Source organism: Sphingorhabdus sp. Alg231-15 (assembly GCF_900149705.1).
Lineage (GTDB): Bacteria > Pseudomonadota > Alphaproteobacteria > Sphingomonadales > Sphingomonadaceae > Parasphingorhabdus.
Genome location: NZ_LT703001.1, coordinates 3,351,245 through 3,408,915, shown reverse-complemented (window position 1 = coordinate 3,408,915; position 57,671 = coordinate 3,351,245). Strand labels below are relative to the sequence as shown.

At 52.6% G+C, this 57,671-nt stretch carries 54 protein-coding genes (2 of these 54 running past the window's edge); 20 read left to right on the top strand and 34 right to left on the bottom strand.

The features are described 5' to 3' along the window. The 7 genes in view from DG177_RS16545 to DG177_RS16515 are tightly spaced (at most 29 nt apart) and all read right to left on the bottom strand, a layout consistent with a single transcriptional unit that may run on beyond the window. Positions 1 to 426, bottom strand: partial view of an RluA family pseudouridine synthase gene (locus DG177_RS16545; protein WP_108812495.1) — the start only. Its footprint begins 858 nt before the window's first position; the window shows 426 of its 1,284 coding nt (coding positions 1-426); it begins with the start codon at positions 424 to 426; its stop codon lies beyond the left edge, outside the window. Next, positions 423 to 800 (bottom strand): fluoride efflux transporter CrcB, encoded by a 378-nt coding sequence (gene crcB, locus DG177_RS16540; RefSeq protein WP_108812494.1) that lies wholly within the window; start codon positions 798 to 800, stop codon positions 423 to 425. The genes DG177_RS16545 and crcB overlap by 4 nt, the downstream gene beginning before the upstream one ends. Before the next feature lie 10 nt (positions 801 to 810). Next, positions 811 to 1,074 carry a ribbon-helix-helix domain-containing protein gene (locus DG177_RS16535; protein ID WP_108812493.1) on the bottom strand — a complete coding sequence of 88 codons (264 nt, stop codon included), beginning with the start codon at positions 1,072 to 1,074 and terminating at the stop codon, positions 811 to 813. Beyond that, a complete protein-coding gene (gene hemH / locus DG177_RS16530; protein WP_108812492.1) occupies positions 1,065 to 2,087 on the bottom strand; it encodes a ferrochelatase in 1,023 nt (340 codons plus the stop codon). The genes DG177_RS16535 and hemH overlap by 10 nt, the downstream gene beginning before the upstream one ends. A 2-nt stretch (positions 2,088 to 2,089) precedes the next feature. Then, positions 2,090 to 4,393, bottom strand: coding sequence for a xanthine dehydrogenase family protein molybdopterin-binding subunit (locus DG177_RS16525; protein WP_337658967.1), 2,304 nt, complete (start codon positions 4,391 to 4,393; stop codon positions 2,090 to 2,092). Then, positions 4,380 to 4,817, bottom strand: coding sequence for a CoA-binding protein (locus DG177_RS16520; RefSeq protein WP_108812491.1), 438 nt, complete (start codon positions 4,815 to 4,817; stop codon positions 4,380 to 4,382). Before DG177_RS16520 ends, DG177_RS16525 begins: the two co-directional genes overlap by 14 nt. Positions 4,818 to 4,846: 29 nt before the next feature. Next, positions 4,847 to 5,809, bottom strand: a complete 963-nt coding sequence (locus DG177_RS16515) for a P-loop NTPase (RefSeq protein WP_108812490.1) — start codon at positions 5,807 to 5,809, stop codon at positions 4,847 to 4,849. A 131-nt stretch (positions 5,810 to 5,940) separates the two neighbouring features. On the opposite strand from DG177_RS16515, the gene hflK reads away from it, so the two are divergent. The 5 genes from hflK (at position 5,941) to DG177_RS16490 (ending at position 11,806) form a co-directional block, all read left to right on the top strand. Continuing rightward, positions 5,941 to 6,972, top strand: coding sequence for an FtsH protease activity modulator HflK (hflK, locus tag DG177_RS16510; protein WP_108813034.1), 1,032 nt, complete (start codon positions 5,941 to 5,943; stop codon positions 6,970 to 6,972). Next, a complete protein-coding gene (hflC, locus tag DG177_RS16505; protein ID WP_108812489.1) occupies positions 6,972 to 7,823 on the top strand; it encodes an SPFH domain-containing protein in 852 nt (283 codons plus the stop codon). The genes hflK and hflC overlap by 1 nt, the downstream gene beginning before the upstream one ends. A gap of 6 nt (positions 7,824 to 7,829) precedes the next feature. After that, positions 7,830 to 8,270: a nuclear transport factor 2 family protein gene (locus tag DG177_RS16500; protein WP_108812488.1), complete on the top strand. Its 441-nt coding sequence runs from the start codon at positions 7,830 to 7,832 to the stop codon at positions 8,268 to 8,270. Between the two features lie 298 nt (positions 8,271 to 8,568). Continuing rightward, a complete protein-coding gene (locus DG177_RS16495) occupies positions 8,569 to 10,101 on the top strand; it encodes a Do family serine endopeptidase (protein WP_108812487.1) in 1,533 nt (510 codons plus the stop codon). Positions 10,102 to 10,225: 124 nt separating this feature from the next. Then, positions 10,226 to 11,806 (top strand): helicase HerA-like domain-containing protein, encoded by a 1,581-nt coding sequence (locus tag DG177_RS16490; RefSeq protein WP_108812486.1) that lies wholly within the window; start codon positions 10,226 to 10,228, stop codon positions 11,804 to 11,806. Positions 11,807 to 11,815: 9 nt separating this feature from the next. On the opposite strand, the gene DG177_RS16485 is transcribed toward DG177_RS16490, so the two are convergent. Beyond that, complete coding sequence (locus tag DG177_RS16485; RefSeq protein WP_108813033.1) at positions 11,816 to 12,217, bottom strand: thioesterase family protein; 402 nt, start codon at positions 12,215 to 12,217, stop codon at positions 11,816 to 11,818. Between the two features lie 135 nt (positions 12,218 to 12,352). On the opposite strand from DG177_RS16485, the gene DG177_RS16480 reads away from it, so the two are divergent. Beyond that, the gene (locus DG177_RS16480; RefSeq protein WP_337658966.1) at positions 12,353 to 13,066 is read left to right on the top strand and encodes a glutathione S-transferase family protein; all 714 of its coding nucleotides are present in this window, start codon (positions 12,353 to 12,355) and stop codon (positions 13,064 to 13,066) included. 15 nt (positions 13,067 to 13,081) lie between these two features. Here the strand turns inward: DG177_RS16480 and DG177_RS16475 are convergent, their stop codons facing one another. Beyond that, on the bottom strand, positions 13,082 to 14,170 hold the full coding sequence (locus DG177_RS16475) for a glutathione S-transferase N-terminal domain-containing protein (protein ID WP_108812484.1): 1,089 nt from the start codon (positions 14,168 to 14,170) through the stop codon (positions 13,082 to 13,084). A gap of 1 nt (position 14,171) precedes the next feature. Beyond that, complete coding sequence (gene queF, locus DG177_RS16470) at positions 14,172 to 14,642, bottom strand: preQ(1) synthase (RefSeq protein WP_108812483.1); 471 nt, start codon at positions 14,640 to 14,642, stop codon at positions 14,172 to 14,174. Positions 14,643 to 14,761: 119 nt separating this feature from the next. On the opposite strand from queF, the gene DG177_RS16465 reads away from it, so the two are divergent. The 4 genes from DG177_RS16465 (at position 14,762) to DG177_RS16450 (ending at position 19,780) form a co-directional block, all read left to right on the top strand. Next, positions 14,762 to 16,162, top strand: a complete 1,401-nt coding sequence (locus tag DG177_RS16465; protein WP_108812482.1) for a hypothetical protein — start codon at positions 14,762 to 14,764, stop codon at positions 16,160 to 16,162. 264 nt (positions 16,163 to 16,426) lie between these two features. Beyond that, entirely contained in the window at positions 16,427 to 17,263 is an 837-nt protein-coding gene (gene sseA, locus DG177_RS16460) for a 3-mercaptopyruvate sulfurtransferase (RefSeq protein ID WP_108812481.1), read from the top strand. A gap of 25 nt (positions 17,264 to 17,288) precedes the next feature. Continuing rightward, positions 17,289 to 18,488, top strand: coding sequence for a cystathionine beta-lyase (metC, locus tag DG177_RS16455; RefSeq protein ID WP_108812480.1), 1,200 nt, complete (start codon positions 17,289 to 17,291; stop codon positions 18,486 to 18,488). Continuing rightward, positions 18,485 to 19,780 carry a mechanosensitive ion channel family protein gene (locus tag DG177_RS16450; protein ID WP_337658965.1) on the top strand — a complete coding sequence of 432 codons (1,296 nt, stop codon included), beginning with the start codon at positions 18,485 to 18,487 and terminating at the stop codon, positions 19,778 to 19,780. The genes metC and DG177_RS16450 overlap by 4 nt, the downstream gene beginning before the upstream one ends. A gap of 5 nt (positions 19,781 to 19,785) precedes the next feature. Here DG177_RS16450 and DG177_RS16445 read toward each other — a convergent pair whose 3' ends face one another. Beyond that, positions 19,786 to 20,154 carry a hypothetical protein gene (locus DG177_RS16445; RefSeq protein WP_108812479.1) on the bottom strand — a complete coding sequence of 123 codons (369 nt, stop codon included), beginning with the start codon at positions 20,152 to 20,154 and terminating at the stop codon, positions 19,786 to 19,788. A 259-nt stretch (positions 20,155 to 20,413) separates the two neighbouring features. On the opposite strand from DG177_RS16445, the gene DG177_RS16440 reads away from it, so the two are divergent. Next, entirely contained in the window at positions 20,414 to 21,190 is a 777-nt protein-coding gene (locus tag DG177_RS16440) for a TorF family putative porin (protein WP_108812478.1), read from the top strand. Positions 21,191 to 21,275: 85 nt separating this feature from the next. Here the strand turns inward: DG177_RS16440 and DG177_RS16435 are convergent, their stop codons facing one another. The 5 genes from DG177_RS16435 to DG177_RS16415 are packed head-to-tail and all read right to left on the bottom strand — an operon-like array spanning position 21,276 to position 26,583. Further along, a complete protein-coding gene (locus DG177_RS16435) occupies positions 21,276 to 22,799 on the bottom strand; it encodes an ABC transporter ATP-binding protein (protein WP_337658964.1) in 1,524 nt (507 codons plus the stop codon). A gap of 20 nt (positions 22,800 to 22,819) precedes the next feature. Beyond that, on the bottom strand, positions 22,820 to 23,620 hold the full coding sequence (locus DG177_RS16430; protein WP_108812476.1) for an ABC transporter permease subunit: 801 nt from the start codon (positions 23,618 to 23,620) through the stop codon (positions 22,820 to 22,822). Then, positions 23,617 to 24,537 (bottom strand): ABC transporter permease subunit, encoded by a 921-nt coding sequence (locus tag DG177_RS16425; protein ID WP_108812475.1) that lies wholly within the window; start codon positions 24,535 to 24,537, stop codon positions 23,617 to 23,619. The genes DG177_RS16430 and DG177_RS16425 overlap by 4 nt, the downstream gene beginning before the upstream one ends. A gap of 6 nt (positions 24,538 to 24,543) precedes the next feature. Further along, positions 24,544 to 25,689 (bottom strand): alpha/beta fold hydrolase, encoded by a 1,146-nt coding sequence (locus tag DG177_RS16420; protein ID WP_108812474.1) that lies wholly within the window; start codon positions 25,687 to 25,689, stop codon positions 24,544 to 24,546. Positions 25,690 to 25,713: 24 nt separating this feature from the next. Continuing rightward, positions 25,714 to 26,583 (bottom strand): 3-hydroxyacyl-CoA dehydrogenase NAD-binding domain-containing protein, encoded by an 870-nt coding sequence (locus tag DG177_RS16415; RefSeq protein ID WP_108812473.1) that lies wholly within the window; start codon positions 26,581 to 26,583, stop codon positions 25,714 to 25,716. A 127-nt stretch (positions 26,584 to 26,710) separates the two neighbouring features. Here DG177_RS16415 and DG177_RS16410 point away from each other — a divergent pair, with 127 nt between their 5' ends. Continuing rightward, a complete protein-coding gene (locus DG177_RS16410) occupies positions 26,711 to 27,799 on the top strand; it encodes a DUF1176 domain-containing protein (RefSeq protein WP_337658963.1) in 1,089 nt (362 codons plus the stop codon). 3 nt (positions 27,800 to 27,802) lie between these two features. Here DG177_RS16410 and egtD read toward each other — a convergent pair whose 3' ends face one another. From egtD to gluQRS, 5 genes are all read right to left on the bottom strand, one after another. Further along, positions 27,803 to 28,762 (bottom strand): L-histidine N(alpha)-methyltransferase, encoded by a 960-nt coding sequence (gene egtD, locus DG177_RS16405; RefSeq protein WP_108812471.1) that lies wholly within the window; start codon positions 28,760 to 28,762, stop codon positions 27,803 to 27,805. A 24-nt stretch (positions 28,763 to 28,786) separates the two neighbouring features. Continuing rightward, on the bottom strand, positions 28,787 to 29,968 hold the full coding sequence (egtB, locus tag DG177_RS16400; RefSeq protein ID WP_108812470.1) for an ergothioneine biosynthesis protein EgtB: 1,182 nt from the start codon (positions 29,966 to 29,968) through the stop codon (positions 28,787 to 28,789). A 171-nt stretch (positions 29,969 to 30,139) separates the two neighbouring features. Further along, complete coding sequence (locus DG177_RS16395; RefSeq protein ID WP_108812469.1) at positions 30,140 to 30,718, bottom strand: cob(I)yrinic acid a,c-diamide adenosyltransferase; 579 nt, start codon at positions 30,716 to 30,718, stop codon at positions 30,140 to 30,142. A 12-nt stretch (positions 30,719 to 30,730) separates the two neighbouring features. Beyond that, complete coding sequence (locus DG177_RS16390) at positions 30,731 to 30,961, bottom strand: HIG1 domain-containing protein (RefSeq protein WP_108812468.1); 231 nt, start codon at positions 30,959 to 30,961, stop codon at positions 30,731 to 30,733. A gap of 9 nt (positions 30,962 to 30,970) precedes the next feature. After that, complete coding sequence (gene gluQRS / locus DG177_RS16385) at positions 30,971 to 31,861, bottom strand: tRNA glutamyl-Q(34) synthetase GluQRS (protein ID WP_108812467.1); 891 nt, start codon at positions 31,859 to 31,861, stop codon at positions 30,971 to 30,973. A 97-nt stretch (positions 31,862 to 31,958) separates the two neighbouring features. Here gluQRS and DG177_RS16380 point away from each other — a divergent pair, with 97 nt between their 5' ends. Further along, positions 31,959 to 32,525, top strand: a complete 567-nt coding sequence (locus DG177_RS16380) for an HNH endonuclease (RefSeq protein WP_108812466.1) — start codon at positions 31,959 to 31,961, stop codon at positions 32,523 to 32,525. Between the two features lie 5 nt (positions 32,526 to 32,530). On the opposite strand, the gene DG177_RS16375 is transcribed toward DG177_RS16380, so the two are convergent. After that, positions 32,531 to 33,208: an NAD(P)H-binding protein gene (locus tag DG177_RS16375; protein WP_108812465.1), complete on the bottom strand. Its 678-nt coding sequence runs from the start codon at positions 33,206 to 33,208 to the stop codon at positions 32,531 to 32,533. 109 nt (positions 33,209 to 33,317) lie between these two features. Here DG177_RS16375 and DG177_RS16370 point away from each other — a divergent pair, with 109 nt between their 5' ends. The 4 genes from DG177_RS16370 (at position 33,318) to ppc (ending at position 39,367) form a co-directional block, all read left to right on the top strand. Continuing rightward, positions 33,318 to 33,944: an OB-fold-containig protein gene (locus DG177_RS16370; RefSeq protein ID WP_108812464.1), complete on the top strand. Its 627-nt coding sequence runs from the start codon at positions 33,318 to 33,320 to the stop codon at positions 33,942 to 33,944. A 102-nt stretch (positions 33,945 to 34,046) separates the two neighbouring features. After that, entirely contained in the window at positions 34,047 to 35,882 is a 1,836-nt protein-coding gene (locus tag DG177_RS16365; protein ID WP_108812463.1) for a flotillin domain-containing protein, read from the top strand. A gap of 159 nt (positions 35,883 to 36,041) precedes the next feature. Next, positions 36,042 to 36,584 carry a dihydrofolate reductase family protein gene (locus DG177_RS16360; protein WP_108812462.1) on the top strand — a complete coding sequence of 181 codons (543 nt, stop codon included), beginning with the start codon at positions 36,042 to 36,044 and terminating at the stop codon, positions 36,582 to 36,584. Between the two features lie 65 nt (positions 36,585 to 36,649). Continuing rightward, positions 36,650 to 39,367: a phosphoenolpyruvate carboxylase gene (gene ppc / locus DG177_RS16355; protein ID WP_108812461.1), complete on the top strand. Its 2,718-nt coding sequence runs from the start codon at positions 36,650 to 36,652 to the stop codon at positions 39,365 to 39,367. Between the two features lie 25 nt (positions 39,368 to 39,392). Here the strand turns inward: ppc and DG177_RS16350 are convergent, their stop codons facing one another. Continuing rightward, positions 39,393 to 40,787 carry a cytochrome P450 gene (locus tag DG177_RS16350; protein ID WP_108812460.1) on the bottom strand — a complete coding sequence of 465 codons (1,395 nt, stop codon included), beginning with the start codon at positions 40,785 to 40,787 and terminating at the stop codon, positions 39,393 to 39,395. Between the two features lie 216 nt (positions 40,788 to 41,003). On the opposite strand from DG177_RS16350, the gene DG177_RS16345 reads away from it, so the two are divergent. Beyond that, on the top strand, positions 41,004 to 41,783 hold the full coding sequence (locus tag DG177_RS16345) for a hypothetical protein (RefSeq protein WP_108812459.1): 780 nt from the start codon (positions 41,004 to 41,006) through the stop codon (positions 41,781 to 41,783). 30 nt (positions 41,784 to 41,813) lie between these two features. Here DG177_RS16345 and DG177_RS16340 read toward each other — a convergent pair whose 3' ends face one another. Further along, the gene (locus DG177_RS16340; RefSeq protein WP_337658962.1) at positions 41,814 to 43,307 is read right to left on the bottom strand and encodes a winged helix-turn-helix domain-containing tetratricopeptide repeat protein; all 1,494 of its coding nucleotides are present in this window, start codon (positions 43,305 to 43,307) and stop codon (positions 41,814 to 41,816) included. Between the two features lie 228 nt (positions 43,308 to 43,535). Between DG177_RS16340 and DG177_RS16335 the strand changes: the two genes are divergently transcribed. After that, positions 43,536 to 43,844 (top strand): hypothetical protein, encoded by a 309-nt coding sequence (locus tag DG177_RS16335; RefSeq protein ID WP_108812457.1) that lies wholly within the window; start codon positions 43,536 to 43,538, stop codon positions 43,842 to 43,844. Between the two features lie 121 nt (positions 43,845 to 43,965). On the opposite strand, the gene DG177_RS16330 is transcribed toward DG177_RS16335, so the two are convergent. Next, on the bottom strand, positions 43,966 to 44,304 hold the full coding sequence (locus DG177_RS16330) for a hypothetical protein (protein ID WP_337658961.1): 339 nt from the start codon (positions 44,302 to 44,304) through the stop codon (positions 43,966 to 43,968). A gap of 265 nt (positions 44,305 to 44,569) precedes the next feature. On the opposite strand from DG177_RS16330, the gene DG177_RS16325 reads away from it, so the two are divergent. Then, positions 44,570 to 45,682, top strand: a complete 1,113-nt coding sequence (locus tag DG177_RS16325) for a fatty acid desaturase (protein ID WP_108812456.1) — start codon at positions 44,570 to 44,572, stop codon at positions 45,680 to 45,682. Between the two features lie 2 nt (positions 45,683 to 45,684). Here DG177_RS16325 and gspM read toward each other — a convergent pair whose 3' ends face one another. The 9 genes from gspM to DG177_RS16280 form a co-directional block, all read right to left on the bottom strand. Then, positions 45,685 to 46,167, bottom strand: a complete 483-nt coding sequence (gspM, locus tag DG177_RS16320; RefSeq protein ID WP_108812455.1) for a type II secretion system protein GspM — start codon at positions 46,165 to 46,167, stop codon at positions 45,685 to 45,687. Beyond that, positions 46,164 to 47,291, bottom strand: coding sequence for a hypothetical protein (locus DG177_RS16315; RefSeq protein WP_108812454.1), 1,128 nt, complete (start codon positions 47,289 to 47,291; stop codon positions 46,164 to 46,166). The genes gspM and DG177_RS16315 overlap by 4 nt, the downstream gene beginning before the upstream one ends. A 151-nt stretch (positions 47,292 to 47,442) precedes the next feature. After that, entirely contained in the window at positions 47,443 to 47,928 is a 486-nt protein-coding gene (gspG, locus tag DG177_RS16310; protein WP_108812453.1) for a type II secretion system major pseudopilin GspG, read from the bottom strand. A gap of 21 nt (positions 47,929 to 47,949) precedes the next feature. After that, a complete protein-coding gene (gene gspF, locus DG177_RS16305) occupies positions 47,950 to 49,164 on the bottom strand; it encodes a type II secretion system inner membrane protein GspF (RefSeq protein ID WP_108812452.1) in 1,215 nt (404 codons plus the stop codon). Beyond that, a complete protein-coding gene (gspE, locus tag DG177_RS16300) occupies positions 49,157 to 50,725 on the bottom strand; it encodes a type II secretion system ATPase GspE (RefSeq protein ID WP_108812451.1) in 1,569 nt (522 codons plus the stop codon). Before gspE ends, gspF begins: the two co-directional genes overlap by 8 nt. Next, the gene (gene gspD / locus DG177_RS16295) at positions 50,725 to 52,905 is read right to left on the bottom strand and encodes a type II secretion system secretin GspD (protein WP_443216426.1); all 2,181 of its coding nucleotides are present in this window, start codon (positions 52,903 to 52,905) and stop codon (positions 50,725 to 50,727) included. The genes gspE and gspD overlap by 1 nt, the downstream gene beginning before the upstream one ends. Beyond that, on the bottom strand, positions 52,905 to 53,663 hold the full coding sequence (locus tag DG177_RS16290; protein ID WP_337658960.1) for a type II secretion system protein N: 759 nt from the start codon (positions 53,661 to 53,663) through the stop codon (positions 52,905 to 52,907). Before DG177_RS16290 ends, gspD begins: the two co-directional genes overlap by 1 nt. A gap of 191 nt (positions 53,664 to 53,854) precedes the next feature. Then, on the bottom strand, positions 53,855 to 56,551 hold the full coding sequence (locus DG177_RS16285; RefSeq protein WP_108812450.1) for a TonB-dependent receptor domain-containing protein: 2,697 nt from the start codon (positions 56,549 to 56,551) through the stop codon (positions 53,855 to 53,857). A gap of 77 nt (positions 56,552 to 56,628) precedes the next feature. Then, positions 56,629 to 57,671, bottom strand: the 3' portion of a protein-coding gene (locus DG177_RS16280) for a hypothetical protein (protein WP_337658959.1). It continues 481 nt past the right edge of the window; 1,043 of the gene's 1,524 nt are visible here — the last part of the coding sequence; its start codon lies beyond the right edge, outside the window; the stop codon is at positions 56,629 to 56,631.

The following is a 57,671-nucleotide window of genomic DNA, read 5'->3' as shown; positions in this document are numbered from 1 at the left end:
TGCCAAACCGGGTGGCTTGTTGACCACTATTGCAGCCTTGTCCTTATGAATAACCAGCTCTTGTGCAAAATCTATCTGGTCCGGCGACAGTTCGGTGCGCTGCTTGGCAACCCGGCCAGGTCGTTCAATCTCGGCGGGCGGGACCCGGATGATCTGTCCTTCATTGATCCGGTCACCGGGGCTGACCCGTTTGCCATCGAGCCGCAATTGACCGGTACGCGACCAGCGCGACACAACATTAAACGGCACATCTTCCATATGCCGTTTGAACCAGCGATCGAGCCGGATGTCGTCGTCGTCAGCGGACACCGTAAACTGCCGGACGTCCAGAACCTTCAAGGCTTGTTTCTGCTCCTTGAGCTTGCCCTGCCCTTTCGGTTTCTCCTCTTCGGAGCCGCTGTCAGCCGTGGGATCAAAACCGCTCATGCCATTGCCCTCACCGCCATAAGCCCCGCAAATAGCGCGAGCACCGAACCGACGACAGACAGCAATGCATAGCCTAGTGCAATGCCCCAATTTCCGCGCTCAATCATATTCAAAACTTCCAGACTAAAGGCCGAGAAGGTTGTAAACCCACCCAGTAAACCGACACCGAGTAGCAACCGCCACGGCTCATCGACAAAATCACTGCGCGCCAGCACACCGGCCAGCACACCCATTAACAACCCGCCCAGCAAATTGGCGATCAAAGTGCCAAAGGGCAGACCCGATCCGCCCCAGTGAAAAACCAGCCGCCCCAGATTATAGCGTGCGGCTGCGCCCAACGCGCCGCCAGCCATGACAAGAAGGGTTGCATTCATGGCTGATGCCTTAGTCGGCTTGGACAGAATTTCCAAGCAGATCATGCGTCACCCATAAACGGATGGCTGTGGCAAGCCCGGGTGGTTCATCGGCATCTAGCCGCTGCACATCAATTTGCGCAACCAAAGCATTGATTGGCAGCTGCCGTTTTTCCGATGCCGAGCGTAACAGCTCCCAGAACAGAGGCTCGAGCGTGATTGACGTCTGATGTCCCGCAATTGTGATGCTGCGTTTCACTGGCGGATGAAAAATATCATTCTCGCCTATATCCATCCGGCCAATTCCCGGCGCATCAGCGTATCGAGCAGATCGATGCCCCTATCGCTGTCGTTGAGACATGGGATATAGGCAAAGCGCTCACCGCCAGCTTCCTCAAAATCTTCTTTGCCGCGGATCGCTAGTTCTTCGCATGTTTCGAGACAGTCGCTGGAAAATCCGGGCGCAAAAATCGCAACCTTTTTCTTGCCCGCTTTTGCAAGCTCTTCCAGCGTCAGATCCGTGGCCGGTTCTAACCATTTTGCCGGACCAAAGCGTGATTGGAATGCGATCGTCAGTTCCCGCCCCATCGCTTCCGACAGCAAGCGCGCAGTTTTCTGACAGTGGCAATGATAAGGATCGCCCAATTCCAAGGTCCGCTTTGGCATGCCATGGAAACTAGCAATTACAACATCCGGTTCAAAATCGAGCGCCGCCAACCCTGCCTCGACGCTGGATTTTAACGCAGCGATGTAAGCGGGATCATCATGATAAGGCGGCAGAGTGCGGATAGCAGGATGCCAGCGCATCGCCTTCACCGCATCAAAGACCGCGTCATGCACACTAGCCGTGGTCGCTCCACTATATTGCGGGTAAAGCGGAGCCACCAGAATCCGCTCGCATCCCGCCTCCTTCATTGCCTGCATCCGGCTGGGAATGCTGGGGTTGCCGTAGCGCATGGCCCAATCAACATGCACGTTATCACCATATTTGCCACTATATTTATCGGCCAACGCCTCTGCCTGACGCCGCGTATAGACCGCAAGCGGTGATCCTTCGTCGGTCCATACCAGACCATAAGCATGGGCTGATTTTTTGGGCCGAGTATTCAATATGATCCCGCGTAATATTGGTTGCCACAGGATATCGGGTATCTCGACAACGCGCTTGTCCGACAAAAATTCCTTCAGATAGCGTTTGACCGCTTTCTTATCGGGCGAATCAGGTGTCCCCAGGTTCACCAGCAACAGGCCGACTTTCCCGGTGGCAACCGGTGGATGCCCCTCAGGCAAATGATCAAGAGTCTGCATAACTAAGAGGCCTCTGCGAAAAGCGGCAACTGACGAAAACGGGTGCCAGTTGCCGAAAAAAGAGCATTAGCAATGGCGGGGGCCACGGCTGGTACGCCAATTTCCTCGACGCCTACCGGGTCCTCTTCACTACGAATAAATTCTACCTGTATCGCCGGAATTTCTGCCAGCCTTGGAAGAGCCAAATCGCTCAGTCGTCTTGCATCCGCTATACCGCCGTTAAACCGTGTTGACGATCCTAACGCCATAGCGAGACCATATATGATGCCGCCCTCAATCTGTTGCCGCGCGATATCAGGATGGATAACTCGTCCGACGTCAACTGTCGCAGAAATGCGCCGTACTCTCAATCCACTCTCACCGCGATTGGCACTCACAATGACGGCAATATGACCACCGCGCATGGAATGACAGGCCAGGCCTTGCCCGCTACCATCAAGGCCCCCGTCCCATCCCGCCATCGCGGCCACGCCGGTCAAGCAACGAGCCAGACGCGGACGGCCCGACATCATCTGCATCCGGTAGGACAAAGGTTCGATTTTGGCTCTGGCCGCCAATTCGTCGATAAAGGACTCAACAAAAAACGCATTGTAGCTATGCGCGTTGCTACGCCAATTGCCAGTTGGTGCACCGATATAAGCAGGATGATGATCCAGCGAGAAATTGGCGATGTTATAGTGCACATCTGCACCCTCAACCGCTTTGACATCCGCCTCATCAATCGACGCGCGCATAGCAACAATTTCGTCCATTCCCCGAACGACGCGTTTGCTTTGTTCTCGCCCTGAAGCCGGCGCAGCAATCTTGATTTGGAGCGCTTGGATCCGGCCCGCCTTGTCTGTTGCCGCGTCAAGTCGAGCATAGGCAGGCGACCGGTAGTGATCATGCATCATTTCTTCTGTACGCGACCACATTAACTGCACGGGGCGGCCAATTTTTTCAGCTATTATAGAAACTTGTGCGGCAATCTTACTATCAAGGTTGCGGCCGAATGATCCTCCGGCAAGCATGGGATAAAGGGTCACATTATCCGTGCTGATGCCAATTGCTTTAGCCGCTGCCTGCACGGCAGCAGCAGGGGCCTGTGTCGCCAACCAGAGTTCGAGACGTCCGTTTTTGTAGTCAGCGGTCGCCGTGCGAGTTTCTATTGGCGCATGTACCGCCGCATCTGCCTGATAGCGCGCCTGAACATTTTGAAATTCTTCAAAGGCGGTATTCGTTTCTCCGCGGCTCGCAAATCTGACACCCGCGCCCTCTTCCAGGGCAGTATCGAGCGCTGCATCCATCTTGTCACTATCTGGCAGCAAGCCAGTTGTTTCAAACATGGGGCTCATTTTATCGAGCGCATCATTGGCCGCCCACCAATTGGTGGCCACCGCCGCGATCCACTGATCATGTTCCACCACATCAACCAGCCCGACAATCTTGTTCGCGCCCTCCCGGTTGAAGGACTTTAAACGCGTCGCACCAATAGGCCCTTGCCGGATTGAGGCATAGACCATGTCGGGCAAGCGGATGTCACCGGCGTAATTTGCCGAGCCATCAAGTTTCGATGGCATATCCAGCCGCGGGAGATCCTGACCGACCAGATTATTTGCGGGGCTGGAAAGGAGCGGCACTGGGTCTGGTAACTCTTGCTGAACCGCATCAGCGACCAGTTCGCCAAAGCGGAGTTTATTCTCTCCGTTTGAAATGAAACCGTTTTCCGACGTGCAGGCTTCCCATTCGACATCCCATTTTTTGGCCGCAGCCTTGCTGAGCAAGACCCGCGCGGCGGCGCCCGCTTCGCGAAAGCTGCTCGCATAAGCGGGAATGGACGCAGAATCTGCAGTAACGATAAAGTCATTGCGGGTGGCAACGTTTTTCGCAACCCAACGCGCGGCCTCTTCCTTGGTCAATTTCCCGGCAGCCGCTGGCAGTAACGTTTCCGCCCATTGCTGCGCCAACAAATCATTGGCGTAAAGTGGATTAATCGGCGCCGGTTCCACCGCAATTGTACGCCAGTCCGCGCCCAGTTCATCGGCCAAAATCTGCGGCAACATCGTATAGACGCCCTGCCCCATTTCACTCTGGGGTACCACAACCGTGACCTGGCCTTCTTTCGAAATTTTCAGATAGGCGCCGAATATGACTTCATTCTCGGCAGCACTGATGTTGGGCTCATAAGCGCGCGGCCAAATCGCCCAGGCCAACGTCAGACCAGCCGCCGCACTGCCTCCAATCAGGAAATTTCGACGGGTGAAGAACTTCGCGCTGTTCTCGCCCTCTTCCGGTCCCGCCTCTGTATTGGTCTCAGTTGGCATCATCGCCTTTCATCAAACCAAGTCGGGGAATTTCAATCTTCGGGCAGCGATCCATCACCACATCTAGACCGGCCTCTTCGGCCCGTTCTACGGCCGGTCGATTGATCACGCCAAGCTGCATCCAGACGGATTTTGCGCCAATGGCAATGGCCTCATCTGCGACACCACCCGCCGCCGCCGAATTGCGAAAGATGTCAACCATGTCGATCGGACCTGTAATTGCATCCAACGACGATGCGACCGTCGTACCATGCAATTTCTGTCCGGCAATCCCCGGATTCACAGGCACAACATCATAGTCCTGATCCAACAGAAACTTTAGTATGCGATTGCTGGCGCGCTCCGGTTTGGCGGATGCTCCTACAAGGGCAATGCGTTTTGTGTCAGTCAGCAGACGGGCGATTTCCTGATCTGTTTCCAAAGGCATGACAGGTATTTCCCCTCCCCGTGATTGACTTATTGGTCATCCAACCACGTCGCGAGCCGTTTGGCAATATCATGAAAAGCCTTTCCCTGCAGGCTATCGGTGCAGGCTGGCGGTGTCCCACCATCGCTTGACTTGCGAATTTCGATATCCAGAGGAACCCGGCCCATGAAAGCCATACCCATGGTTTTGGCCGCAGCCTCTGCACCACCAGCACCAAAGGGATCGCTGACTTCACCGCAATGGGGGCAGATATAACCGGCCATGTTCTCGACCATGCCTATAATTGGAATTTTCGCCTGCTCAAACAGATCCACCGCCCGCACGGCATCCATTAGCGCTAAATCCTGAGGTGTAGACACAATCAATGCACCAACAGGCTTATGATTCTGCATCATCGACAGTTGAACATCACCAGTGCCCGGCGGCATATCGACGATCAGATATTCGGTGTCGCCCCAATGGGCGTTGATAAGTTGCTCCAGCGCCTTGCCCGCCATAGGTCCCCGCCAGGCGATGGCTTGACCAGGCTTCGCTAGATGACCCATCGACAGCACCGGAACATCATATTCATTTGCGACAGGGATCAGCTGTTTGCCCTCTGCCTCTGGCCGGCGGCCTTCGCAATTTAACAGACGGGGCTGCGAGGGCCCATATATGTCAGCGTCGACCATGCCGACTTTGCGGCCCAGCGCTTTTAGCGCAATGGCGAGATTCGTTGACAAGGTAGACTTTCCAACCCCACCTTTTCCGCTGCCAACGGCGATAAGACGGCGCTCTATTTTTTCTGCCGTCATTACGATATCAACTTTTTCGACGCTATCCAGTTCGAGGAGCTTGCCCTTCACAGCAATTTCGATCTGCCCGCGATCTCGAACATCCAATCCGCTGACATTGAGGACCAAGGAAACACGTCCGTCATCAAAACGAACCGCGCTAAATCTTCCGCTCGCGACTTCTTCAAGAGCCGCCTCAATCATAGAAATATCGGTCATTTGTTTCGCATAGTTGCACTTTTATCCGATTGACACTGTTTTTCTGAGACCACGCTACCTATAATGAAATCATGGATAAAAAAATTGATGGGCAAGCGGCCCAAAAATCGTTCTTGGGTTCTATATTGAACATGGCTAGCCCCTGGGGCAATGGCGGCGGAGATGATGGCAAAGGTGGCGGTCCCCGCAATCCTTGGGGCAATCCCTCCGGCGGCTCTTCGGGCGGCGGCGGCAAGGGCGGCGCTGCTTCGCTGGAAGAGCTCTTCAAAAAAGGTACCGGTGGCGGTTTTAAAGGCGGCATCCCGAAACGACCGGGTGGACGTTCATGGTGGCCGATAGTTTTGATAGCTTTCATCATTTTATGGGCGCTACTAACCTCGATCCATCGGGTGAGCCCGCAGGAACGCGGCGTGGTGACATTTTTTGGATCCTATTCCAGAACCATGCAGCCGGGCCTGCACTTCTCGCTCCCAGCGCCGCTTGAACAAGTAATGAAGCTCGACGTGGAAGAAATCAGGACTATCGATATTCCCACCGGTGAATCGGAAAAGTTAATTCTGACCGGTGACCAAAATATTGTCGATCTCGCCTACTCAGTACGTTGGAATATCAAGTCACCTGAATTGTTTCTTTTCCAGATTGCCGAGCAGGAAGAGACCATCAAGGAAGTTGCCGAATCCGCAATGCGGGCAGCGGTGGCCAATTTCACGCTCGACGATACAATCGGTTCAGAGCGGACAGAGATTGAACAACAGGTTGAACAGAATATGCAGGCCCTGCTTGACGGCTACGGCGCCGGAGTAGTGATCCGCGGCATCGCGATCAAAAAAGCCGATCCGCCGGCTGCCGTGAATGATGCGTTTAAAGAAGTGTCTGCAGCCCAGCAAACGGCGCAGACCTATCTTAACGAGGCGCGTGCCTATGCACAGCAGTTGACAGCACAAGCACAAGGTGAATCAGCGGCCTTTGACAAGGTTTATGAAGAATATCGTCTGGCACCACGAGTAACTCGCCAGCGTATGTATTATGAAACGATGGAGCGTGTATTGTCGCAAGTGGATAAAACCATTGTAGAGGCGGACGGCGTAACGCCCTACCTGCCACTGCCGGAAATCAGGAAACGAGCTCAGGCAACCGCGCCGCAATCAGTGGAGGCGAAATAATGGGTAACATTATAAAAAATCCCGTCGCTCTCAGCATCATTGTGTTCGGCTTGGTCCTGGTGCTGATCAATACGCTGATCATTGTTCCGGAAACCCGTCAGGGTGTTGTGGTACGCTTTGGTGAACCAGTGCGGATCATCAATCGCTATCAGGACAATACCCCATTTGGTCAGACTGGAGCAGGCCTCCTCCCCAAATTCCCCTTCATCGAGCAGGTTGAATGGATTGATAAGCGCATTCTCGATGTTGAAATGGAACAGCAACAGGTGCTCTCGACCGACCAGTTGCGTTTGCAGGTCGATGCATTCGCGCGCTTTCGGATTACCGATCCTTTGCGGATGTTCATCGCAGCCGGCAACGAAGCCCGTGTAGCGGATGAGCTCCGCCCGATCCTCGGTTCTGCCTTGCGGAACGAGCTCGGCAAACGGCCTTTCGCAGCTTTGCTCAGCCCAGAACGCGGTCAAGTGATGGACAATATCCGAACCGGCCTTAACCGGGTTGCCCGCCAATATGGCGCAGAAATTGTTGATGTACGGATCAAGCGTGCTGATCTACCGGACGGGACACCGCTGGAAAGCGCCTATCAGCGGATGCGCACAGCCCGCGAGCAGGAAGCCCGCACGATCAAGGCACAAGGCGCCAAACAGGCCCAGATCATTCGTGCCGAAGCGGATGCGAGTGCCGCCCGGACCTATGCGGAAAGCTTTGGCAAGGATGCGGATTTCTATGATTTCTATCGCGCGATGAAAAGCTATGAAACAACCTTCCGCAAAGGACAGGATGGCGATCCAAGCTCTTCCTTCGTATTGTCACCAGACAACGAATATCTGCGCCAATTCCGCGGACGTTAAGCGGCTTTGACGTCCAATCGGGCCATTATAAACGCCTATTATGAGGCGCTATCCCGGTTGGACGTCGACGCGTTTGAAGCGCTGCATCATAGCGATGTCGTGTACAACGTCTCTGGCAACACAATCATTTCCGGGCGATATGACAGTTTCGCCGCACTCAGAACAATTTTGCCGCTGATCTTCGATGCGCTCGACTTTGGTCAATTCCAGTTCGCCAGCGATTGGAAGATCATGAACGAAGGCCCCGATGGCATTACCGCAATAATGGAAGCCAGCGGCATAGCGAAAAATGGCAAGCGCTATGATCAACGCTATGCCCATATCTTCACGTTTCGCGATGGCAAGATAGCAACCGTTCACGAATTTTTTGATACCCAGCTGGCCAATGAATCACTCGAGTTCATCGGCAAACCGGTCTGCAAAAACGATGGTGACTTCACATATTGAACCAGAATATGGCCTGCAATCGCGATTGTTTTGCTGTTACGACTACAATTGTCGTTTTTTCTACAAAAATGTGATTTTTTTCGACAAATTGGCTATTCTTGGCTTGCGAAAGCCATTTGCCGCTCCCAAATATTAGTGGAACGGATCAAAAACGTTTATCTTATAGCTGATGTTAAGGATTGGCTGTGCTAGTGTTCAAATTCGGTTCATAAATTCTGCGGCAGATGTTTGGGCAAATGTGAACGAATTTGATGTCGAACGTTTATGATCGATGTCTACTAATTGAGAGGAATATATAGTGCGTTACGCTTACGGGATTTCAGCAGCTTTGCTTTTGGCTGGAGGTGCCGCGACACTTTCCGGAGCAGGCTCCGCTGGAGCACAGGTAGCTGCAAATGACAGCGAGATCATGAGGGCAGCTGCACCGCGGGCAGGTGCTCCGATGAGTTTTGCAGATTTGACCGAACAGCTGCAACCTGCGGTGGTCAATATCTCCACCACACAACGCGTGCGTGTAAGGAATAACCCCTTTGCCGGCACACCGTTTGACGGCCTGTTCGGCAACCGCCGTGGTGGCGGGGGCGGCAATCAGACCCGTCAAGCTCAATCCCTGGGCTCCGGCTTCATCATTTCCGCCGATGGTTATGTTGTGACCAACAATCATGTGGTTGCTCCTGGCAACCGCAACGCCACAATCGAAACGATTACGGTCATCATGCCTGATCGCACCGAATATGAAGCGACTTTGGTCGGCCGCGATCCTGCTTCAGACATCGCGGTTCTGAAGATCAATGCTGATAGAGATCTGCCTTTCGTTAAATTTGGTGACAGCGAAAGCGCCCGTGTTGGCGACTGGGTCATTGCCATTGGTAATCCCTTTGGCCTCGGTGGAACGGTAACCACCGGCATCGTCTCGGCCATCCATCGCAACACCGGACAAGGCGGCGCCTATGATCGGTTCCTGCAGACGGACGCCTCGATCAACCGCGGCAATAGCGGCGGCCCAATGTTCGATCTGAATGGCAACGTGATCGGTATCAACAACGCGATCATTTCCCCCACTGGTGGCAATGTTGGCATCGGCTTTGCAATTCCGGCGGAAGTCGCTGTACCGATCGTCAACACATTGCGTAAGGGTGAAAAAGTCGAGCGCGGATATCTCGGTGTACAGATTAGTCCGCTGACTGAAGATCTCGCTGACTCGCTGGGTGTACAGAAAAATCGCGGAGAGTTTATTCAAAGCGTAGTGCCTGGCGAAGGCGCTTCCAAAGCTGGAATTCAGGCCGGCGATGTGATCGTAAAAGTGAACGGACGTGATGTAACGCCGGACCAGACTCTTTCATTCCTGGTTGCGAACCTGCCAGTGGGCACGAAAGTTCCGATCGAATTGCTCCGTGATGGCAAGATTGTAAAAGTGAGTGCCACGCTGGGCGAACGTCCTTCAGAAGAAGAACTGGCAACCAACTTTGATCCTGATGCCGAAGACCCTATGGGCACCGATGAAGATGGTACAAGCGCAGAAGCAACTGCTGAAGCGCTCGGCTTGTCTGTTGTGGACCTGACCCCTGCCATTGCCCGTCAAATTCGCGTTCCTGCGGCTCAGAAGGGTGTTGTGGTTTCGACTGTGGACCCAAATAGTGACGCTGCACGAAAGGGTATTAGACGGACGACCGTGATCATAAGCGTCAATCGCCGTCCGGTGAATACATCAGCCGATCTGGACAAAGCTATCAGCACCGCCAAGCGATCAAATCGCGAAGCCGTTTTGTTGCAAGTCAAACAAGGTGCCCGTGAGCCAAGATTTATTCCGGTCCGCCTCAACGACGACTGAGTTTGTTTCGATCATTGCAGGTTGTAAACCTGTATAACATTTACCCAAAGGCCAGCGCATCGCGCTGGCCTTTTTGCATGGTCACAGATAGTCTTCCCATTCAACTGATTGAGGGGATTCGGCGATGAGCAAAGCAACAGAGATATTTTTGGGATTGGGCGGCGACGAACGCCAGAGCCTGAACCTCAAACGCGCCAATCGCCATGGCTTGATCGCGGGTGCAACCGGTACGGGCAAAACCGTAACATTGCAGGGGCTGGCAGAGAGCTTTTCTGCCAATGGTGTCCCGGTATTTGTCGCGGATGTCAAAGGCGACCTCGCCGGTATTTCGATGGCTGGCTCCCCTAGCTTTAAACATGCCGATAAACTGGAAGGGCGGGCCAAGGAATTGGGTATGGATGACTATGCCTATTCCGATAATCCGGCTATTTTCTGGGACCTTTATGGCAAGCAAGGTCATCCGATCCGCACCACGATCACCGAAATGGGGCCATTGCTGCTGGCACGCCTGATGGACCTCAATGACACGCAAGAGGGTGTTCTCAATATTGTTTTCCGCTTTGCCGACGAAGAAGGCCTTTTGCTGCTCAATCTCGACGATCTGCAATCCATGCTGGCCTATACCGCGGAGAATGCAAAAGAGCTCTCAGCCAAATATGGTAATGTTAGCAAGGCCAGTGTTGGTGCGATCCAGCGGCAGCTGCTGCAGCTCGACAGTCAGGGCGCGGGTCAGTTTTTTGGCGAGCCAGCGCTGGAAATAGATGATTTCATCAAATGTGATGATCAGGGACGGGGCTATATCAACGTACTTGCCGCCGACCAACTGATGCGCAGCCCCAAGCTCTACGCGACATTCTTGCTGTGGCTGCTGGCCGAACTGTTTGAGACGCTGCCAGAGGTTGGTGACCCGGATAAACCAAAGCTGGTTTTCTTCTTTGACGAGGCACATCTTTTGTTTGAGGATGCGCCCAAGGCTCTCGAAGACAAGATCGAACAGGTTGTGCGCCTAATCCGTTCCAAAGGGGTTGGTGTCTATTTCGTCACCCAAAATCCTGTCGATATTCCCGAGGATGTTGCCGGACAGCTCGGCAACAGGGTGCAGCATGCGCTGCGCGCGTTCACCCCGCGCGACAAGAAAGCGATTAAGGCCGCCGCCGATACCTTCCGGATCAATCCCGATCTGGATGTCGAGGAAGCGATTACCGAACTGCGTGTCGGTGAAGCGTTGGTATCTACGTTGATGGAGGATGGCGCACCTTCCATTGTCCAGCGCACATTGATCAAACCGCCACGCTCTCGCCTTGGCCCCGTGACAGCCAAAGAACGAGCGATCATGCAATCCATTTCGCCCTATGACGGCAAATATGATGAAGAGGTGGACCGGAATAGCGCCGAGGAAATACTGGCGCAAAAGGTTATCGACGCCACCGAAACGGCAAAAGAAGTCGAAGAAAAGGGTGAAGAGGCAGTCCGCAAGCAGCCGCGCAAAAGCAAGAGCATGTGGGAAAAAGCCTTTAGCCGCGGCGCAAAGGTCGCCATGGGTTCCGCAGCAGGTATCGCCGCCTCGACCATGCTCGGCAAGAAATCACGGGCCAATCCCATGCGATCCGGTGTGACTTCGGCTGTAGGGTCGATTGCAACCGATCTGGCTGGTCCCGTTGCGGGAAGGTTTGTCCGCAACCTGATCGGTGGGTTGATGCGCTAAGCGCGCAATTCAGTCTTTGCTACCAAAGAAATTGGCGGCGATATCCTTGGCGATTCGCATCGGGCGTAACGTATCAGCATCAATGCAGCACCAGCTTGATTGCACCTCCGCCAGTACGTCTTCTCCGCGGCGGATGACCGTGCTGTAAAAGGCCCGCGCGCCGTGGACTTTTTCCAACAGCACTTCGGCAATGACATCATCGTCCAAAAAGGCCGGCTTCCGGTAGGTTATCTCGTGTTTCAGAGCAACCCAGAGATGAGTAGCGACCGCCTCTGAAGGAGCAATTTTCTCCCAATGGGCGACAACAGCATCCTGCACCCATTTCAGATAATTGGCATTGTTCACATGGCCCATGAAGTCGATATCATCGGGCTCTATGGCAATATTGTAGTGATGGGGGATGCTGCTCATACAGCTAACAATAATGTTAGCGGTGGACGATTGATAGAGTAAAAACAAAAAAGCGACGTTTTGGTGCATATTGACGCCAGATACCGCAAATTATTCATGCTATATGGCGGTTCACTAACAACCGGGGATGAGAAAATGGCCTTAATCTACAAGCAGTTCCAATCCGGCTTTGGCGTGCCAAGCCCTAGTCCGTTCTGCATGAAGGGGGAAATATATCTGAAAATGGCTGGTGCTGACTATGCATCAGAAATTATCGATGACCCACGCAAGGCACCGAAAGGCAAGCTCCCCTATCTGATCGACAATAGCGCGGAAATTGCAGACACAGCGCTCATAAGACGGCACCTGGAAAACACATATGGTGTCGATTTTGATGCAGGCCTAACTATCGAAGAACGTGCTGTTGCCCATGCCATGGCGCGGATGACGGAAGAGCGTCTCTATTGGGTAACGCTTTTTAGTCGTTGGATCGACGACCATAATTGGCCGATTATCAAAGACTTCTGGTTTGGAGATATGCCACCGATTATTCGCAACATAGTGCCGGTAATTGCCCGTAAACAGGTTCAAAAGGGCCTGCATGCACAAGGTCTTGGTCGTCACTCTGTGCCAGATATCTATGCCTTCGGTGCAGCAGATCTAGAAGCACTGTCCGTACAATTGGGGCAAAAGGCTTTCATGTTCGGCGATCAACCCAGCAGCCTTGACGCCACTGCTTATCCCGCGATCACAAATAGCCTGATCGAGGCACTGCCTGGACCGCTGTTGGATATCGCCAAGTCGCATTCCAATTTCGCACCTTATGCGGCTCGATGCCAAGCGCTCTGGTTTCCCGATTTTGGCGGTTAAGTTCGCAATTGAGCCTTAAGATATAGATAGGCTGAAATTCTCAAAAACGAGGGATGGACCTGCTACAAAATTCTGAAAACCTTCTGCGTCCTTGATCGATGACAGAAACCCATCAACCTCTGCTTTGTTCGTATCATCCAGCCCTTGGTAATAATTACGGGCGCGCTGCAACATCCAAAGACTGAAAGGCGGCGCAATCCTCTGCCCTTTCACGCCTTCGACGGTGAATTCAGCCATACCCAGGACACGAGGCAATTCGGCATCTTGATTGGCGGCGGACCAGGTTTTTAGCATATCTGCAGTCTTCTGAAGAAACGGCACTTGTTCGGCCATCATCCTCTCAAGAACCGGCACGAGTGTTTCCGGAATCTGGTCATCGGCAAAAAACTCGCCGGTCAATGGCGTTTTGACATCAACCATCCGCTCAACCCATGCCGCCACGCGTGGCGCCAGCCTCTTCATAATTTCACCAGAGGCCGGATCACGATAGAGATGGGCGTAAAGCGGTCCGATCAAACCATAATCGCCAATCGAAGGCCGTGATCCGAGGAGATAATCGTGAACAGCAAAATGCGCATCCAAGTCAGCTAACAGCGCCTCATAGCTCGCCTCGATCGCGGGTATCGTTTCGGGATTGATACCCAAGATCGGGCAAAAGCCTTTGAAATTGGCACCAACCCCGCGGCCAATTACGAGCTGTTCTTCTTTACTCGCATCAGGGGCAGCGGTGGCTCCAAATTCACCGTAAACCCACTCCTCGTTATAGTTCCAACGGTAATGCATCGCCGGAATAACCAGCCACTCGTCGCCAAATGATTCCAGCAACAACGCAACCAATTTTTGTTTGGCTGTGTCCGGATAAACCGAAAGACCGCCATTGGTCCCTTCGAAATGATCGATGATGCAGGTCGTATCCTGAACAATCAGTCCATCGTCCGTTTCCAGCACCGGAATGACCGGACGACCAACCGCTGGTACGATTATCTCTTTATAAACATCGCCAGATGCCAAGATTTCTTCATAGTCGATGCCCTTCCAGTCCAGATAAGCTCTAGCCTTGCCCGAATAGAGAGAAAGCGGCGCTGCATATAGTTTATGACTCATATCAGCCTCTTCCTCTGTAAGAAGCGACACCCTGATCCGGGATCCAAAGCCCTTTGGGTGGTTCGCCTGATTGCCAGAACACATCGATCGGAATTCCACCACGCGGGTACCAATAGCCGCCTATGCGCAACCATTTCGGTTTCATCTCGTTAAAAAGCCGCTGGCCAATGCCAACTGTGCAATCCTCATGAAAGGCTGCATGATTCCGAAAAGACCCCAGGAAAAGCTTTAGTGACTTCGATTCTACAATCGTTTTGTCCGGTGCATAGTCAATGACCAGATGTGCAAAATCCGGCTGGGCCGTCACCGGACAAAGCGATGTAAACTCCGGCACCGCAAAGCGTGTCAAATAGAGCTCGCCACTCCTTGGATTGGGTACATAATCGAGGATCGCTTCGTCAGGAGAAACCGGCAAGGCGCTGTCCTGACCAAGAAATCGAGGTGCGGATTCCGAGGGTTCATTGTCTGTCATGCAGGTCATCTAGTGCACAGGGCAGCTCATGTCATCCCTATCGCTATATTCATTGGTTGTTCAGCGAATGGAGCCCCAAATCGTAGCACAGGGTCAAAAAGGGCGATGGCGATAAATTAATGGGACGAATGATGCGCGCTTTGTTGCTGGCAATCATGGCGGTTGGTGTGTTTGGCATATCAACCGTTACGACGGTCGTGCGGGCACAGGCTGTGCCAAGGCAATTGCCGCCTGAACCGCCACCAGAACTGCCTTCAGTAAGCGACTATTCCCTGCCTCCGGGAGAGAATCAGACAACATCGGACAGTGCTGCTGAAGGCCCTGTCGAGGAGAATGCGCTTCCACCAGCAGCTGCGCCAGCGCCAATAGATAGCGTACCGACAACGCCATCCCGTGCTCAACCAGCTCCGGTTGGATCTTTGCCACAATCCAGCGCTCCATCATCCACGAGCCCTCAAGGCAGACCACTGCCAGAAAACGGCGCACAACCAGCCGCTTCACCGACTATAACAACACCGACACCAACAGCCAGACCGACCATCGCTCCGCCAGCGCCGGACAGCCAAGCGGTCGAAAGCAGCCAGCCGACGCCCGGCTTTACTACCGATTTGCCCAATCAGGCTGCGCCTGCCCAACCAGCTGCAGCGGATTCGACAAGGCAAAATCCAGAATCTTCTGCCCCATCAGCGACCAGTGCGACTGACAATATATTCTATTATGTGGGTGGAGCACTGGCATTGCTGCTTCTCTTCGGTGCTGGGATATATTTTTGGCGGCGCAAAGGCGCTCCACCGTTGCATAATCGAGAGCCGTTAGAAGACTCCGAAGTCATAATTGATACGGACCCTGAACCTGTCCCTCGCAAGCCCACCCCCAAAATCTATTCTCCTCCGAATCCGGTAGAACAGAAAAAGCAACCGCCCCCCACTACCAGTGGATTTGTGACATCCAAAATCGGTGTGACAGCGAAACCATCGCCATCAGCGAGCACTGTCACTGGGGAAGCACCAAGCCAGAAGGCTCCGCTCAAGGCAGAGCAAGCCGATCACTTGCAGATCAAGTTTACCGCGAGCGGCGCATCATCGACGCTGTTGAACGCTGTTTTGGACTATACCGTTACGCTAACCAACCAGTCAGATCAGAATCTCGAAGATATCGAGTTCTACGGCGCGATGATGCAGGCAGATACTGAAACAGCCAAAGGTACGGAAGCTCATGATGGCCTTCTATTGCACAAGATTGAATCTCTTGCCTCCGGAGCGAGTTTGGAATTGAGCGGCAATATCCGCCTGCCGCTCAATGCTATCCGTCCGATCACCTTCAAGTCTCAAGCACTGTTCATTCCCCTCGCCCGCTTTGTCGCTGAATATCGAAATCAAGATGGTTCTACGCAGCAACAGACGGCTTCATTCATTGTGGGCCGTGAATATGATCCGCCGCGGCCGAAAATGGCTCCTTTTCGACTTGATCTTGGCCCGGGTAGTTTCGGTCCGGTTGGACAGCGGCCCTTAAACGTCTGATAATACAACAAAGCACAGCCCCCCAAAGCGCGAACATTTTTAGATCTGGGGCCTTATGGCAGTGGTTGGATTCACACCAACTGAGGGACATGAGAGACAGCGCCATGACATTTTTGGAACGCTTATAATTCAATCATTTGCTCAAAAACCACATAAGCGGTGGATTCCTTCCGCAATGCGTTATAGCCTCGACGGCTGATAATCGAATCGCTACATATTGAGGAATTAGGCCGTGTCAAAACGGCGGTGCACAAGGAGCATAAAATGGAACTGCTGGTAACCACCGACTGGCTTGCAAACGAACTGGGTGCATCAGATTTGCGTATCGTTGATGCGACCAAATTCATGCCCGACGCCGGACGTGATCCTGCAGCAGAATATGAAGCAGGCCATATTCCGGGAGCAGTCTTCATGGATCTGGGCGAGCTGACAGATACCGGTAATCCGATAGAAAATATGCTACCGCCACCGGAGAAATTTGCCAGCCGCATGCAGTCCCTTGGACTTGGTGATGGCAGCCGTATTGTTCTTTATGACGATAGTCCCCTTAAGAGTGCCGCCCGAGCATGGTGGATGCTGACCATTTTTGGCGCGCACGAAGTCGCGATATTGGATGGTGGCATCGCAAAGTGGAAAGCCGAGGGCCGTTCGCTTGAAACCGGTAAAGAAGCGCTTCGCCATCGCCATTTCACGGTTTGGAAAGATGACAAGGATGTACGCACAAAAGCGGACATGCTCGCCAATCTGCATAGTAAAGAAGAACAAGTTGTAGATGCACGGCCTGCCGGACGTTTCTCTGGTGCCGAAGAAGATCCTCGCCCCGATATTGTTTCGGGTAGCATCCCAGGTTCTGTCAACATTCCTCACAGTGAGTTTTTCAATGCCGATGGCACTTGGAAAAGCGCCGATGAGATGAAAGCTTTATTTGACGGTGCCGGTGTTGATCTTGGCAAACCCGTTGTAACAACCTGTGGGTCCGGCATGACCGCTGCGGTGCTTTCATTTGCAGCGGCCGTAGCAGGTGGCGAGAAGGTCGCACTTTATGACGGCAGTTGGTCCGAATGGGGTGCAGACGCGGATACGCCCAAAGCAACCGCCTGATCGTCGCAAGCTATTGGAACAATGAGTGACCGATAGCCCGCAAAAATCACACAAACCGGCAACGAAGGCGGTTACTAGCGGTCGGCGTAGCGAATGGACAGGAGCGGTTGTCAACCCGCCGGTTTGGCGTGCCAGTACACATCTCTATGAAAGTGTTGCGGACTTAAGATCAGGTTCGTCTGCAAACCAAGACGGCCAGTTTTTTTATGGCAGGCGCGGATCGCCAACCCAATGGTCTTTGGCCGAAGCGCTGACAGAGATGGAACCGGGTGCAGCCGGTACGATGCTCTACCCTTCCGGCGTCGCCGCCATTGCCTGCGCCTTGCTAGCCGTGCTCAAACCCGGCGATGAAGTGCTGCTTACGGACAGCAGTTATGATCCAAGCCGTAGCTATGCAGACGCTTTTCTGAAACGCATGGGCGTTACCGCACGCTATTATGATCCTCAGATAGGTGCGGATGTTGCAACACTCTTCTCTGATAAGACAAAGGCAATTTTGCTTGAAAGCCCCGGCAGTCTAACGTTTGAAGTGCAAGATGTTCCGGCAATATGCAAAGCATCCAAAGATGCCGGAATTGTGTCGTTGCTCGACAATACATGGGCAACGTCACGATATTTTCCTGCAATCACACACGGTGTCGACATTAGCATTGTCGCCGCGACAAAATATATCGTCGGACATAGTGATGTGATGATGGGCGCAGCAACGACGCATGAAAAATATTGGACCCGACTCCGGCGCACTGCGCAGCAACTGGGTCAGGTTGTTTCACCCGATGACGCATATCTGGCCGCGCGCGGGCTGCGAACCCTGGAGGTCAGGTTAAAACAACACGAACAATCGGCTCTTGCGATTGCGCATTGGTTAAAAGAGCGTCCGGAAGTTGGCAAAGTGCTGCATCCTGCCTTACCGGACTGTCCGGGGCATGAAATTTGGAAACGCGATTTCGACGGATCGTCTGGCCTTTTTTCATTTGTGCTTTCAAATGGTGATGAACAATCCCGCGCGGTGTTCATTGATGCACTTACCTTCTTTGGGATCGGTTATAGCTGGGGCGGCTTTGAAAGTCTGGCACTCCCGGTGGATCCGGGAAAATACCGCACCGCGACCGACTGGACGATGAAAGGGGCGTTGGTAAGGCTGAATATCGGTCTTGAAGATCCAGATGACTTGATCGCTGATCTTGCCAAAGCCTTTGAACACTATAACAATGTCCTGTTATGATGGAACAAATTTTCGGCTATCTTGAATCTCTGGCACCCGACACCTCGCGTAATTTGCAATTTATCGAAGGCGCTGTTGCTGCTGGCTTAGTTGCGATTGCACTTTTTGCAGGCTGGTTGCTTAGCCGATATATTGGACCCAAATTACGGAACGTCTGGGAAACCAGGGCGGGCTATGAGAGTGAACTGGCCGGACGGCGCATTCGCGATATGACCCGTCGGGCTACAACCTTCATACTCTGTGGGTTTTTCCTAGCGATCTGGCAATGGCAGCTGATCCCGCAAGTTATCTTTGCATTGACCATTGCGATCACCATGGGGTTGTTCACCAATGATCTGATCCGCGGAGTTCGTATGCCGGACTGGCTCGGTACAACCATGGGGCTTACGGTATTCATATCGGCAGCGCTTGGCCTTGTCGGCAATATTGATCGGATCACCATAGCGTTGGAGCGCGTCGGTATTGATGTCGGCACCAACCGGATTTCGCTTCTTGCCGTGGTCACAACCATCATGACAGCGGTCATTCTCCTTGCCGTTGCGCGGGTTTTGATGAAGCTCGTCACTCATGTCATCGGTAATAGCGATCTCGACGGCGCACAAAAGGTTCTCGGGCAAAAGCTAGCCACCGTCGCCATCTTGGCTGCGGCGTTCATGCTCGGCCTTGATGTCCTGGGTATCGACCTGACAGCTCTAGCGGTCTTCTCCGGTGCGTTTGGTCTCGCCATCGGTTTCGGGATGCAGAAAACGATCGGTAATCTTATTGCAGGTATCATCCTGCTGATGGATCGTTCGATCAAACCGGGTGATGTCATCGCGGTCGGCGACAGTTTTGGCTGGGTTAACAAGATCGGCGTCCGAGCTGTTTCGGTTCTTACTCGTGAGGGCAAGGAGCACTTGATTCCAAACGAAAATCTGATGACACAGGAAGTGGAAAACTGGTCCTATTCGAACAAAAATGTCCGGATCAGCATTCCCGTTGGAGTTTCCTATAATAGCGATATGGATCAGGTTATTGAGTTGATGAAGCAGGCCTGCGTCGATGTTCCTCGAGTGCTCAATCATCCCAAGCCAGTGGTATGGATGCTGGAGTTTGGCGACAATAGTGTAAATTTTGAAATCCGTTGCTGGATCAACGACCCGCAATCAGGTGTGGGCAATTTCAAAGCAGCGGTTCTGAAACGCGTCTGGGATCTGTTCAAGGAACATGGCGTCGAAATTCCGTTCCCACAGCGGGATGTCCATATTAAATCACTGCCAGAGAATGGAACGGTCGAACTTTCCAGCGAATAGCGGCTTTATTTCTGCAGCAAATCCAAAGTCTGGCGACCGGACATTTGAATTTCGCGCATTAACCGTTGGGCAGCGATATCGACACGACTTCTTCCGGCAGAATTGAGCTGCAGTAGTGCCTTAGCGCCTGATTGCGCCATGATCGCTAAGTCATCACATCCACGATCAAAGCGCTTTCGGGTCATCGGAAGGCTGTTTTGATAGGCCGATTCCATGGCTGCAACTTCATTCAAAACAAAAGCACCTGCCTCTGTCGATCCAGCCATATTGGCCACAAGCCCAGCGACCGACTCGACGGCTTTCAGGCGGGCAAAACTCTCAGCAAAGGGATTACCCCCGCCATTTGCTTGTTCAATGGAATCCAATTCTGACATGTTGCAACCGATATATAGTCATAGTTAACAAGCTCTAAACACGCCTTAGTGCTGCAAGCAAAACACATGTGGCTAGATTGCCACACTATCAAAATATGTCATCCTTACTGACATTTTTCTGTTGTGCAGCGCAGCAATATGTTGCAGTTTTTTCCTGCATGTTTTGAGATTGTCTGCCGTTGGCTTTGCTGGCGCAATAAAAAGACAACCAGGACAAATTCCAGGAGGGGCGATACGCATCAACCAGAAAGGGATTTTCATGCGCACGTCCACAAAAACTACTCTCGGCTATAAAGCCAAATCGGGGATTATCGGTCTTTCAGCTATTCTGCTGGCTACAACGGCAGCTCCCGCCCTCGCTCAAGAAGTGGAAGGCAGCGGAATTACAGTTTCCGGCAATGCCGCCATCACATCAGATTATCGATTCCGTGGCTTGTCCTTCTCGGACGGCGATATCGCAGTTCAAGGCGGCATTGATGTCACCCATGAAAGCGGTTTTTACATCGGGACCTGGGCCTCTTCTATCGAAGACAGCCCGACATTCGGTCACACCGAGCTTGACCTCTATGGTGGTTGGTCCGGAGACGTCACCGATGGCCTCACTCTTGATGTTGGCCTGCTCTATTATGTCTACCCCAATGGTGAAGGCGGAGCCGCAGGACCCAGCGACTATTTTGAACCCTATGCTTCGGTCTCAACAACAGTTGGACCTGTAGAACTCACCACCGGTATCGCATACGCATGGTCTCAAGCCAGCCTGGGTGACAGCGACAATGTTTATATCTACACCGGCGTTTCCGGCGGCATTCCGAACACGCCCATCTCGCTCAATGCGAATATTGGTATCAATGATGGTTCACTGGGCAACCCCGTTGGTGTGTTTGGTGATGATAACTACATCGATTGGACCCTTGGTGCCGACTGGGCCATTACCAAAAACCTGACTGCGAGCGTTGCCTATACCGATACCGATGCGCCATCAGTCAATAGTTTCACGGACAGTGCTGTTGTGTTCACGTTGGGCGTATCTTTCTAAACCCGATTGGGTCTGAATTCACAATTTAGGTTCGTCACACGGAAAAGGCCGTTCTGGGGGCAGAGCGGCCTTTTTTGGCCTTATGTCAGCTTGCCTCAATCAGTAGCTTAGTGACTCTGGCCTTCGGACTTTCAACGACCTCAGCCATATCCCCCATCTCAACAACATGGCCCGCATCCAGAACAACAATCCGATGGCAAAGCCGACGGGCCGATGCGATGTCATGCGTGATGAAGATAATGCTGAGCCCGTGTGCTCGCTGCAATTCTGACAGTAGCTGCAGGATTGCGCCTCCTACTAACGGGTCCAAAGCCGACGTCGCTTCGTCGAGCACCAACATTTTTGGGCCTGCGATTATAGCCCGAGCGATGGCGACACGTTGTGCCTGGCCTCCCGAAAGGCTGGTTGAAACCCGGTCTATATACTCTGGGCCAAGCCCCACATCATTTAATGCTTGCGCTAACTTGTCGTTACGTTCTGGGCCGGATAATTCAGGACTCAAATTTCTGAGAGGTTCCAATACAATATCACCCACCTTCCATCGTGGATTGAGACTGGCCACCGGGTCTTGGAATACGGGTTGGATCAATTTTCGCATGGCAAGGCTGCGCTCACGGCGCTCTGGCAAGAGGCCCTGTTGCCATTTGATTGTGCCGAACGTCAGAGGGCCAATACCCACCACCGCTCTCCCCAAGGTCGATTTACCTGAACCCGATCCACCAACAATCGCAACTGCCTCGCTTTCCCTTACGGATAGACTGGCATCTGCAACCGCCTCTATTTTACCCCGCCGCCAGCCTGGGCGAGGAAACAAAACCGTCGCACCTTCGGCTTGGAGCAATATCTCCCCGACAACTGGCAGATGTGGTGCGGGCTCTGCAAGACTCGGTGTGGCGGCAATAAGGCGCTTCGTATAGTCCCGCTGTGGGTTGGTGATAATGTCGACCGTGGGACCGCTCTCAACCACCTTGCCTTTATCCATTACAATCAGATCGTCCGAATGACTCTCGACGGAGGCGATATCATGGCTGACCAACAGTGTTGCCAAGCCATGCTCAACGCGCAACTCATCTAGCAACTCCATGATTTCTGCGCGCAAACTAGCGTCTAAAGCGCTAGTCGGTTCATCCGCGATCAGCAGTTTCGGTTGATGCGCAACAGCGGCGGCAATCATGACACGCTGACGCTCTCCGCCCGACAGCCGATGTGGAAATTGATCGAGCCTTTCATCAGCACGCGAAAGACCAACCCGCGCTAACATCTGCGCCAACTCATGCCGCGATAGCCGCTGCGGACCAGCTTGCGATGCGGCTTCCTGAAGCTGTTTCCCTATGGTCAAATGGGGCGTTAGTGCTGTCAATGGTTGTTGAAAGACAAACCCCGTGTTTCGACTGCGCGCCAGATGCATCTCGCGAGCATTGGCAGAGGTCAACTCAATCCCGTCAAGCTTGATCGATCCCGAAGCAGTGCCTGGCGTCAGACCGAAAGGTGTTAGACAAGTCAGGCTTTTACCTGATCCGGATGCGCCGATTATCGCCGTACATTTACCTGCCTCGACCGTGATATTGACATCTTCGACCAGCCGTTTGCCATCAATTTCAATGGCCATATCGCGTATCTCATAAACGCTCATGAGTAGACATCTCGCAGGCGCTCGCCCTCTATTGTCAGGCAAACCAGCAGTAACACAAGAAGACCGCCAGGCAACAACAGTCCTAGCGGCGTCATATCCATATCGTCTGCGCCTTCCTTGACCAATATTCCAAGCGACGTCAGCGGTTCCTGAACACCAAGGCCGAGGAACGAGAGGAAGCTCTCGATCATCACTACTTGCGGCACGGTCAGCATGAGATAAGCGAGCGCAACACCGGCGATATTGGGCAGAATGTGCTTCAGGATGTTGTTAATCGGCGGAGTACCTGCAGCTTCAGCGGCCAATATAAAGGGTCTTTGTTTAAGGGCCATGACCTGTCCCCGTACAACCCGCGCCATTGTAAGCCATTCAACCAATCCGATACCCACAAAAACCAGCAGTATCGAACGTCCGAATATCACCATCAGCAAAATTACAATGAACATGAAAGGCAGCGCATAGAGAGCGTCGACAAACCGCATCATAGCTTCATCAACTTTGCCGCCCATCCAGCCTGCAGTCGCGCCCCAGGCAATGCCGACAACTAAGGAAACCATGGCCGCGGCGATGGCAACCATCAAAGTGACACGAGTCCCCGCAGCCAAACGTGCGAGACGATCGCGGCCAATTTCATCCGTTCCAAAAACATGCGATCCGCTGAAGGCCGGAGCACGCACGGCATCCCAATCAATCTGATCATATGTCCATGGCAGGATCGCTGGCAGGATCAACGCCAACGCCACGAGCGCCAAGATCACCCAAAGCGGCCAGTGTTTGCGGTTAAACAGCGCCCTCATTCGTCACGCATCCGAGGGTCTAGCCAGCCGTAAATCAGGTCGGCAAACAGGTTGAACAGGATGATCAGCGCCGCGTAGAGCGTAACTACCCCGAGCACCAATGGATAGTCACGGTTCAACGCGCCTTGAACAAAATAGCGTCCGAGGCCGGGCAGTCCAAAAACCGTTTCCACAACTACTGCACCGGTGAGTAGACCAGCTGCAGCAGGTCCCAAATAGCTAGCCACCGGAACAAGAGCGGGCCGCAATCCGTGTTTGAACATGATTTTCGATTCAGACAGACCGCGCGCGCGCGCTGTACGAATATGATCCTGTTTGAGCACGGTTGCTAGACCGGCACGGGTTAACTTGGCTACGGCCCCTGACACAGGTAATGCTAACGCGACAACCGGCATGATCAACCATGACCAACCCTCGCCTGTTCCCGACACCGGCAACAGGCCCCACCAAAGCCCAAAGCACAGGGCAAGTGCAGGACCGGTGACAAAAGTCGGCAACGCCGTGGCAATGGTAGCGAGCGTCATAATTGTTTTGTCGGCCGCTTTTCCGGCGCGTGCCGCCGCGAACAAGCCACCAGAAACCCCCATCAGCAGGGCGAGTATGATTGCAAGTCCCCCGAGGGTTAATGATATCGGCAGGCCCTGCGCCACAAGTTCCGAAACCGAAAAATCCCGATAGACTAGCGACGGTCCGAAATCGCCTTGCACCAGTCGCGAAACATAGAGCCATGCTTGCTCCCAAAGCGGCTTATCCAGCCCATAAGCGGCCTGCAACGCAGCCTGTGTCTCCGGGGGTAATGGACGCTCACCATCAAATGGCCCGCCCGGGGCCAATCGCATCAAAAAAAACGAAGCCAAAATGATCGCAAGCAGCGTCGGAATCGCTGTCATCAACCGCCTTGCGATCAACACTAACATCTACGGTTAGAGCTCCATCTGGCCAAAAGAACCCCGTACCTCGCCGAGAAAAAGCTCAGGTACTTCCATCGCAGCGAAATGACCGCCTTTTTCCGCTTCATTCCAATATTGCAGATTCTTGAACCGGTGCTCAGCCCATCGACGAGACGGGGCCATGATTTCGTTGGGAAATATACTGCATCCGGTTGGCATATGGACAGGCTCGACATTCGGACTTCCGAAGCTTTCTCGATAAAGCCGCGCGGACGAAGCCCCTGCATTGTTGAGCCAATAGAGCATTATATTGTCGAGCAATCGGTCGCGATCAAAACTGTCGTCCGGGGTCATCGCGCCATCTGACCAGCCCTGAAACTTTTCCAGCACCCAAGCCATTTGGCCAACCGGAGAGTCGGCAAGACCATATCCGAGCGTTTGCGGCTTGGTCCGCTGAATTTCTGCATAGCCACCGCCCTGTGTTTGATAATCTGCAAATCGAGCTAAGGACGCTTGTTCTTCGAGAGTCGGATTGGTCATGACCACCTCGGGTGGCGACCCAACGACAACCAAATTGATATGAATACCAGCACAAGATCCGCGATTCTGGACTCCAATGGCAGATGTCACCAGCGCGCCCCAATCGCCGCCCTGCGCAAAATAGCGATCATAACCCAGCCGCTTCATCAACATGTCCCAGGCCTCACCGATCTTCTCGGCGCCCCATCCGGTTACGGTTGGCTTACCCGAAAAACCATATCCGGGCAGCGAAGGAATGACGAGGTGAAAGGCATCCTTTGCCTCCCCACCATGAGCTACGGGGTCCGTCAGCGGACCGATAACATCGAGAAACTCAATGATGGAGCCTGGCCAGCCATGAGTCATAATCAGTGGCCGCGCATCCGCCTCGGGCGAGCGGATGTGCATGAAATGAATATCAACCCCGTCGATTTCCGTCATATGATGCGAATATTGATTGAGCGCTGCCTCACAACGCCGCCAGTCATATGCCTCGCGCCAATAGTCAGCAACCTGCTGCACATAGGTCAGCGGGATACCCTGGGACCAGTCATCAACCGGTTCAGGGTCAGGCCAACGAGTCATTTCCAATCGGGTCTGCAAATCGTCCAATGCCGACTGCGGAATATCAATCTGAAAGTCTCTGATATCATCGCTCATCGCATCGTCTCCATTTCAGTTAACCTACATCGTAGGGGTTGGGGCTTCACCCGAATAGTCATAAAAACCCTTACCCGTTTTGCGACCAAGCCAGCCGGCTTCGACATATTTCAGCAACAGCGGAGCCGGGCGATATTTGGGATCTCCAAAGTCATTTTGCAGTACACGAAGGATTTCAAGCAATGTATCCAAGCCAATCATATCCGCCAAGGTTATCGGCCCCATCGGATGTCCGAGACCAAGTTGCACGCCGCGGTCTATATCCTCCATCGAGGCTGTACCTTCTCCCAGTGCGAAAAAAGCTTCGTTAAGCATCGGCAGCAATATGCGATTCACAACAAAGCAAGGTGAATCTTTCGCCAATACGGCCTGCTTACCCAATGCTTTTACATAGTCACTCGCCATGGCGACACTCTGATCGCTGCTGGCCAAACCACGGATTATTTCCACCAAACCCATCAGCGGGACAGGGTTAAAAAAATGGACGCCGATAAAACGGGATGGATCTTTAACTGATTGCGCCAGCCGTGTGATCGAAATGGATGAGGTGTTCGATGCGAGCAACGACTGATGGCCTAGAACCTCTGATGCCGCAGCAAAGATCTGACGTTTGATATCCTCGCGTTCGGTTGCCGCTTCGATGATTATATCCGAACCCGCCATGGGATCGAGAGAACCGACAGTTTCGATCCGGTCCAACGCCGTTTGTGCGGCCTGTTGTTCAATCTTTTCCTTCTCCACCAGCCGGGACAATTGTTTGGCGATCCCAGCCTTACCTTTTTCGGCAATTTCCTGGTTCATGTCCGACAAATAGACATGATAGCCAGCTTGCGCAGAAACCTGCGCAATACCGGCACCCATTTGTCCTGACCCAATAATACCGATTGATTTCATCTGCCGTCCCTTTTCTTTATCATGACCTGCCTGTTAATGCTGATGTAACAAGGCACTAGCGATTGTCGACCAAACTGGCTAGATTACAAATATGCCCCCTATTATTTCCACTATGATCCTTATGGCAATGACAGCGGCGACAGACGCTGGCACTCCTCTACCGGTTCCTGCTCCGGGTGAAGTGAAGGTATTCAAAGACTGGTCTGTCGGTTGCGACAATGGTGGCAATTGCGAAGCCGTTTCGCTGGTAGATAATGCAAGTGGCGGTTTCAATGAATGGGGCGGCCCGATCTTCATCGAACGAACGGCCGGTCGAGATGACATATTAAAGATACGCGTGCTGATACAAGATACTGGTGTTAGCGAGTATCGGATGATTATCGACGGTAAAGTGGTCGAATCCGGCCCCATAAGTCAGGGCGACTATCCCATTGAGATTACCGGCGATAACGCCAAAAAAGTAACAAGAGCCATTGCGCGCGGTAGAAAACTAAACGTCACTGGGCCGGATGGATCCAGCCTGACCAAAATTTCACTGTCGGGATCGATGGCGGCACTGCGCTATATCGATAGGCAGCAGAAAAGGGTGTATACCCGTACAGCTTTAATCTCCAAGGGCCGCCGAACTTACCGGCCCCAGAATACAGAAATTCCGCTAGTCGTAACCAATCAATGGACCCCCGCAAAACGGATACCTGCGACCACCGAGATTGTGGATCTGGTTGAAAATTCGGTTTGCAAGGATGACCGATTTGGTGTGGTCGAGGATCAAATATTTCCGCTTGGTAAAAAAGATGACCGTTATCGCGCACTTGTTCTGATGTCCTGCGGTTCCGGTGCCTATAATTTTTCTAGCGCCGCCTATATCGGTGAAATTAAAGGCGACGAGAAAGACGGGGCCAGCTGGGCCTTTCGTCCGGCCACTTACGACCTACAGCCCAGTTGGGGCGGTGAGGGACGCAAACCCCTGCTGGTCAACGCTCATTGGGAAGAAAACCGGCAAATACTAAGCAGTTTTGCCAAAGGCAGGGGCATTGGCGATTGTGGCAGCGCTGAAAGCTTCATTTGGGACGGCGAACAATTCCGACTGATCGAAGCCAGCAGTATGCAGGAATGCCGCGGTGCCTACGAGTGGATTACAACTTGGCGGGCAACCTATAAAAAGGCCGCAACAATGGCCCAGCAAGCACCGTCTTCTGAAGACGCAATGGAATAGCTTCTAAGGCGCGTCTTTAAAGGGATGCGCTTCTACCAGAATAAGCGAGAAATAATCCTTTTCATCGCTCCATTCCTGAACGGGCGACCAACCACCAGCCCTTAGCATCAGACGCGCATCGCGCAGGCCGTATTTATGGCTATTTTCAATGTGAATGCGTTGGCCTCTCACCATGCTAAAAACCGAACCGTCAATTGAAAAATCTAAATCTGCCTGAGCTTCCAGGTAAATCTCGATCCGGGCATAAATGTCATTCCATTCAGCAATATGGCGGAATTTATCGACAGCAATTTCACCACCAAGTTCACGATTTATCCGATGTAGCAGGTTCAACGAAAACTCGGCAGTCACGCCAGCACTATCATCATAAGCGGCAATCAAAACATCAGGATCCTTGATCCGGTCAAAGCCAATCAGGAGCTGTGCCCCCTCCCCCAATGTTTCGCGCATGAACCGAAGCAAATCGACAGATGTACGCGCGATCATATTTCCTATTGTTGAGCCCGGGAAGAAGCCTAATTTCGGCATGTCCGAGACTTGATCAGGCAGATTTAATCGTCGCATGAAGTCGGCCTCAAGCGGGTAAATCGGCAAATTGGAAAATTGTTCCTGCAATTGTGCGGCACTATCCGCCAAAAAATCGCCGGAAATATCAATCGGAACATAGGCCGCTGGGTTGACCGCTCTTAGAAGATGAGGTGTTTTTGTCGAACTGCCGGAACCGAATTCAATCACCGCACGTCCACTACCAGCCATCTCGGCAACCTCGCCGCTGTAGCTTTCCAACAAACCAGTCTCTGTTCGGGTCGGATAATATTCCGGTAAATCCGTAATCTGTTCGAACAATTCCGATCCTGCACGATCATAAAGCCAACGCGCCGGAATCGCATAAACTTCCTGTTCAAAACAGCGCAGGACATCATTGCGAAACGCCGGATCAACCCGGCTCATTATCATATCCATTGGAGGAAGCGTCCTTTTGCGCGATTACAAATCTTTGGCGAGCCGCACACCGGCAAACTGCCAACGCTGATGTGGGTAGAAGAAATTACGATATGTGGTTCTTAGATGATCAGGCGGCGTCACCACGCTACCGCCCCTTAGAACAAACTGACCCGACATAAACTTGCCGTTATACTCGCCCACGGCGCCCTCAGCCGCCTTGAAGCCAGGATAGGGGCGATAAGCGCTGCCTGTCCACTCCCACACTGAGCCAGTACCCGGCAGTCCGTTTTGGGCTGCGACTTCCCATTCAGCCTCGGTGGGCAAACGTGCGTTAGCCCAACTTGCATAGGCATCGGCTTCGTATAAGCTAATATGTCTTACAGGCGCGCATTGCACAATTTTGCGCCAACCTTGTAAGGTGAATTCTTCCATTTCCCCGTCACGGGTACGCCAATAAAGTGGTGCGACAATATTCTCGTTCCGAACCCACGCCCATCCATCGGACAGCCAGTGATCAGGCTTTGCATAGCCCCCGTCTGCTATAAATTCCGCCCACTCGCCATTGGTGATCGGGCGATCTGCGATGGCGTGCGAATGCAGTATCACATCATGACGCGGTCCCTCGCAATCAAAGGCAAAACCGATGTCGTCATGACCAATGGATTGGGTACCGTTCATACCGGTAATCCAGTTCATTGAACTTTCGATAATCGCCGGACGCGGCTTGGGTTCGTTGACAGCAGGGCCAAGCGGATTGCATGAAAACAAATGCAATATGTCGGTCTGCAACAATTCCTGATGCTGTTGTTCATGATGAAGACCCAGCACAACCAGGTCCAGCAAGTCTTCCGAAAAACCGCCCATCGCCTCGGTCATTGCCGTATCAACATGAGCACGATAACGGCCAATCTCCTCAAGCGAGGGCCGTGTTAGCAGGCCGCGATCGGGGCGCGCGTGGCGCGCACCTTCTGCTTCATAATAGCTATTGAACAGATAGGCATAGTCGTCGTCAAAAGCCTTGTAGCCTGATACATGATCGCGCAGCAGGAACGTTTCAAAAAACCAGCTGGTGTGGGCCAAGTGCCATTTCGCTGGAGAAGCGTCTTCCATTGACTGAACGGTGGCGTCGGCATCACTCAAGCTGGCAATAAGTGAAGAGCTATACGCACGAATTTCTAGAAATTTTCGTGCCAGATCCTTGTGTCGGTCAGGTTCGCCGGCAATCGGCGGACGGGTACTGATATTTTTGGCGTGGCCAGCGATTATTCCTACTCCATCCGCTTAGTGCATGCCTAAGGAACATAGAGCGAACGAGATAAGGGTCAACTGCTTATATTTTCGCCAGCTGGTTGCGAATTTGCGTATTGGAGCGCGTTTTCGCGCCGCTACGGGAAATCAGCGTGATGCACCGGGTACCCACAATATGTCAGCTTTTCCGCCATTGTTGAGCATTCGCCCCAGCACGAAAAGATAGTCTGACAACCGATTGATATAAGCCAGGGCCTGCGGGTTGATGGCCATCACCTGTGCAGCACCCACGGCGGTTCGTTCTGCGCGTCGAGCGATGGCGCGGGCCAGATGGATGGCTGCTGCCGACCTTTCGCCGCCCGGCAAGATAAAGCTTGTCAGTGGCTCAAGGTCACTGTTGATTGCATCAATTTCGGATTCCAGACGCTCGACCTGCGATGGCGTTACTCGCAATATCATTTCCGATGGCGCAAAATCATCATTCTCACCAGCAGGTGTTGCCAGATCGGCACCCAGATCGAATAGATCATTCTGAATCACACGCAAGGTCTGCATCAGAGCTTCATCTGGAATCTCGCAAATCGCAATGCCCAGTGCACTGTTAAGTTCATCTACGTCACCGATCGCGGCCATGCGGGGTGCGTTTTTGGCAATACGCGAACCGTCTACCAGACCTGTAGTGCCATCATCGCCGGTTTTGGTGTAAATCTTGTTGAGCTTGACCATGATTAGCAGCCTTTAACTCTGCCCTCCGGCCAACAATAATAGTAGTGCGACCAAAACAACCGCGATGGCCTGGTATTTTACCCGCGCGAACATCATTTCATTCTGCTTCTTATGCGAAGCGGTCACGCCTTCGGCGTCGACATCCTCAGGTTCCATATTAACAAAGGCAATAAGTCCGCGCACCAAAGCGTAAACAACGCCGCCAGCCGCCAACAGGATAAATAATATTAAGATATAGCTCATTTCTACTAACTAGTCCTTCGCCAGAGTAATTCCAACCGGGAATATATTTTTCCTCAACCTGTTGGCTAGATCATTGCCATCGATGCCCTTTTTTCGCAATACGGCTAAAGATGCAGACTCCCGGCTTTTTGCGAGCTTATTCCCGGTTTGATCGAGTAGAACCGGATGGTGGAAATAACGCGGCACCGGCAGATCCAGCAGTGCCTGCAACAAGCGGTGGATATGCGTTGAGGCAAAGAGATCAGCGCCGCGAACAATGTGGGTGATACCGTCCCGCGCATCGTCCAGCGTTACAGCAAGATGATAGCTGACCGGCATATCTTTGGGGATCAACACAACATCACCCAGTGCCGCAGGATCGGCCTGTTGATCACCAATTTTTTCGTCATGCCAAATCAGGTCGTCGGTCAACTGCAATGCTTTTTTTACATCCAAGCGCCAGCTGTGCGGTTCGAGCTTCCTTCTTGCATCAGCCTGACCTGGATCGAGCTTCCTGCAGGTTCCAGGATATATTGGGCCATCCGGCCCTTCGCGGGGGCCCTCTTTTTTATGCACCGCTCGCATATCCGAGCGACTGCAAAAACAGGGATATAGCAAGTCCAGCTGCTTCAGGCGTTCAGCAGCCTTGGCATAACTGTCCAGTCTCTCGGACTGAAAAATGATCGCACCATCCCAATCAAGCCTCAACCACCGCAAATCCGCCAAAATCGCTTCGACAAACTCGGGCTTGCTGCGTACACCGTCGATATCCTCAATCCGTAGCAACAGTTTTCCATTGCGTTCCCGTGCATAATCATAAGCGGTGCAAGCGGCATATGCATGTCCAAGATGCAACAATCCATTGGGGCTAGGCGCAAAGCGGACCACAACATCTTGGCTGACATACCCTCTTGACGTCATAGCGCAGATAATGTTGTTTGCATGTCAGTTGTAATGACCATGTCATGTTCTTGCGGATAAAGGGCATGCAGTCAAAGACTAAGGGAGTAGTTTTACTATGTATCACCCTGACCTGTTGCGGCATCCCGAAAGTTGCCCGTCACTGGTGCTGAATGCTGACTATACACCACTGTCTTACTATCCACTAAGCCTGTGGCCTTGGCAGACCGCGATCAAGGCGGTCTTTCTGGACCGAGTGAACATCGTATCGAGCTATGAACGCGAAGTGCATAGCCCCAGCCTCGACATGAAAATTCCATCGGTCATTGCGCTGAAAAACTATGTCAAACCATCCGAATATCCGGCCTTTACTCGGTTCAATCTGTTCCTGCGTGACAAATTCATGTGCCAATATTGCGGCAGCCTTGACAATTTGACTTTTGACCATGTCATTCCGCGACGGCAAAAAGGCCGGACAACTTGGGAAAATGTTGCAACGGCATGTCTACCATGCAACCTAAAAAAGGGCGGTCGAACGCCAAAAGAAGCGCATATGCAGCTGTCAAACAGACCCATTAAACCAACCAACTGGCAGCTTCAGGAACATGGCCGCGCCTTCCCACCGAATTTCCTCCATGATACTTGGCATGACTGGCTCTATTGGGATATTGAACTGGAAGGTTAGGTGGGTCACTGACGCTGAGAAAGCGCTACAATAGCGTCCCATTCCAGAATTTCGGTGCCATCCCCGTCGGCGAGGCAATTGGCGGCCATTGCTCCACCCAGCTTGCTCACTTCTATGCCGCGATATCTTCGCAAGCCGCCCGCCAGAATTGGCTTTAACCACGGCCAAACGGTCAGGGTTAACCCCTGAACAAAGCCATAGCGGTTGGTGGGCGTAAGGATCATCGAGGGATGAAACAGGCTGAGCCGCTTAAATTGCAGCCCCTTCAGCCCGTCCTCAAGCTCACCCTTGGTACGCAGAAAGAACGAGGCGGATTGCGGGCTCACACCAACCGATGACAGAAGCTGAAAATGTTCGACCCCGGCAGCCTTGCAACGAGTTGCAAAATCCAGCACCGCTTGCTTGTCAATTTTGACAAAATCTTCCTTGCTGATCTTGGATGGCTCGCCCACGCCTAATGTACAGATGGCAATATCATGACCGGCCAATAGCGTCCGGTAAATGTCTGGCGCAAAGATATCGATCTTGTGCTGTTCCAACTTACTGGACGACAGTCCTTCGACTGGACGGCGGCCCAAAGTGGTGATCCGTGCAACTCGCGGCTGTCGGACGAGCTTGTCCAGACAAGCGCCGCCAACCGCGCCCGTAGCGCCCATCATAACTATCGACAATTGTTGGTGCATATCGTTTCCCGAATAGAGCTATAAAATATATTTTTTTGTTCGTCACTGGCGCCGTTACTATTGAAATTCAGCTTATTCATCCTATATTCATGTAAAGGAGAGGTTTTGCGTGATTGAATTTTGGCTGGCTAATGAGAATATCTTTTTTAGCGCCGCCATCCTTCTCATGCTTGCCATCGGAATATTGCAGCTTGTTGGATTAAGCGATTTTGGGCCGGATTTCGGCACCGACATGGATCCCGAAGCCGATATGGATGGCGCTGGCGAAGGCCTGCTCTCCCTTTTGGGATTTGGACGTTTGCCATTTCTCATGCTGTTAGTGCTCTTTCTTGCCTTGTTCGGTATTATTGGCCTGGCGGGTCAGGAATTTTACAGCAATCTGTTCGGATGGCTTCTCACACCATGGCTCGCCGTTCCTGCGGCCGCTACCGTTTCCCTACCGCTAACCGGCTTGTTGGCGCGTCCTTTATCGCGGGTCATTCCCAGCGATGAAACCACAGCAATCGATATCGATATGCTGGTGGGGCGCCGCGGAAAAATCGAAATTGGCAAGGCAGAAACCGGTTCGCCAGCCCGCGCCAAGGTTATCGACTTTCACGGTCACGGCCATTTTGTGATGGTCGAACCAGCCAATGAAGGCGAGATTTTTCATCAGGCGGAAGAGGTTTTGCTTGTTCGCCGGGAGGAAGGAACATTCAAAATCATTTCGCCTGATACCGTTAAATTCCTGGAATGAATCCGAACTAAATATCAAAGCCTGAAACAGTGCCTGCCGCGATATCAACTAGATAACCCCTAGTTCATCCGGCCTGCGGCACCTCAATACAGAAAGAAAAATATGACTGAGAATCTCATTTCCCTCGCCGTCTATGCCGGCATTATTTTTGCTACCCTGCTCATTTTCGGGCTGATCATCACCCGACTTTATAAACGCGCAACCAAAGAAATCGCTTTCGTTCGAACCGGACTGGGTGGCGAAAAGGTTGTAATGAACGGTGGTGCTATGGTGCTGCCCGTTCTTCACGAAACCATGCCGGTCAATATGAACACCGTGCGGTTGGCGGTAGAGCGCAACAATGTCGATGCGCTGATCACGCTGGATCGCTTGCGCATTGACGTGAAAGCGGAATTTTACGTGCGCGTGCGTCCGGATGCTGGATCGCTGGCCATGGCTGCGCAAACTTTGGGTCTGCGTACGATGCAGCCTGAAGCCCTTAAAGACCTGGTCGAAGGTAAGTTTGTTGACGCCCTGCGCTCGGTGGCCGCCGGTATGACAATGAACGAACTGCACGAGCAGCGCGCCGACTTTGTCCAGAAGGTGCAGCAAGCCAGCTCTGCCGATCTCGCGATGAACGGTTTGGAACTGGAATCAGTTTCACTTACCGGTCTTGACCAAACCAGTATCGAGCATTTCAACGCCAACAACGCCTTTGATGCTGAAGGTCTGACCAAGCTCACCGAGCAAATCGAACTGCGTAAGAAAGCAAGAAACGATATTGAGCAAGACACACGTGTTCAGATCGAAACGAAAAACCTTGAGGCTGATCAGCGCAGTTTCACGATCGAACGGGACAATGAATTTGCCAGGCTCGAACAGGAACGCGAAGTGGAAGTCCGCCGCGCCGAACAGTCTTCGGAGGTCGCAAGTGAGCAGGCCGTGCGCAACCGAGAAGCCGAAGAAGCCCGAATTACCGCGAAGCAAAAGATCGACTCCACCCAGATTGAAGCAGATCGTGCGGTGAAAGAAGCAAGCATTGCGCAGGAACAAGCGATCGAAATCGCCCGTCAAGAGCAGCAGATTGCGATCCAGAACAAAAGCCGCGAGGAAAGCCAGGCCAAGGCCGAAGCCGATGCAGCCCGTGCCAAAGCCGTGGCTGCAGAAGAGCAGGTCACAACCTCTCGGGAAACCGAGGTTGCTGATCGCGACAAGCGGATCGAGTTGATCGAAGCCTCCAAACAGGCAGAACGCGAAGCGATCAGCGTCAAAGTGGAGGCCGAAGCCGAGAAAGAAGCCGCCGCCAACCGTGCCGCTGCCATTAGGCTGGGGGCAGAGGGTGAAGCCGAGGCCGAGAAATTACGCGCGGAAGCATCCCGGGTTCGCTTCGAAGTCGAAGCGGCTGGTCAGCGCGCTGTCAACGAGGCGGCCAATATCCTGTCATCTGATCAGATATCATTGCAGACCAAACTGGCGTTGCTCAACGTATTACCTGAAGTGGTGAAAGAGTCAGCGAAGCCGATGGAAGCTATCGACTCAATCAAGATCGTTCAGGTCGACGGCATTACCCAAAATGGCGGAGGCGGAAACGGAAACGGCTCTGGCAATAGCGGGGGCGCAAATGGGGGCGGCAATGGCAATCTTGCCACCGACGCTGTCGCAGCTGCATTGTCCTACCGGGCACAGGCACCGGTCATTGACGGGCTGATGAAAGAACTTGGTTTGGACGGATCGTCACTGGACAGCTTAATCGGTGGAGCGACTGCTGCCGAATCGACTCCGCTGGAGGTGGCCCCGTTCGAAGCGCCAGCAAAGCCCCAACCGAAAATGGCAGCTGCACCAGCAAAGGCAAAATCGAAGAAAATTGCTGAACCAAAAACGGAAGCGCCCATTTCATCAAAGGCTGAAAAACCGAAAGGCCCTTGGTCCGAGCAGCAGGACAGCCCAAGTTCAAGCTGATTGAACAATCGTCCAAGAAAAAGCCCGCCTTCGAAAGAGGGCGGGTTTTTTATATGCTGCAAGGCTTGTCACAAAGCCGGGGATCGCACCTTCCTGCAAGATGCTCTTCATGATATCAAAGTATCATTCCGGGGGCAGCGCATCGGAAGGACAAGAAATATGGTAACCGGCCATGTGTTTATTGCCGCTACAATGGATGGTTTTATTGCCCGCAAAGACGGCAATCTGGACTGGTTGATGGAATATAATACTGGCGATGAAGACCATGGCTATGACGCGTTCATGGCGTCGGTTGACGGGTTGATCATGGGCCGCGGCACGTTTGAGAAGGTGCTGACATTCGGCGAATGGCCCTATCAAGGCCCGGTGATCGTCATGAGCGGTCGATTGACCGAAAAAGACATCCCGGAAAATCTGAAAAACAAGGTCCGTATATCAGATCAAACGCCCAATGCGTTGATGGAAATCCTGGATAAGGAAGGTTGGAGCAGAGCTTATGTGGATGGCGGCAAGATTATACAATCCTTCCTTCGCGCTGGCCTGATATCCGATATTATCCTGACGCGGATACCCGTTTTAATCGGTGACGGGCTGACGCTTTTTGGCACCTTGGATGCAGATATCAAACTGGATCATATCGAAACTACGAGCTTCCCATCGGGTTTGATCGGCTCAAAATACAAAGTCTTGAATAAGAAGTAGCAATTTCTTCTCTTTTGGCCGTAGATTTTCTTGACCACGTTGTCACAGCGGTGCAGCAACGCGTCATGACTGATATCCTCCCCAATGATTCATCGGCAACACCCTCATTGGTTGTGCGCCAAAATCCCGACATTAAATATCTCGGCAAATTGCTGGGTGATGTGATCCGCAGCTATGGCGGCGAAGAATTGTATCGGCGCACCGAATATATTCGCTCCACCAGCGTTGATCGGCATCGCGGTGTTGCAGACGCCGATGCGATTGATCCCGGTCTTGATGCACTAACCTTGGATGAGACGACCGCCTTTGTGCGCGGTTTCATGCTATTTTCACTGCTCGCCAATCTCGCCGAAGACCGTCAGGGTGTGGCAGCTGAAGAAGGAGCCAGCGTTGCAGAAGCCATCTCAAAATTGGCGAGTGAGGGCGTAGACGAAAAGGCAGTATTGGCTTTGCTTGACGACGCTTTGATTGCCCCGGTGCTGACCGCTCATCCCACCGAGGTGCGGCGCAAGAGCATGATAGATCACAAGGCCCGTATTGCTGAGTTACTGCTTATGAAAGATGCGGGAGCGGACAATACGCCCGAAGGCGACGTGCTTGATGAAGCGATTATGCGGCAAATTGCCTTGTTGTGGCAGACTCGTCCACTGCGCCGTGAGCGCTTATTTGTAACCGACGAGGTGCAGATTTCGCAAAGCTATATGCGTGACGTATTTCTGCCGGTCTTGCCAAAACTTTATGGCAAATGGGAAAAAGTACTAGGTGCCCGGCTGCCCAATTTTCTAAAGCTCGGCAGTTGGATCGGTGGTGATCGTGACGGCAATCCCTTTGTTGATGCCGATGCTATGCGCGAAGCTCTGTCGCGCGCCGCAGAGACGGTCATCGGCTACTATCTTGCACGCATCCATGCGATGGGCGCGGAACTCAGCATTTCAACCGAACTGGCAGAGGTGCCGGATGAAGTAGTCACCCTCGCCGATGCTAGCGGCGATGATGCACCAAGCCGCAAAGATGAACCATACCGGCGCGCGCTTTCCGGTATCTATGCCCGCCTGTCCGCCACGCATTTGAAGTTATGCGGTCACGTCCCGGGGCGACCATCGCCGATCATGGCCGAGCCCTATGACAATCCGCAGCAATTGCGGGAAGATCTTGTGACGCTCGCACACGGGCTGCGTTCCGGTGGCAAAGGCGTGTTTGCGACATCTGGGGCCTTGGGACGGTTGATCCGCACGGTCGAACTATTCGGCTTTCACCTCGCAACGCTCGACATGCGCCAGAATAGCCGCATCCACGAGCGGGTGGTTGCTGAGCTGCTTGCAGAAGCCGGTGTCGAGGCAGATTACCTGTCATTGAACGAAGAAACTCGGGTGAAAATTCTTCGGCAAGAACTAACAAATAACCGCCCGCTGGTAAGTCCGTGGATCAATTATAGCGAAGAAACTGCCAAGGAGCTCTCCATCCTGCGGGCGGCAACTGAGGCCCATGACCAATATGGGCCAGAGGTCATCGTCAATTACAATATCAGCAATGGCGAGACCGTATCAGACATATTAGAAGTCTATGTCCTGCTCATGGAAGCGGGCCTCTACCGTGCTTCGGCCGATAACAGCGCAGCACCGACCTGTCCGATCATGGCGGTGCCTTTGTTTGAAACCGTGGCCGATCTGGAGAACGCGCCGGAGGTCATGACGGACTTTTTTGCGCTCCCCGAAATGCATGCCCTGACCCGCGCACGCGGCGCGCAGGAAGTGATGATCGGCTATTCCGATAGTAACAAGGATGGCGGCTATCTAACCTCAACATGGAGCTTGTTTAAGGCAAGCCAGGCCCTGACACCGGTATTTGAGCAGGCTGGCGTAAAAATGCAGCTCTTCCATGGCCGCGGCGGTGCTGTTGGCCGTGGCGGTGGATCCGCCTTCGGGGCGATCAAGGCCCAACCCAAGGGAACCGTCGACGGTCGCATCCGTATTACCGAGCAAGGTGAGGTTATCGCCGCCAAATATGGCACAATGGGCGTTGCCGAAGCCAATCTGGAAGCTATGACTTCAGCGGTGTTGCTGCGCTCGCTAGAGCCCGATCCATCCGACCAGAAGGTGCAGGCCAGTTTTGCCGAAGCGATGGACCAGATTTCACAAACCGCATTCGCCGAATATCGTGATCTGGTCTATGGCGATGATAGCTTTCGGACCTTCTTTCGCCAGATGACACCACTGACCGAAATTGCCAAATTGAAAATTGGTTCGCGACCGGCCAGCCGAACAAAAAGCGATAAGATCGAAGACTTGCGTGCCATTCCATGGGTCTTTAGCTGGGCCCAGGCTCGGGTGATGTTGCCCGGTTGGTACGGCGTCGGACAAGCGCTCAGTGCTTTTGACGATATCGAAAAACTCAAAGACATGGCACAAAGCTGGCCCTTTTTTAGAGCCAGCCTGTCCAATATGGAAATGGTGTTGGCCAAATCTGACATGGGCATTGCAGCACGCTATGCAGAATTGGTTGAGGACCAGGCCATGCGAGAGGCCTTTTTCGAACGCATTAGGTCGGGATGGGAACAGACCCGTGACATTTTGCTAGAGATTACAGACCAGCCGCATCTGCTCGCAAAAAACCCGTCGCTGTTCAACAGTATCGAATTGCGCCTGCCCTATATTGAACCGCTCAACCACCTGCAGATCGAGTTAATGAAACGCCTGCGCGCTGGAGAAGACGATCCGCGTATTGGTGAAGGGATACAACTCTCTCTCAATGCCATTGCAACGGCACTCAGAAATAGCGGGTAACTGAACCTTCTAGAAAGTCAGCAGATCAGAGTGCCTCCAGGCGCACCGGCAGACCGTCTCTCGGCTGCGGAATCGGGAAGACTTGCCATTTCGGTTCATAATCCTGTCCTCCGCTGAGAACGATGCGGTTTTGGGTCAGCATTGCGTGCATCAGGATCTTGATCTGCATATAGGCAAAGTGCAGGCCCAGACACATATGAGCGCCACCACCGAAGGGAACCCACGCATATTTGTGCCGACCGGCGCTATTTTCTGGCGTGAAGCGCATCGGATCAAATTTCGTCGGATTCGGCCAGTGTTTCTCCATCTTGTGCACAAATTGCGGACTGATACCGATATTGGTGCCAGCCGGGATTGTGTAGTTACGGAAGGTAAATTCCTTGATCGCACGTCGTGGAATACTTGGTACTGGCGGGATCAAGCGCAGAGATTCCTTGAACGCCATTTCGGTCAGTTCCAGTTTGCCGAGATCTTCATAGGCCAGAGGCTCTCCTGCCGGCGCAACAGACAGGCATTCCTCACGCAGCTTGTCCTGCCATTCCGGGTTTTTGGCGAGCAAGTAAGTCATGCTGGTTGCTGATGAGGTAATCGTATCATGCGCAGCCATCATCAGAAAGTTCATGTGATCGACGACTTCATCCTCAGTCAGCAACTCGCCATTTTCGTGGGTTGCAAGACAAATCTGAGTAAAAATATCTTCGCCGCCTTTCGCGCGCCGTTCTTTCACTTGCGGTGTAAAATAGCTCAACAGATATTCACGTGCCTTCACCCCGCGCCACATTTTGGTGAAAGGAATGGGTGAGCGGGCAACACCGACCGAAGCCTGCACTTCGTCAACAAAGGCCTTGTTGATCTTGTCGGCTTCCGGTCCCCAGGGAATACCCAGAATAGCGCTGGCAGCAGTATCCAAGGAGAGTGATTTAATGGCGGGATAGAAGTTGAAATCCGTTCCGCTCCAATCGTTGACACGCTCCGCTATGCCTTCGTTTAAAACCTTGCAATGATGCTTCATCGGCCCCGGCTTGAATGCAACGGAGAGCGCCTTGCGATCAGCACGGTGGCGTTCAAAGTCCATCAGCATGAGGCCGCGCGGAAAGAGATTGTTCAGCACCGGCCCCCAGCCCTGTTCGCTCGAGAAAATCTTGCCTTTATTGAACATCACCAATTCGGTGGCATCCGCACCAAGCAACGTCACGTTCTGCTTACCGAAGTTAAATGTCCGATAGACAGAACCGTATTTTTCAAACATTTGCCTGCCAAAGCCAATGGGGTCCTTGATGATTTTAAAGGTCGAGCCGACCAGCGGCAGACCATCTTCACCGGGAATGTGCGCCAAGGCCTCCTTACTGGGTGGCTTGACCCAATGCGGGTTTGCAGTTTCCGTATAGGGGTATCCGTGGACTTGTGCTGCGCTTGCCAATGTGAAAGCTCCTGAAATGCTTGGGTTACGGCTCTATAGTAGCTACTTTCATTAATGTCAGCAAGCATCTGCGTTCATTTCCAATTCAATCCATCAATGTTACAAAATAGGGCAACAGGAAATCAATCCAGACTCGCGGGGCCAAGCCAGTCTAGAACAGAGAAATCCGGTCAGCGATGATGGATACCGCATGACCGGATGATGAGGGGAATGAACATGGCACAGTCTTGGATCGAGAAAATTGTGAAACCAGCTTTGCTCAGCGGCGCGATGCTTGGCCTCAGCGCCTGCGCTTATGGCGGGGGCTCCTATGGCGACGGCTATGTTAATGGCGCGGGCTATGCATGCGATCCCTATGCACCCTTTGATGACTATTACGCCTGCGATTATGGTTATGGATATGCCAATATTGGATTTGGCGGTGGCTGGTATGACAATTTTTACTATCCCGGTTATGGCATCCATATTTTTGACCGGCGAGGCTCCCGCTATGCGATGAAGCGACATCACCGCTACCATTGGGCACGCCAACGCGCAAAATTTGGTTCGCGCCATGCGCGGCGAGGTGGACATGATGGCATGCGTAGAGGCGGCCGCAACCTAACGCCTGAACAGCGCGCGGAAAGGCGCGAACGTCGGCGTAATCTGACACCAGAACAACGGACAGAGCGGCGCGAGCGAAGAGCAGAAAGGCGCGCCGAAAGAAATGCAGGCAATGCCACAAGTGGAAACCGGGGCAATCGCGCATCCACTGGTAGAGCTGGATTACGTGACGGTGCCGTTCGTGGTCAGCGCAGAAGCGAAAACAGACAAGCGCGCCGAAGTAACCGACAAGGCAACAACGTTCGCTCAGAACGTCGCGGCCAGCAGGCTCGCCCGGCAGCTCGCCAACGGTCGGCTCCAGCCGCTCGCTCCGCGCCACGCCCTGCACCCAGAGCGCGGCCAGCGCGATCATCACGCAGCGAAACCTCTCGGCGCAATGTCAATATTGATTAAGTTGGCTTTTAAGCGCTCGACCCGGAACGTCTAAGAAGACAGCGTCACCGCATCCAGAAACTTCTGACGTAGGTCTTCGTCCAGGAAAAACATTGCCGCAATATTTGGTAGGGTGATTGGAGACAGGGCGTTCATCTCGCGTATCGCATCCGCCGCCGCCTGACTTTCCCCCATTTTGTTCAAACATGCTGCCAGAAGAGCAACATTCATCGGGGACTTGTTGATCTGTGTCCATTCACGTGTCAGCCGTGCCGCTTCAACATAGCGTTCTTGGACAAACCGCGTTTGTGCCAATGAACCCAGCTGCAAGGCGCGGTTCGGTGAAAATGGATCCAATTCCATTGAACGGATAATCGAATCCTCTGCCGCGGCGAGTTTGCCAGCATGGGCGCTCAACTGACCGCGAGCGATATGTGCAAAAGACGATCCCGGATTAAGCTCAACGGCACGATCTGCATGGCGGCTGGCTTCCGCATATCTACCTACGGTCCAATAGCTCAAAGCTGCTGTTGCAACCACCTGCGCATCGTCTGAACCGAAATAAAGCGCCCGTTCGAAAAGGTCTCTCATCTTGGTCAATTGAGACTCCTGATCATCGGTCCATCCGAATTGTGCAATGAGGCCATGACCGGTGCCGGCAAGGCTGAGGGCGAGTGCATGCTCTTCGTCACGCTCGATGGCCTCTTCAAGCAAGGCCATTGCTTTTTCGATATTCTGACGTGTGTAGGTGCGGAACGGAACCAGTGCGCGCAGATAGAGATGATAGCTCTGCAAGTCAGATGTGGGGCGGTTGATTACACGCTGTGTTTCGCTCTTCTGGATTGAAAACTCGGTCACACCCGCAACACCGATGGCAACTTGCTCCTGCAAAGAAAACACGTCTTCCATGGAACCGTTAAAGCTGTTCGCCCAGATTTGGCCACCATTATCGGTATCAATCAATGTGACGTTGATCCGCACATCATTCGAAACCGCACGAACGCTTCCCTGCAAAATATAGCGAACGTCCAATTTTTCTGCCGCTTCTGCCGGAGAAAGCCCTTGGTTTCTTAGCGCCAAAGAGGAACCGCTAGATATTACGAATAAAGTTCGAATGCGGGTTAGTGCAGAAGTAAGCTCCTCCATCAATCCATCAACAAAATAGGATTGCTCAGGATCGCCGATCAGATCGGCAAATGGCATGACGGCAATAGTCGGAATAGGTGGCAAGCCATTTTCATGTTCTTCGACAGTCGGGATCTTTAGAAGATAACCAAGACCGTGTATGGTCTTGATCAGTTTGCTCTCGTCACCCATGGCCTTGCGAAGCGCCGTCATCTGTGCCTGCAGCGCATTTTCTTCAATCACCGCCCCGGGCCAAACGGCATCCATCAACTCAGCCTTGGTCATCACCCTGCCATCTGCTTTCGCGAGCGCGGATAGGATTTCGATTGCCTTGCGGCCAATGGCTATCGGCTCGCCATCAACCAATAGTTGGCGGTGCGGAATCAGTTCGAGCTTACCAAGCGCAATCCCGTCCGACATCAAAAAAACCCCCATATCTGACAAAGACATAGGATCGTTTTACACTAAGGTCGACCATGCAATTTCAGAAAAATTTCAGAAATGAACCAAAGACCCAAACACTGTTCCTGCGTAGAGCCGCCTTACGGGGTCGGTATTGCGACCCACCGATCCCGTGACCTTCTTATTTGCCAATGGCAGATAAACCTAAAAAGCCATTGATATTGTATCGGAATATATACCCAGGATATGCTTGTAGATATTTATCATGATAACCAGGTAATTGGATATAGCGAGCTTCACAGGCCCAATGCTGAAACGCACATCGCGAACGGTACTTTCATTCCCAAAGCTTCTTATAATCCCGATCTCCATGCCGACATTATTGAAGGAGACTATGTTGGTCTGCGCGGCCAATCACTGAAAGTGCAGTCCGAATCTCTGGGCTGGGTTTTGTGTACCTCTATTTCCATTCAGGACTATTCCAATCTATTGGGCGAGATTGAAATCAACCTTAGCGGGATTTCAGAGACATCATATGAAGTCCACCCTGATTAGAGTTCGGACAGGCGCCAGACGCCCATATACTTGCCATCATCTTCTTTGAAAGATTCAAATGGGGCCGCCCCAATCATTTTGGGACGGCCCCATCTTGATCACAAGATCAGTTAAAAAGGCTTTATTGACCAACGGTCACGCGGCCCACGCGATAGCCTTTTTCTCGCATTTCCTTTCGATAGTCCTTGTTCGCATCCGCTATCTCATTGCGATATTCTTCCATCGCATCCCGGCGGTCCTCTTCATCGGTTGCTCGGGCGAGGTCTTTCTTCAACTCATGCTCCGCCTCACGAATATCGGTGACATAGTCGAACCAGTAGTTATTTTGAACGTCTGCGATCGGATGAGTCATAATCTCTGGATGCGCACCGTTATTTGACGGGTGAGCCACGGCTCCAACAGCCGGTAGAATAATCATTGTCGCGCCGGTGGCGGTTAATATCATACTGCGAATCTTCATGTTCATTCTCCTTATCGATATTTCGACCCGGCCAGAACGAACCAAGGGCGCTTTCGGCTTCATGAACACTGTAAATCCTCGGGCGAAGCGTATTGTTGATGCGACAAAGTCACAGCTGCGACAGTGGTATTGACCTGATTTCAAACGAATCTTTGACCGCTTCGGTCAACTGGCACCAAATCGGATCGAATAATAGTTAAGAGAATTGTAATCTTTGCCCAAAACCGTTAATTTCACTGATGTAAATAGTAACAGGGGCAAGTCGATGGCGACCGCGTATAGCGACATTCAACCGGACAAGTTTGATCCGTCCGAAACCCATCCACAACATGGCGTGATCATCGGTGGGCCTGCAGCACGGGCCAAACGGATTGAATATGGAATCTTGCTTTCATCCATGGTTATCGGATCACTTGGCGCCCTCTATTGGACGCTAACCCATGCGACCGGCTGGGTGGAATGGTCTGCCTTCCTGTTTGGTTACGTCCTGATCAATATGGGCGTTGGCATCGGTTATCATCGTTATTTCACGCACCGCTCTTTCGAAGCAGGCCCTAAAATGCGTCTTGCGATCGGTATCATGGCCCAGATGGCTTGTCAGGCTTCTGTACTGAAATGGGCTGCAGATCACCGTCGCCATCACGCTTTTTCTGACCGCGTTGGCGATCTACATAGCCCCTATATTGATGGACATGGTGAAAAAATGTCGAAGTGGAAGGGCCTTGGCATCGCTCATTTCGGCTGGCTCTTCGATAACACTACATCCGATATGAAAGTCTATGGCAAAGGCTTGATCGATGATCCTCAAGTCCTGTGGTGCCACCGGCACCGTTGGGAGATTGCGATCTTCTCCAGCATCATACTGCCGGCGCTTTGGGCACTTGCCTTTGGCGGACCGGAACATATTATCGGGACCATCTTGATTGGTGGATTTTTCCGGAATTTCTTCTTCCTGAACTTCGTTATGGGCGTGAATAGCATTGGCCATGTCTTTGGTTCACAACGATTTAAGACCAAGGACGATTCCCGCAATAACTGGTTCATGGCGTGGATGACCTTTGGCGATGGCTGGCACAATAATCACCACCAGCATCCCCGTTCGGCCTATGCAGGCCTGATGTGGTGGGAAGTCGATGTGAATGGCTATATCATCTCGGCCTGGGAGAAAATGGGCCTGGTCTGGAATGTACAGCGCGCCCCGAAATATGTGCGCGACGCTGATGGCAACTGGGTGCAAGAGAAAAAGCCCGTTACCTCAGGCTTAGCGCTAAGCAAAGAAGTTGAGAGTCCGGAAACCATGTCTTTGGATGACGGCGGAATATTATTTGCAGAAGGCGCGAAAGCAAAAGCTCCAAAAACTGATACGAAGGTGGCCTAGTTTCAATTCGGCTTAACGGATCGCAATGTCATTGTTGCGATAACGGTATCGTTGTCACCGGGATTAACCGCAAGCTCATCAATCGATATCGCTCGGTTTTCCATCGAAGCTAGCCAGCCGAACAAAGCCCTAGGCTTGGCAGCGTCAATGGACAACTTAACCGAACCATCGGATTGCGGATCCAAACGTCCGATCGCGAACCCTGCCTCTCCGGCATGCTGGCTAATGAACACTTCTAGCGGACCGGATACCGGATTCGCGGTCTGGTTTGTTGGCGCTGTTAAAGCCGCTACTTTGGTTTCAATCTGTACCCGGCTATCGACAGCTTCCTGATAGCGCTTTTCAGCAGTTTCAAAAGCCCCGATGAACGGCCCTACAAACGCATAATAACCGACCACCAGCGCGGTGAGAATGCCCATAATCGCGATCAGTATCTTCTCACGCTGGCTTAGTGCGTAAAACCAGGCTTTGGCCGATGATATCATGGCGCTCGCACCGTGATATCAGCCTTGGCTACTCCTGTGGCATCTGTCCGCGGTGTCGCCGTGATTACGAATCCCGCGTTTTGAATGGCGATCAACGCTGGATTCATATCTTCATTGCGGACCGCCGACAGACCGGCAAAAACAGTTCCATCCTTGCGATAGCTTAGCCGCTCAATCGAAACACCCTGAGTCTGCTGGATCGCAGAAAACAGCGCCGAAACAGGGACGGAAAATGCTATATTACCGCGATTTTCGCTGATCAGTCGTTCGTTTAACAACCGATCGGCTTCCTCGACACTATCGACCATCCCAATAACCGGCTCTGCCACTGCCAGAGCGGCTTCGTCCGCTTCACCCGCTGCCCAATGATATTTGATTAGTTGTACCGCCGGGATCAGCAGAGAAACAATAAGCGCTGCGGCCGCCAGAATGCCTAACATCCTTCTTTGTGGGCTGGTCATATACCGCTCGATATTCTTCGAAAACGGATCAACACGCAGATTCAACAAACTTCCGTCAGCCGCATTTGCAAGGTCCAGATCCACTGACGCTTCCGGTAAAACGGTAACTTTCCGGTCGCCGACAAGATGCGCCCGCAAAGAAGGCTCATTGGGAGCAATAAGCTGCTCGCCCCGCAAGAGGGTTTCAAAGCCGAGGTCTGCCTCGGAAAACCCGTCTGAGGCCGCCCTTATTGGCCAGCCCGCAGGAATAATCGCGTCGGGATCAATTCCAATCGCCTTGAGCCGCATGAGTCCGCTTGCCATGATTTCGTTACTAACCGATACCGTTACCGGCAGGCTGCTATCATCGACTATCGCGACAACATGCAGATTTTCCACATCGAAACTATTATCCTGTGCCGCCAAGCGCACCGCAGCCAATATCTGCTGTTCAGTGAGGTCCTCAATCGGCTGATGCCAGCGCACAACGGCGAGTGCAGAAGGCATTAGCGCAACATGAAAAACGGGCTCAACTTCCATGGATGGTAATTTGAGACCGGCGGCAAGCAATGGGTCGGTGTCATATCCTTTGGCTTCCAGAACACCGTCTGCAAAGGACCACCAATGCAGGTCCTGCCCCTCTTCGATCGGAAAAACGGTTATGAAAAGCTGTGATGTCGGCATTAGCCCATCTGGGCTCCGTTTAATGGATGATTGAATAGAGGCAGTAACAGACCTTGTTCCAACATGACCTCCCCGACTCGATAGAAATCTCTTTGCTATTACAACCGTTAGCTAGCCAATTTTGGTCGCGCTGTCACCTTTGGCCAATTGACTATTCTGCGTAGATATCAGCATCTTCTTCTTCACCGCCCGGAGAACCGTCTGCACCCAGCGAATAAAGATCAAAGCCCGGGCCGTTACGTCCAGGATTGTCATATTGATAGGGCCGCCCCCACGGATCCTCCGGAAGCTTCTTGATATAGCCACCCTGTCGATAACGTGCCGAACTTGGTAGCGATGCTGGAGGACTAGTGAGGGCCTCCAAACCATCAGCCGAGGCCGGATAGGCAAGATTATCGAGCCGGTACATTTCAAGGGCCTGCCCAAGGGTCGCAATATCTGCTCGTGCTTTTTCAACCATGGCCCGGTCCTGACTTGGCAGGACATTGATCACGACCACCGTGGTCAAGAGACCCAGAATGAAGATCACGACCATCAGCTCCACCAGCGTAAAGCCATTGGAATCCGGTTTTTTGCGGTCGTTCCGCTCTGACCGCCTCGTAACAACGGTTCTGAAGTTCAATGGAGTGGTAAACATAATGTTCCTATCAATCCCGGTCTATAACCCGGCAAGATTTTGAAGTTGCAATATCGGCAGCAATATAGCCAAAATTACCACAGCAACAACACCGCCCAGCAAAACTATGATGAGCGGTTCTAACAGTGATAAAGCAGTGGAACTGAAATTATCAAATTCGCGCTCCAGATAGTCCGCAGCCCGCGCCAGCATATCATCTAGCTGTCCAGATGCCTCACCACTCGCCGTCAGATAGACCAGCATCGGTGGAAAAACTCCTGTATCCTTGAGCGCTTTTGACAGGCTGCCACCGCCTCTAATGGCTTCAACCATATCCTCACAGGCTTTCCGAAGCACGGCATTGCCAATCGTGTTGGTGGTCAAGCGTAATCCTTCTAGAATCGGCAGGCGACTGGCCACCATGGTCGACAAAGTTCTCGCAAGTCGTGCGGCATTCAAATCGCGCAGCAAGCGACCGATAAATGGTAGTCGCAACAGGAAACTATCGACCCAATATCTCACCTTCGGTTCCTTCATTGCCCGCCAGCCAGCAACAGAGAGAACAAACAAAACTCCTAAGATGGCGCCCCACCAATTGGCCAAAAAATCGGAAATGCCGATCACAAGCCGTGTTACGAAGGGAAGCTGTTGATTCACATCATCAAATTGCTCGACGACTTTGGGAACTACCGCAATCATCAGCAAGGCGACAACCAATATCGCGACCAGTGCCAGAACGATCGGATAGGCAAGTGCGCTGATCAGTTTACCGCGCATCTCGGCCTGCCGTTCTAACAGAGCCGCGAGGCGTTCCGTGATATCGGGCAATGTGCCGGAGGTTTCGCCGGCTGAGATCATTGCGCGATAAAGTGGCGGAAAACTAGCCGGCTCACGGCGCATGGCTTCGGCCAGGCGTTGTCCTTCTATGACGCCGCTATGAACAGCACCTATCCGATCCCGCACATGCGCCTTTTCATTCTGATTTCCTATGGTCCGCAAAGCTTCTTCCAAGGGACTAACCTGAACAAGCGAAGAAAGCTGCCGAGTGAAAAGAGTCAGCTCTTTGGATCCCAGTTTTTTGCGGCCAAACAGCCCGCGCGCAGGTCTTGTCTTTGAGCTTTGCGCGGCTTCCACTTTAACAACATAAAGACTGCGTTCCGTCAGCTTGGTTCGCGCCGCATCATTGCTATCAGCAGCCAGATGCCCGGTTTTTTCCCGACCTTTAGGATCAATTGCGGTGTAAGAAAAATCAGGCATCGACCTGTTCGTCCAACACTTCGCGGCGCGAGATGCGAATACCTTCTTCGGCTGTCGTCAAGCCTTCGCGAACCAGAGCGCGCGCAGCTGAACCAAGATTGGGCTTCTTCAAGAAAGCGTGTGCCGCGATGCGCGCTTCATCACCACCATCGTTGATTAATTTGCGGATTGTCTCATCGACCCGGATCGCCTCAAAAACACCAATTCGGCCTTGGAAGCCGGTTTGATTGCATTCCTCACATCCCACTTCCCGATAAACGACCGTTCCGTTGTCAAATCCCAACAGAGACGCGAGACTGCCATCCGCCTGTATCGGAACGCGGCAATGCGGGCACAGCTTTCGGACCAATCGTTGGGCAATAACAGCCCGCAGGGTCGATGCGAGCAGAAACGGTTCAACTTTCATATCGCGCATGCGCGTGATAGCGCCAACAGCATCGTTGGTGTGTACGGTGGACAGCACCAAATGCCCTGTGAGCGAGGCTTGCACGGCAATCTCCGCAGTCTCCCGGTCGCGGATCTCACCAACCATCACCACATCCGGATCCTGTCGCAAAATCGCACGCAAGCCGGCAGCGAACGTCAGACCGACTTTGGCATTGACCTGCGTCTGGCCAATGCCCTCAATTGCATATTCCACTGGATCTTCGACGGTCAAGATATTGCGGCTGCCATCATTTAGCTGTTTCAAGCCCGCATATAGGGTGGTTGTCTTACCAGAACCGGTTGGACCGGTAACCAATATGATACCGTTGGGTTCGACCAACGCCTCGGTGAGAATCTCATGGGTCGTTTCAGACATACCCAGCAGGTCCAGCGATATGCCTGCACTTTCCTTATCCAAAATGCGCATAACCACGCGTTCATTCGCACGGTTGGGTAATGTAGAAACACGAACATCCAATAGTTTCCCACCAAGAGTGAGACTGATACGCCCATCTTGCGGAATACGGCGCTCGGCAATATCCAGCCGCGCCATGACCTTGATACGGTTTACGATAACCGAAGCGACATGTGGCGGCATGCGCAGTTTTTCCTGCAATACGCCATCAACGCGCATACGCACCACAAGGCCGGTTTCATAGGGTTCGATATGGATATCGGAGGCACCCTGCCTGGCCGCCTCGGCGATAATCCCGTTGATCAACCGGATGGTCGGCGCATCATCGGCGCTATCGAGCAAGTCCTCCGCACTAGGAATATCACCAGCAATGTCGTCCAGCGCATCATTGCTCAGGTTCATGTCATCGGCCATGGCGGCCGCGCTGCCATCCATTGCATAATGTTCGGACAGAATTTTTTCAAACGCCTCGGGTGACACCAGATCAACATCAAATGGCATCGCCAGATAACGGCGCAATTCGAGCAACGCCTGAGGATCGGCGCCTTCCCGCATAGCGACGGACAGGCGCTCACCGTCGGTGCGCATCAAGAGCACGCCATGATCACGCGCAAACGCATAAGGAACATCGACAAAAGGAGCAGATGCCGCGAGCTGTTCGTCAACAGGCTTTTCATTATCGCCGGAACTGTCGGTTTCTGTTCCTTTCGCGATTTTCATCAGTCCTCTCTCTCCGGAATCGGCTTGCTGGGGGCAACCGGAACAGGCTGAACCGTTCCGCTGTTTTGAGGCTCAGCAACACCGCCGGGCGCATAGATAATCTGATCGCCGGGCCGTGTTGCAACAGCAGGAGGGACAGTTCCCATATAGTCGCGCACCAGAACATCAATGGACGGTTCAAGTTCTGGGTCACGGCTTAGCTGCCGATTTCTTATATAACCGTATCGACGGGCGGAAAATGCACGGGCATCCTCACGATTTCGCAATATCTTTGGTCGAATGAACACCATCAAATTGGTCTTAACCCGAGATTTTCCGCGCGACTTGAACAGTTCGCCAATCAGCGGGATGTCACCCAGGAACGGTATTTTCTCAATCGTGCGGCGCTCGTTATCGTCGAGCAATCCGCCCAGCGCGATAATCTCTCCATCCCCTACGGTCACTGTGGTTTTAATTTCGCGCTTATTGATGATCAGCTCGTTAAAATCATTCGAGACCGGCCCGGCTATCGAGCTGACTTCCTGACGCAGATCCAATCGCACTTCATCTCCTGCGTTAATCTGCGGAGTAACTTCCAATTCGATACCGACATTTTGCCGTTGTATGGTCCGAAACGCATTGTCAAAATTATCGGACAATGCCTCACCGGTTGAAACTGGTATCTCCTGACCAAATAAGATGCTGCCCTTCAGATTGTTATTCACAGTCAGAGATGGCGTGGAAAGCAAGTTGGAGTCAGAGTCGCGTTGTACGGCATTGATGATCGCACCCAATATGGTGTCGCCGCCCAGCGTGGTCGCAAAACCGGTAAAGGCGCCGCGCGAACCCAATATCGCGTCCGCCGCATTTTCGAGCAGCTTATCCCCGACCGCGCTGTTTGTTGTTGTGGTCGTCGCGGTATCGGTCGTGGTCGTCGTTGTGGTATCAAATTCATCGGCCAACAAGCCGCCAGCAAGGTCGACAATATTGGGTGATGCATTGGAGAAATTTGTAACCGCAAATGGCGCGTCCTCGCCGCCAATTAGAAATTGGACACCCAATTCACGAGCCAATGAGTCAGAGATTTCCACGATAATCGCTTCTACTGAGACCTGTTCCTGTCTGGTGTCGAGCTGACGGATCAATTCACCGATCATCCGTTGGACATCAGGATTGGCTGCAACAATTATCGCATTTGTGCCTTCATAACGCGTTACGACAGCGGGGCCATGACGAGCGATGCCACTGCCAGAGCTGGATCCAGTTGAAACCGGTGTTGCCGGAAGAGTCGTGCCATTAGTTCCCGACGGCGGGGCAACAGAAGTTGGTTTGGAGCTCGAAACACCCTGCCCCATTAGCTGCTCGATCACCGGCAGCAATTGTTCGGCATTGGCATAGTCCAGTTGATGGACGCGGATTTCCGTGCCCAATTCAGCCCGCTCATCAAGCTCTCGCGCCATCTGAGCAAATTTTGCTGTGGCCCCCGGGTCACCCCGCAATGCTATACTGTTACTGCTGTCAATCGCGACAACCGTTACCGGAGCAACTTTGCCATTCCCGCCTTGCTGAGCCAAAGACTGCAGCGATGACGCAATCTCTCTTGCACCGGCATTTTTAAGGTTCACGATGGTTGACGCTGCACTATCCTTGTCAATCTGACGCACCAATTGTCGGACCCGCCGGATGTTATCGGCATAATCGACAATTACCAGACTGTTTGCATTGCGATTGGCGGTAATCGCCCCTTGCTTGCTGATCAGTGGCCGCAGGGTTTCCAACGCTGCTGTTGCTTCAATTGATTTCAGCCGAACGACTTCAGTGACGAATTGATTGGCCTCCGATTGGCGTGTGCCAATCCGCGTTGGCTGGGTTGCTGCGCCATCAGCGGGTTGAATACGATAGGCGCCGTTGGTCGTTGGAATTGCAACCAGATTATTGGCCCTTAAGGTGGACAGGAAAATCTCAAAATATTCAGAACGGGACAAAGGTCGGTCAGTCACAACCGAAACTTTGCCTTGAACCCGGCTATCAACAATGAACGTGCGACCGGTTACACGCGCCGCATCCTGAACAAAGGCACGGATATCAGCATCGCGTACATTCAGGCTATGTTGGGCAGATGCAGGAACCACAATCATTGGTCCTAATATCGCAAGGGATATCGTCCATCGCGCTGCCATTTTCGTTAGAATACTACTCATCACTGTGCCCCCAAATTAATAGCTATGGGAACAGTATCCGCGCCGCGCTCGACTTCAACTGACACCCGAGCCCCCGGTATAATCTGACTCTTCAATGCGGTAATGTCGCGGGTTGAAGAGACTGGCTGTCCGTTAATCGAAACGATAATGTCTCCATCGGCAAAGCCTGCCGCACGAAACATGGCGCCATCGCCGCGCGGCGAAACCACAATCCCGGTCACCTTTCCATCGACGTTGCGCGGTGCCAGATCGACGGCGTTCTGAATCGCTGCCGTAATCGGCGGGTCACCAATAGTGCGCTCAGGCGTTGGTTCCACCTGGCTTGCAACATCGCCACCAACGGTTTTCGCTGGCACCGACTGGTCGAGATAAAGGCTTTCCTTCGTGCCGCCCCGGTCAATCACCACATGATCAAATTGCACCGCGTCCAATTTGACCCCTGACATTATTTCATCGCCAACAGCAAAGCTCTCTTGCACACCATCTGGCCCCGCCAATATCGCCGATCCCAATCCTGATCCCTCATTCATGCGAACACCAAATAATGTGAGTTGAAGCGATGTAACCACGCCAGCCGTGGCAGTGGGTCCGGACCGATAAAATGGATCAAAACTGCTAAATAGTGACAAGCGCGATGATGGTGAAAGGACGTCCACTTCGCGCGACTGCCAATCTCCTATTGGGCCTAGCGGTGTCGCTACCAACCAGATCAGTCTCACCGCTTGAACGAGCAGTATGATCGCCAACAAACCGAACAAAAGAGGATATAGACCTGATCTGGATAACCACCGGCCTTTTCCCCAAATTTGGTTAGAAGATTGAATAACCACGAATCCCCGTACTCTGCTTCCCTAGAGGAGCTATAACGGTTTGGTGACCATCCTGCGACTCATAGATGACACAAAAGTTACAGAATTCAATTCACGCTCGCCGCCATGCGCGGGGAGACTCAAAAATTGATCCCGATACTCATCGAAAGCCGCGTTCCAACATCATAGCCATTATTGATTATCCGGGTGTCGTTCAGTGTCTGTGACTCGCGGTAATCCGTGCCCAGCAGATTGCGGGCTTCAAATTTCAATTCAAATTCCTGACCCGCAATTTTTAGTTGTTCCCGCATCACGAAATCAATCTGCCAACCCGTCCGCTCAATAAGATCGGGTTGATCCTGCGGCCCACGTGCGGTGACACGTGGGCTGTTATAGGTCAGCAAAATCGTCTGCTGTGACAAGCCTTCTTCGGCTTCCATTCCAAATTGCAGATTAGCGACATGGGTTGATTGACCAGTGAGGCGATCACCATCTGCGAACAGGTTCAATGCCGACGTAGGCTGCAGCGTCACCGGGTTTATAGCTGTATCACCATCAGCAACTTTGATCTCCGATTTGGTATATGTGTAATTCGCTGCCAAGAGCAGGCGGCGGTCTTCAAAGAAGTCACCACCGAACAGGTCATAGAGAGGGATATATTTTACCAGCTCAACCTCCGCGCCGTACAACTGGGCCTTGGGCGCATTGGAGAAACCGGTAAACAGCGTTCCACCGCCCTGAACAAAGGCGACATTCTCAATCGGATTGTCGATATCTTTATAGAAGCCTGCCAGCGTGATCCGCTCGCCACGACCGATATAATATTCAAAGCGACCTTCGACATTGATCAACTCGCTATCCTCAAGCAGCGGGTTACCAATGAATGTCCGGTCGGTATCAAGATCGAGAAATTGTTGCGGCGCCAATTCACGAAATTGCGGACGTGCAACCGTTTTGGAAGCAGCAAGACGGAATTGCATATCATCGGCAAAATTCCATGTCAGCGTCCCAGCGGGCAACCAATAATCGTTATTCAGGTTGGTTGCGACCGAAGCCTGACCGCCGGTGAGCGTGATTGGCAATACTTCTTGCTGTGCATCTTCATAACGTACGCCAACGTTCAAACGGAGACCATCGGCCAGCTCGGCATCAAACTGACCGTAGCCACCATGGATTTCCAATTCTGCGGTATAAGCCGGAACCGAGGTCTGAGCCGCCACTTCACGCAGCTCAATCTCTTGGGTGAAGACGTTAATGTCTGACAGCAGAAAATCGATGCGCTGCTGGTCGAACGGGCTTGCCAGTCCATTGGCTGGGACAAAACGGAAATCACGGCGCTGCGCTTCGCGATCGTTGAGATAATAGCTGTAACCAACGGTAAAATTGATCGGTACACCGATATCGGTTTCGTAACCAATATCAATTCCGGCACCATAAACATCATCGTTCAGATCACTGAACCGGATTCGCGCAGACTCGCCCGGCGAAGTCAGATCGTTGACAAAGTCATTCGCAAACTGGTCATCAAATGCATAGCTCGACGTTCGTTGATACGGTGCATCCCGCTTCGAATTGGCATAGCTGCCGCGCAGGTCAACTGACAGTTCGTCAAATTTGAGTTCACCGACAAACTGGGTTGTAAACAGCTGCCGTTCAAACCAACTGGTACGGCTTTGATTGAGTAAGGTTTCTTCATCGACATTGATCGCATCAATACCCTGTTTGATTGATGCATCTTTGACGGTATCGTGAATATAGAGGTTGGTGAACCGGAATTTATGCTCACCAATCTCCGCAGATAAGGCCAGTAAGCCATTAACAATGATACGATTTTCCGTTGTCAGGAAATTGAAATTCTGATCTGGCCGCAAACCTTCGGTACCGTCTATATTGACGATACCCTGTGACGTTTGTTGCAAACCGCCACGCGTCCGCCAGCTATTTTCAAAGCCAGCTGTTGCGATAATACCGACAAAAGCGTCGCCGACGTCAATTGTAGTACCACCGGTGACTTCAGCAGAGAAATTCGCCGGAATGTCGTTGTTTCGCTGAATCAATGCCGTTTCAGCATTGGTCAAACTTGCAGCAAAATTTTGCAGATCAAGGCTGGTAAAGTTATCGCCAACGGAAATAGGTACGTTTTGCGCTATCGCTTGACCAAGACCATTCGGGATGTCTCGCGTCCCATCATCAAAGCCAATAATATCCGAGTCTGAGCCATCATATGTATAACCTAGTTCCCCCGTTGTTTCGCTGTCGCCGCTGATACCAAAGCTGAATTTCAGAAATGGCTCATCCGGAGTAGCTTTGGTTGTCAGGTTGATTACACCGCCGCCAAATTCACCGGGATAGTTTACCGAGTAGCTTTTCTGGACCACAGTCGAAGCGATGACACTTGTCGGAAACAGATCGAGTGGAACTACACGGCGCAAAGGTTCTGGTGAAGGTAATGGCAAACCATTGAGCAAGGCCAACGAGTACCGTTCACCCAAACCGCGGACGAAGACAAAACGACCACCCACAACACTCAGACCGGTAACCCGCTGCAGCGAGCCAGCAATATCGCCGTCGGCCGCGCGGGCAATTTCTTCCTCACCCAAAACCGATACGACTTCCGAAGTTGCCCGGATCGGGTTCGGTATAAATTTACCGCGAACGATAATATCGCCGCTAAAATCACCCCCAGGAGCGGAAATATCCACATCTTCATCTAGAGCTTCATCAGCTGAGTCGGGCTGTGCAGCCGAATCTTCAGCAATGGTTTGCGCCAAAACAGCAGGCGAAAATAGCGCCGTGCTCACGAATAGACTTGTGACCAAAGATGCCCGCGTCGTCATCGGAATTTTTCCTTTTTCATTGTACAAAAAAGGGATGACGACCCCTGATGGCCGCCATCCCGTTATCACTAATTTGCTTAGTCGATTGTTGGAGCGGTTCCGCAATCGTCGGCGTAGAGGCCGCAGGTCCAATCCTGAAAGCGCGTATCATTCGCGTCCTGAACCGCACCAATATAGGATACATCCTCGAAGAAGCTGTCCACTGCACTCGGCGCAAATGGCGTCACTCCATTTTCGTTCGCACCGTTGATGAATGGGAAAGCCGCCGCGCTATTCGCCAAGGTAGATGTACCGGCCTCAGTGTTATTTGTTCCTGCATTGAAGAGGGTCTGAATCTGTGCCGCGGTGATGTTACCATCGTCCACAAATGCCGTCGCACAGCTCATGAAAAGAGATTCAAATACCGGAGGACCATTCTCATCCGCGGCAGCGCCGGCAGCCTGGATGGTAGTCGCACTGTCGATATCGATGCAAGCTGCGGGACTGTTGAAGACACTGTTGTAGAATTCATAATCTCCGCCGCCGCGCAGCAAGATCACGTGATCTTGACCACTAGACACAAAGGTTACGTTGGCGAGTCTATGACGTTGGCGTGGTTCAGCATCTTCATCACCGTTTGAGTCTGCTTCCATCACATGATCACCGCCACCTGCGCGCTGTACCACCAGAACAAACTGGTTGTTCCCCTGGAAACCGGAGTCGGAGTCAACCGAGTCATCATCGATGCCGGTCATAGCCAGGTTTTTACCATTTACCCGGCCACCAAACCATTCGACGCCATCGTCAGAGCTGTTATGTACCTGGATATTCTGAAAGAATGTTCCGCTGCCAACACCGGCTAAGGTAATGCCATTGAGCTCGTTACCAGGCGAAACCTCAAAACCAGGATAACGAACCTGTACATAAGACATGCGTCCGCTGGAATCGGCAGGTAATGTGCCACCATAAACGGCGTTGGTTGGGCCCTCTACAATTGCTTCACAATCTGTGCGCGAACCACCTGGGTTGGACGCGCCGCCTGTAGAACAATCAGAAATTGGCGCGCGGCCGAGGATAACCACACCGCCCCACTGACCAATGCTGTTAACAGTGGTTGTACCCAATATGTTTTGACGCGAGG

What these genes read in the sequence shown, in the direction of transcription:
- DG177_RS16525 (WP_337658967.1), bottom strand. Translation starts at nt 4,393, where the DNA reads ATGATGCCAACTGAGACCAATACAGAGGCGGGACCGGAAGAGGGCGAG.
- DG177_RS16490 (WP_108812486.1), top strand. Translation starts at nt 10,226, where the DNA reads ATGAGCAAAGCAACAGAGATATTTTTGGGATTGGGCGGCGACGAACGC.
- gspG (WP_108812453.1), bottom strand. Translation starts at nt 47,928, where the DNA reads ATGTTTACCACTCCATTGAACTTCAGAACCGTTGTTACGAGGCGGTCA.
- egtD (WP_108812471.1), bottom strand. Translation starts at nt 28,762, where the DNA reads ATGGATATGATAATGAGCCGGGTTGATCCGGCGTTTCGCAATGATGTC.
- DG177_RS16340 (WP_337658962.1), bottom strand. Translation starts at nt 43,307, where the DNA reads ATGTCGGACGGGATTGCGCTTGGTAAGCTCGAACTGATTCCGCACCGC.
- DG177_RS16345 (WP_108812459.1), top strand. Translation starts at nt 41,004, where the DNA reads ATGGCACAGTCTTGGATCGAGAAAATTGTGAAACCAGCTTTGCTCAGC.
- DG177_RS16395 (WP_108812469.1), bottom strand. Translation starts at nt 30,718, where the DNA reads ATGGTCAAGCTCAACAAGATTTACACCAAAACCGGCGATGATGGCACT.
- DG177_RS16515 (WP_108812490.1), bottom strand. Translation starts at nt 5,809, where the DNA reads ATGACCGATATTTCTATGATTGAGGCGGCTCTTGAAGAAGTCGCGAGC.
- gspF (WP_108812452.1), bottom strand. Translation starts at nt 49,164, where the DNA reads ATGCCTGATTTTTCTTACACCGCAATTGATCCTAAAGGTCGGGAAAAA.
- DG177_RS16485 (WP_108813033.1), bottom strand. Translation starts at nt 12,217, where the DNA reads ATGAGCAGCATCCCCCATCACTACAATATTGCCATAGAGCCCGATGAT.
- DG177_RS16325 (WP_108812456.1), top strand. Translation starts at nt 44,570, where the DNA reads ATGGCGACCGCGTATAGCGACATTCAACCGGACAAGTTTGATCCGTCC.
- DG177_RS16480 (WP_337658966.1), top strand. Translation starts at nt 12,353, where the DNA reads ATGGCCTTAATCTACAAGCAGTTCCAATCCGGCTTTGGCGTGCCAAGC.
- DG177_RS16520 (WP_108812491.1), bottom strand. Translation starts at nt 4,817, where the DNA reads ATGCCTTTGGAAACAGATCAGGAAATCGCCCGTCTGCTGACTGACACA.
- hflK (WP_108813034.1), top strand. Translation starts at nt 5,941, where the DNA reads ATGGCTAGCCCCTGGGGCAATGGCGGCGGAGATGATGGCAAAGGTGGC.
- gspD (WP_443216426.1), bottom strand. Translation starts at nt 52,905, where the DNA reads ATGAGTAGTATTCTAACGAAAATGGCAGCGCGATGGACGATATCCCTT.
- DG177_RS16330 (WP_337658961.1), bottom strand. Translation starts at nt 44,304, where the DNA reads ATGAAGATTCGCAGTATGATATTAACCGCCACCGGCGCGACAATGATT.
- DG177_RS16360 (WP_108812462.1), top strand. Translation starts at nt 36,042, where the DNA reads ATGGTAACCGGCCATGTGTTTATTGCCGCTACAATGGATGGTTTTATT.
- DG177_RS16380 (WP_108812466.1), top strand. Translation starts at nt 31,959, where the DNA reads ATGTATCACCCTGACCTGTTGCGGCATCCCGAAAGTTGCCCGTCACTG.
- DG177_RS16390 (WP_108812468.1), bottom strand. Translation starts at nt 30,961, where the DNA reads ATGAGCTATATCTTAATATTATTTATCCTGTTGGCGGCTGGCGGCGTT.
- DG177_RS16425 (WP_108812475.1), bottom strand. Translation starts at nt 24,537, where the DNA reads ATGTTAGTGTTGATCGCAAGGCGGTTGATGACAGCGATTCCGACGCTG.
- DG177_RS16285 (WP_108812450.1), bottom strand. Translation starts at nt 56,551, where the DNA reads ATGACGACGCGGGCATCTTTGGTCACAAGTCTATTCGTGAGCACGGCG.
- DG177_RS16365 (WP_108812463.1), top strand. Translation starts at nt 34,047, where the DNA reads ATGACTGAGAATCTCATTTCCCTCGCCGTCTATGCCGGCATTATTTTT.
- queF (WP_108812483.1), bottom strand. Translation starts at nt 14,642, where the DNA reads ATGACAGACAATGAACCCTCGGAATCCGCACCTCGATTTCTTGGTCAG.
- hflC (WP_108812489.1), top strand. Translation starts at nt 6,972, where the DNA reads ATGGGTAACATTATAAAAAATCCCGTCGCTCTCAGCATCATTGTGTTC.
- DG177_RS16440 (WP_108812478.1), top strand. Translation starts at nt 20,414, where the DNA reads ATGCGCACGTCCACAAAAACTACTCTCGGCTATAAAGCCAAATCGGGG.
- crcB (WP_108812494.1), bottom strand. Translation starts at nt 800, where the DNA reads ATGAATGCAACCCTTCTTGTCATGGCTGGCGGCGCGTTGGGCGCAGCC.
- gluQRS (WP_108812467.1), bottom strand. Translation starts at nt 31,861, where the DNA reads ATGACGTCAAGAGGGTATGTCAGCCAAGATGTTGTGGTCCGCTTTGCG.
- DG177_RS16535 (WP_108812493.1), bottom strand. Translation starts at nt 1,074, where the DNA reads ATGGATATAGGCGAGAATGATATTTTTCATCCGCCAGTGAAACGCAGC.
- DG177_RS16335 (WP_108812457.1), top strand. Translation starts at nt 43,536, where the DNA reads ATGCTTGTAGATATTTATCATGATAACCAGGTAATTGGATATAGCGAG.
- ppc (WP_108812461.1), top strand. Translation starts at nt 36,650, where the DNA reads ATGACTGATATCCTCCCCAATGATTCATCGGCAACACCCTCATTGGTT.
- DG177_RS16375 (WP_108812465.1), bottom strand. Translation starts at nt 33,208, where the DNA reads ATGCACCAACAATTGTCGATAGTTATGATGGGCGCTACGGGCGCGGTT.
- DG177_RS16475 (WP_108812484.1), bottom strand. Translation starts at nt 14,170, where the DNA reads ATGAGTCATAAACTATATGCAGCGCCGCTTTCTCTCTATTCGGGCAAG.
- gspE (WP_108812451.1), bottom strand. Translation starts at nt 50,725, where the DNA reads ATGAAAATCGCGAAAGGAACAGAAACCGACAGTTCCGGCGATAATGAA.
- DG177_RS16430 (WP_108812476.1), bottom strand. Translation starts at nt 23,620, where the DNA reads ATGAGGGCGCTGTTTAACCGCAAACACTGGCCGCTTTGGGTGATCTTG.
- gspM (WP_108812455.1), bottom strand. Translation starts at nt 46,167, where the DNA reads ATGATATCATCGGCCAAAGCCTGGTTTTACGCACTAAGCCAGCGTGAG.
- DG177_RS16410 (WP_337658963.1), top strand. Translation starts at nt 26,711, where the DNA reads ATGACAGCGGCGACAGACGCTGGCACTCCTCTACCGGTTCCTGCTCCG.
- DG177_RS16415 (WP_108812473.1), bottom strand. Translation starts at nt 26,583, where the DNA reads ATGAAATCAATCGGTATTATTGGGTCAGGACAAATGGGTGCCGGTATT.
- DG177_RS16445 (WP_108812479.1), bottom strand. Translation starts at nt 20,154, where the DNA reads ATGTCAGAATTGGATTCCATTGAACAAGCAAATGGCGGGGGTAATCCC.
- DG177_RS16450 (WP_337658965.1), top strand. Translation starts at nt 18,485, where the DNA reads ATGATGGAACAAATTTTCGGCTATCTTGAATCTCTGGCACCCGACACC.
- DG177_RS16465 (WP_108812482.1), top strand. Translation starts at nt 14,762, where the DNA reads ATGGGACGAATGATGCGCGCTTTGTTGCTGGCAATCATGGCGGTTGGT.
- DG177_RS16420 (WP_108812474.1), bottom strand. Translation starts at nt 25,689, where the DNA reads ATGAGCGATGATATCAGAGACTTTCAGATTGATATTCCGCAGTCGGCA.
- DG177_RS16435 (WP_337658964.1), bottom strand. Translation starts at nt 22,799, where the DNA reads ATGGCCATTGAAATTGATGGCAAACGGCTGGTCGAAGATGTCAATATC.
- DG177_RS16315 (WP_108812454.1), bottom strand. Translation starts at nt 47,291, where the DNA reads ATGCCGACATCACAGCTTTTCATAACCGTTTTTCCGATCGAAGAGGGG.
- sseA (WP_108812481.1), top strand. Translation starts at nt 16,427, where the DNA reads ATGGAACTGCTGGTAACCACCGACTGGCTTGCAAACGAACTGGGTGCA.
- hemH (WP_108812492.1), bottom strand. Translation starts at nt 2,087, where the DNA reads ATGCAGACTCTTGATCATTTGCCTGAGGGGCATCCACCGGTTGCCACC.